The 41,945-nt window shown below is 52.2% G+C and carries 30 protein-coding genes (1 of these 30 running past the window's edge); 17 read left to right on the forward strand and 13 right to left on the reverse strand.

Annotated elements, in window-relative coordinates; all coding sequences use genetic code 11:
* The 3 genes from blaOXA to B036_RS0115370 form a co-directional block, all read left to right on the forward strand.
* A protein-coding gene (gene blaOXA, locus B036_RS0115360) for a class D beta-lactamase (RefSeq protein WP_026232024.1) crosses the window boundary here: on the forward strand, window positions 1–798 show its 3' portion. Its footprint begins 57 nt before the window's first position; the window shows 798 of its 855 coding nt (coding positions 58–855); its start codon lies off the left edge, out of view; the stop codon is at window positions 796–798.
* 45 nt (window positions 799–843) lie between these two features.
* Window positions 844–1,239 carry a VOC family protein gene (locus B036_RS0115365; RefSeq protein WP_020569623.1) on the forward strand — a complete coding sequence of 132 codons (396 nt, stop codon included), beginning with the start codon at window positions 844–846 and terminating at the stop codon, window positions 1,237–1,239.
* 242 nt (window positions 1,240–1,481) lie between these two features.
* Entirely contained in the window at window positions 1,482–1,808 is a 327-nt protein-coding gene (locus B036_RS0115370; protein ID WP_026232026.1) for a hypothetical protein, read from the forward strand.
* Between the two features lie 26 nt (window positions 1,809–1,834).
* On the opposite strand, the gene B036_RS0115375 is transcribed toward B036_RS0115370, so the two are convergent.
* The 4 genes from B036_RS0115375 to B036_RS0115390 form a co-directional block, all read right to left on the reverse strand.
* On the reverse strand, window positions 1,835–4,237 hold the full coding sequence (locus tag B036_RS0115375) for an outer membrane beta-barrel protein (protein ID WP_020569624.1): 2,403 nt from the start codon (window positions 4,235–4,237) through the stop codon (window positions 1,835–1,837).
* Window positions 4,238–4,640: 403 nt separating this feature from the next.
* Window positions 4,641–6,308 (reverse strand): tetratricopeptide repeat protein, encoded by a 1,668-nt coding sequence (locus tag B036_RS0115380; protein ID WP_020569625.1) that lies wholly within the window; start codon window positions 6,306–6,308, stop codon window positions 4,641–4,643.
* A gap of 242 nt (window positions 6,309–6,550) precedes the next feature.
* Window positions 6,551–7,909 carry a DUF2851 family protein gene (locus B036_RS0115385; RefSeq protein ID WP_020569626.1) on the reverse strand — a complete coding sequence of 453 codons (1,359 nt, stop codon included), beginning with the start codon at window positions 7,907–7,909 and terminating at the stop codon, window positions 6,551–6,553.
* Between the two features lie 243 nt (window positions 7,910–8,152).
* The gene (locus tag B036_RS0115390; RefSeq protein WP_020569627.1) at window positions 8,153–9,964 is read right to left on the reverse strand and encodes a DUF5060 domain-containing protein; all 1,812 of its coding nucleotides are present in this window, start codon (window positions 9,962–9,964) and stop codon (window positions 8,153–8,155) included.
* A 493-nt stretch (window positions 9,965–10,457) separates the two neighbouring features.
* Here B036_RS0115390 and B036_RS0115395 point away from each other — a divergent pair, with 493 nt between their 5' ends.
* The 4 genes from B036_RS0115395 (at window position 10,458) to porN (ending at window position 15,144) form a co-directional block, all read left to right on the forward strand.
* Window positions 10,458–11,219 (forward strand): hypothetical protein, encoded by a 762-nt coding sequence (locus B036_RS0115395; RefSeq protein WP_020569628.1) that lies wholly within the window; start codon window positions 10,458–10,460, stop codon window positions 11,217–11,219.
* A gap of 503 nt (window positions 11,220–11,722) precedes the next feature.
* Window positions 11,723–12,322 (forward strand): GldL-related protein, encoded by a 600-nt coding sequence (locus B036_RS0115400; protein ID WP_020569629.1) that lies wholly within the window; start codon window positions 11,723–11,725, stop codon window positions 12,320–12,322.
* Window positions 12,323–12,423: 101 nt separating this feature from the next.
* Window positions 12,424–14,070, forward strand: coding sequence for a type IX secretion system motor protein PorM/GldM (porM, locus tag B036_RS0115405; RefSeq protein WP_020569630.1), 1,647 nt, complete (start codon window positions 12,424–12,426; stop codon window positions 14,068–14,070).
* Between the two features lie 174 nt (window positions 14,071–14,244).
* The gene (gene porN, locus B036_RS0115410; protein ID WP_020569631.1) at window positions 14,245–15,144 is read left to right on the forward strand and encodes a type IX secretion system ring subunit PorN/GldN; all 900 of its coding nucleotides are present in this window, start codon (window positions 14,245–14,247) and stop codon (window positions 15,142–15,144) included.
* 556 nt (window positions 15,145–15,700) lie between these two features.
* On the opposite strand, the gene B036_RS0115415 is transcribed toward porN, so the two are convergent.
* Complete coding sequence (locus B036_RS0115415) at window positions 15,701–16,909, reverse strand: bifunctional alpha/beta hydrolase/OsmC family protein (RefSeq protein ID WP_026232027.1); 1,209 nt, start codon at window positions 16,907–16,909, stop codon at window positions 15,701–15,703.
* Window positions 16,910–16,988: 79 nt separating this feature from the next.
* On the opposite strand from B036_RS0115415, the gene B036_RS0115420 reads away from it, so the two are divergent.
* On the forward strand, window positions 16,989–17,228 hold the full coding sequence (locus B036_RS0115420) for a hypothetical protein (protein WP_020569633.1): 240 nt from the start codon (window positions 16,989–16,991) through the stop codon (window positions 17,226–17,228).
* A gap of 25 nt (window positions 17,229–17,253) precedes the next feature.
* On the opposite strand, the gene B036_RS32205 is transcribed toward B036_RS0115420, so the two are convergent.
* On the reverse strand, window positions 17,254–20,262 hold the full coding sequence (locus tag B036_RS32205) for a M1 family metallopeptidase (protein ID WP_020569634.1): 3,009 nt from the start codon (window positions 20,260–20,262) through the stop codon (window positions 17,254–17,256).
* A gap of 315 nt (window positions 20,263–20,577) precedes the next feature.
* Between B036_RS32205 and B036_RS29570 the strand changes: the two genes are divergently transcribed.
* The 5 genes from B036_RS29570 to B036_RS0115455 all read left to right on the forward strand — a co-directional run bounded on the left by B036_RS29570 (window position 20,578) and on the right by B036_RS0115455 (window position 26,155).
* Window positions 20,578–22,101, forward strand: a complete 1,524-nt coding sequence (locus B036_RS29570; RefSeq protein WP_020569636.1) for a Do family serine endopeptidase — start codon at window positions 20,578–20,580, stop codon at window positions 22,099–22,101.
* 151 nt (window positions 22,102–22,252) lie between these two features.
* Window positions 22,253–22,729 (forward strand): DUF2141 domain-containing protein, encoded by a 477-nt coding sequence (locus B036_RS29575; protein WP_020569637.1) that lies wholly within the window; start codon window positions 22,253–22,255, stop codon window positions 22,727–22,729.
* A 361-nt stretch (window positions 22,730–23,090) separates the two neighbouring features.
* Window positions 23,091–23,852 (forward strand): MbnP family protein, encoded by a 762-nt coding sequence (locus B036_RS0115445; protein WP_020569638.1) that lies wholly within the window; start codon window positions 23,091–23,093, stop codon window positions 23,850–23,852.
* Window positions 23,853–23,864: 12 nt separating this feature from the next.
* Window positions 23,865–24,947: a cytochrome-c peroxidase gene (locus B036_RS29580; protein ID WP_157472174.1), complete on the forward strand. Its 1,083-nt coding sequence runs from the start codon at window positions 23,865–23,867 to the stop codon at window positions 24,945–24,947.
* 77 nt (window positions 24,948–25,024) lie between these two features.
* Window positions 25,025–26,155 (forward strand): cytochrome-c peroxidase, encoded by a 1,131-nt coding sequence (locus tag B036_RS0115455; RefSeq protein ID WP_020569640.1) that lies wholly within the window; start codon window positions 25,025–25,027, stop codon window positions 26,153–26,155.
* Between the two features lie 386 nt (window positions 26,156–26,541).
* Here the strand turns inward: B036_RS0115455 and B036_RS0115460 are convergent, their stop codons facing one another.
* Both B036_RS0115460 and B036_RS0115465 read right to left on the reverse strand, forming a co-directional pair.
* The gene (locus B036_RS0115460; RefSeq protein WP_020569641.1) at window positions 26,542–27,183 is read right to left on the reverse strand and encodes a vWA domain-containing protein; all 642 of its coding nucleotides are present in this window, start codon (window positions 27,181–27,183) and stop codon (window positions 26,542–26,544) included.
* Between the two features lie 200 nt (window positions 27,184–27,383).
* Window positions 27,384–28,628 carry an S-adenosylmethionine:tRNA ribosyltransferase-isomerase gene (locus B036_RS0115465; protein WP_026232029.1) on the reverse strand — a complete coding sequence of 415 codons (1,245 nt, stop codon included), beginning with the start codon at window positions 28,626–28,628 and terminating at the stop codon, window positions 27,384–27,386.
* A gap of 175 nt (window positions 28,629–28,803) precedes the next feature.
* Between B036_RS0115465 and sppA the strand changes: the two genes are divergently transcribed.
* Window positions 28,804–30,591 carry a signal peptide peptidase SppA gene (sppA, locus tag B036_RS0115470; protein WP_020569643.1) on the forward strand — a complete coding sequence of 596 codons (1,788 nt, stop codon included), beginning with the start codon at window positions 28,804–28,806 and terminating at the stop codon, window positions 30,589–30,591.
* Window positions 30,592–31,093: 502 nt separating this feature from the next.
* Window positions 31,094–31,963, forward strand: coding sequence for an acyl-CoA thioesterase II (gene tesB / locus B036_RS0115475; protein ID WP_020569644.1), 870 nt, complete (start codon window positions 31,094–31,096; stop codon window positions 31,961–31,963).
* 162 nt (window positions 31,964–32,125) lie between these two features.
* Here the strand turns inward: tesB and B036_RS0115480 are convergent, their stop codons facing one another.
* From B036_RS0115480 to porU, 5 genes are all read right to left on the reverse strand, one after another.
* Window positions 32,126–32,695, reverse strand: coding sequence for a YcjF family protein (locus tag B036_RS0115480; RefSeq protein WP_020569645.1), 570 nt, complete (start codon window positions 32,693–32,695; stop codon window positions 32,126–32,128).
* 133 nt (window positions 32,696–32,828) lie between these two features.
* Window positions 32,829–33,848, reverse strand: coding sequence for a nucleoid-associated protein (locus B036_RS0115485; RefSeq protein WP_020569646.1), 1,020 nt, complete (start codon window positions 33,846–33,848; stop codon window positions 32,829–32,831).
* 189 nt (window positions 33,849–34,037) lie between these two features.
* The gene (locus B036_RS0115490) at window positions 34,038–34,589 is read right to left on the reverse strand and encodes a hypothetical protein (protein ID WP_020569647.1); all 552 of its coding nucleotides are present in this window, start codon (window positions 34,587–34,589) and stop codon (window positions 34,038–34,040) included.
* A 47-nt stretch (window positions 34,590–34,636) separates the two neighbouring features.
* Window positions 34,637–35,248, reverse strand: coding sequence for a Uma2 family endonuclease (locus tag B036_RS0115495; RefSeq protein ID WP_020569648.1), 612 nt, complete (start codon window positions 35,246–35,248; stop codon window positions 34,637–34,639).
* A gap of 17 nt (window positions 35,249–35,265) precedes the next feature.
* The gene (porU, locus tag B036_RS29585; RefSeq protein WP_020569649.1) at window positions 35,266–39,150 is read right to left on the reverse strand and encodes a type IX secretion system sortase PorU; all 3,885 of its coding nucleotides are present in this window, start codon (window positions 39,148–39,150) and stop codon (window positions 35,266–35,268) included.
* A 361-nt stretch (window positions 39,151–39,511) separates the two neighbouring features.
* On the opposite strand from porU, the gene B036_RS0115505 reads away from it, so the two are divergent.
* Together B036_RS0115505 and B036_RS0115510 are read left to right on the forward strand one after the other, a co-directional pair.
* Entirely contained in the window at window positions 39,512–40,522 is a 1,011-nt protein-coding gene (locus tag B036_RS0115505) for a PorP/SprF family type IX secretion system membrane protein (protein ID WP_020569650.1), read from the forward strand.
* A 324-nt stretch (window positions 40,523–40,846) separates the two neighbouring features.
* The gene (locus B036_RS0115510) at window positions 40,847–41,827 is read left to right on the forward strand and encodes a M23 family metallopeptidase (RefSeq protein WP_020569651.1); all 981 of its coding nucleotides are present in this window, start codon (window positions 40,847–40,849) and stop codon (window positions 41,825–41,827) included.
* The last annotated feature ends 118 nt before the right edge of the window (window positions 41,828–41,945 follow it).

Raw genomic sequence — 41,945 nt, forward strand, 5'->3', positions numbered from 1 at the left:
TGCGGCCCGGCAACCTCAGAGACAAAGATTGAAAACGAGGAGAGAAAGACATCCCCGTCTCAGCTGAAGGAGGAAGTCTTCCAGATTCTTCTAGATTCCATCAACCTAACCGGTACAATCCTACTCTTCGACGAAGGTGCCAATACTTACCATTCCAACAACTTCGATGAAGCAAACACCGGCTACCTCCCCGCCTCCACCTTCAAAATCCCGAACACCATCATCGCCCTGGAAACGGGTGTCGCCGCCAGCCCGGACCACCTCTTTAAGTGGGATGGCGGCGACCGCTGGCTCGATGCCTGGGAGCATGACCTGACACTGAAGGAAGCTTTCGCCGCTTCCTGCGTACCGTGCTATCAGGAGGTCGCCCGGGCCGTTGGCGCAGAACGGATGCGGGCAGAATTAGATCGTCTCGGATACCCCGGGATGGTCTTCGACTCCGCAACGGTGGACAACTTCTGGCTTGGCGGTGACTCCCGGATTAGCCCAATGGAACAGATTGAATTCTTGCGGCGTATTTACCACAAAGAACTTCCCATCCGGCCAGCGACTCAACGCGCCATCCGGGATATTATGGTGATGGAGCAGACTGATGACTATACCTTGAGTGGTAAAACCGGCTGGTCGATCAATGGCGAAGACAACAACGGCTGGTTTGTCGGCTTCGTTGCGCGTGGAGATGAGGTCTATTACTTCGCCACTAATGTTTCACCTGGACCGGGTTTCGAGATGGACGGATTTGCGGCCGTCCGGGTTCGGATAACGAGACTGGCCCTTGCAAACCTGGGGGTATTATAGCCTTTTACTTACATCTAAACGGTAGCTACTGATGTTGTTATCAACATGATTAACGTCCTCCGCACCGGCCAGATCCTTTATGTCAGAAACTATGAGGCCTGCCTCGATTTTTATGGCAAAAAGCTTCAACTACCCATTCACTTTGCCAACGAGGCGTTGACCTGCTACGACTTTTACGGGACTTATCTGATGGTAGAGCGAGAGGACCGAAAGGAGTACCTGGAATTGCCTTCCGACCAGCTGAAAACCTTTACCTGCCTGCGGCTTAACGTGGCGGATGTGAAAGCGGCTGCTGCGGCTACCGCCGCCCGGGACATCAACGTCGATTACCAGGAACACAGCTGGGGAACTGTCGCCAAATTCAAAGACCCGGACGGAAATATTATTGCCTTTAAAGACGAGGCGGGGTTCCTAAAGCAGATGGAGGAGTATTGCCTTTAAACACATCCTTAGCACCTGCGGCCGCGCCATCCTAAAACCACCCGCATCGATATCGACCACCTCATTGCTACCTTCTAAACCAGGGCCTTGACCGACTCAACCATTGGCCATATCTTTACTGAAGTCGCTAAAATTGATCTCAAAACGCACCTCTTTGTCATTGGTGAATACGTGGGGGACAAGCCTTTTACCTTGTCAACATATATAGTCACCGTACTGATATACACCCTAACGAATTCACCATGAAGCAGCCTGCAAAATCACCTTTATTCGCTACTGTACGAAAAGCCCTTGCGCTGGCTCTGCGGGCCGAAAAAGAAGGCCTGGACACCGCCGAAGGTTTTTGGAAAATACCGGTAAACTTACGTTGGGAGGTTTCCTTTTGCCGCATCTGTTATCTGACCAGCTTGCGGGCCAACGGATGTCCGGCAAATCAGCTCCCAATATCGTCATCGTTGGTGCCGGTATCGCCGGACTTACTCACCGCACTTAAAAATTCTTTCCGTAGCTATGGCTATGCAAAGAATTTTTCAAGTACAGTGAGAACAAAAGCGCCAGCTCAAGAATGACACTTTATTTAATTCGCGTCCCTAAGTTAGTCGTTGAGCCGCCCCCGTTCCTCCGAAGCCGCACTTTTACGTCCTTCATTATTCTTCATAAACCGGTTGCCAAATTTATAGGTCAGCTTCACGGAAACCACGGGCGCTTCCCAGATGGAACGAAGATCCAGATTTTGCTCCTGGTAACGAATGGTACCGGTAAAGAATTTCTGAACGATGCCGTCTCCGGAGAGAATGAAATTCAAACGATCGTCGAAGAAATCTTTCTCCACTCCGGCAGACACACCGTACAGCGGGTCGGTACGGATAATTCCGTCAATACCGTTGCCCTGGTACCAGCCGGAGACCTCGCCCTTCCACTCACCTGGTAACTTGGCGTTGACCTGGAAAAAACCCGTGAAGCTCCACTGGTCCTGATCCAGCTGACCACCGAGGTAATCAGAAGTGTAATCATTGTAGTAGAGCATTCCGCCGATGTAGCCGGAGATCGGTTTGGCGATAAAGTCTAAAGGGAGAAAGAGGCTGCCGCCATAACGGATGTAACGGTCAAGATTGACCGTGTTCTGAAAGGCTACACCCGTTTCTGAGTCCTGTTCCGTTACATCTGCAATCACGTCGCTGGTATAATCATAACTCAGGTTAAAGAACGGCTGCTTTTCGTAGGTAAGGCTGAATTGGCCGCTGTGGATCAATTCAGGACGGAGAAAAGGGTTACCCTTTTCGAAGGTTAACGGATCAAGGTAACTTACGAAAGGATTCAGGTCATAGTAACTTGGCCGCTCGATGCGGTAGCTGTAGGCGACAGAAACTCCGATGGGCCCGAAAGCCGGCGCATTAAAACTTAAGGAAGGGAATAATTGGTTGAAATTTCGATTGTTGGTGCTGTCAAGCGTGACGTTATAGCCTTCCATCTTAGTGTCTTCAAAGCGAAGACCGAAGTTCGCGCTCAGGTCTCCCTTTTCCCACCCAATGCTGGTGTAGGCAGCTTTGATGTTCTCGTCGTAGAGGAACTTGTTACTAAGGTTTTGGTCAACGACCATTTCCCCATTCTGGCTGAAGCGGGCAAGCAATTCATTGTCAAGCGCCGCCGTACTGGCTTTAGCGCCTGCTTTAAAAATCAGGGTATTACTGAGCGGCTTTTTGTAATCTACCTGGGCAGAAACGATGTCGGCCGACGATGGCTCCAGGTTGACCCGGTCTGGGAAATCGGAACCGACCGTTTTTAGCGCGACGCGCCCGTCCCGGGTAAACCGGTTATAACTGCCATCGAAATTAATTTCCTGGCCACTGGTGTCGAGTTTGATGCGGTAAAAGGCGTCAAGATTCAGGCTTGTCCAGGGGCGATTTCGCTCGGCAGAGGTGACAAACGACTCCAGTAATTCATCCGTTTCAGGACTACGGATTTCGGTCATGTTGTTGGCCGACCGGGGGCTTTGCCCCCAGTTGTAGCGGGCGTTGAGGCCAATACGCTGCTGGTCCGTAACGTCGTAGTCCACACCACCACGGAGGCTGTAAGAATTAGGGACGCCGAAGTCGCGGTTCGTTTGTACATAGTTGCGGTCGTCGAAGCGTCGGACGAGGTCAAGGCCTTCTACCCAGCTGTTTTGGTTCCAGGATGCCCCACCGGTAAGGTTAAGGTCGCCGGCCCGATGGCTCAGCTGGCCTCCGGCCCGGTATTTGGGGCGTTCACCGTAGCCCCCGCCTACGTAAACAGAACCGTTGGTGCCCAGTAGGCTGTTCTTTTTCAGTACGAGGTTGATTACGCCACCGGAGCCTTCGGCATCGTACTGCGCGCCGGGTTGGCTGATGACTTCGATGGATTTGATGTTGTCCGCCGGCATGTCCCTGAGCAGGCTCTGGATGTCCATATACTTGGTGGGGCGTCCATCAATCAGGATGGTGATTCCAGATTTTCCGGCCATCTGGATCCGGTTTCCGGCAACCACAATCCCCGGCACCTTACGCAGCATATCGATGACGGTACCACCTTGTCCGGTGATGCTTTGGTCTACGTTAACGACGAGCATACCCGCTTTCTGCTCGAGAAATGGTTTGCGGGCTACCACTTCCACGGTTTCCAGGTTGGTAGCTGAGCCGCTGATTTGATAGACCGGCAGGACGAGGTCCTGGCCTGCAACCAGGGTGAAGCGCGGGTGATCCGCCTGGCCGTAACCGATGCCAGTCGTACGGATGAAGTAGTCCGCCGCCGGGACGCCATTAAATCCGAAACGTCCGGTTTCGTCAGCAAGCTCAAGTTTTACCACCGCGCTGTCTGCGGCAGTCAAAAGCAAAATATTGGTAAATTCGGCAGGGGCATCATCGTTCAAGACCCTTCCCGTGATGCTGCCGTTTTCTAATGCTTTATTTTCCTGGGCGCGGACGCTGGTGCAGGCAAAGGTTAAGAGCAAAGTAAGACAAGCGCAGTAGAAAGTTTTCATATTAGTGGGTGTTGGTTGGCTTGGGCAGTGGTGCCCCTGAGCCGGAACATTTAGCATTATGGCAAGAAAATTTCGTCAGCCGCTGAACAACGGAAATTAGCCTTGCCGATGGTAGCCTGGTTTATACCCCAACCCTAAAGGTTCTGGATACAGTTGACTTGAGAGCCGCAGTGTTTGCAGGCGCTCAGCGCCATGGGGTTTCCCAAACCACTTCGTGATGAGTGTATCAAAGGGACGATGGCGCGGAAGCTGGGTTGCATTACGGATGTATTGCAGTACTGACCACACGTTTGTGGCTCGTTGGTTGTTACACCGCTGATGCCCAAAGTTTCAAATAACGGGGTTTTTTATGCCCTCAAAACTGTATTTGCACCTGCGGCCGCGCCATCGTCCTTCTATTTGTTTAATCTTTACCAATTATCTCCAATCGCTTTTGTGCCTTTTCGCCAACCGGCCCCTGGGGGTCTAACTGAAGGGCACGCTGAGACAATTTTATGGCTTTAGCCTCATCCCCTGCCCGTAATGAAGCTGCCGCGAGATTGTCGTAACTCATGGCTGATTCCGGAAAAAGCTGGACACAGAATTGAAAGATGAATAAGGCGGGCTGTAGTTGGTTCTGGCCGAGCAATAGTTGTCCGGCGTTATTCAGTTGGCCTTCAAAATCAAAGAACCGGTAAGCGGGATCTGCTACTAATCTCGCGGCTTCGCTTTGTACTTGCTCCATTTTACCAGCCTGGAATAACTCCGTCAGGTGATCCATAGGGTCAAGAATGAAATCCCCCGCACTGAACTGCAAAGCCTTGTCTAAAACGGGGTCCTGATTGTTGCGATATTCCGCAAAACTCATGTCGACGGCTAAGTGCGGGGCCGTCCATTTTGCGTTTTGCCACTGCGGTTTGTCCTGCCACCAGGCCCAGGATAAACGTGCTTCCAGCTGGCTGTTGGGGAGCGTTACGGGACGATTGTCTCCGTAAAAATTGATGTTCTCCGAGGACGGCTCCCCAACAAAAATCGCGTTGGTGTAATTATCGAGCTCATTGATCAGATTTTGGGCGGCGGAGAATGTTCTACGACCAGTAATGACAAATAATTTGCCCACCTGATTAATTTTTTCTGTCTCGATTATGCCCGTAACCACGGCCTTGTTATTAAAATTATTGCCCCCACCGTTAAGTCGGACATCAAGCACCAAACGATCTACTTCGTTTTCTTCGATAAAATCAAAAACCCGCTGGTAAAAAACATCAATGGCCTCAGATGGATCGGGTACCACCTGACTGTAGCGCACGTAAACCGCCTTATTCTCGGGTAAGTACTTGAAGTAATAATGCTTGTCCAGTTCTTGCAGGTAATGGGGAGTTGCCTCCTGTTGCCGGCTGGAAAGCCAATCACCCTGCTGCCGTAGGAATCCATAGTGATTGGGAACGGATAGATTACTGCTGGCCAGGAAGGTTTTCGTGAAGATTTTTCCATCTTTCTCTAGCGTAAAAACGATGTCCTTTTTAAAGGCCTTCGTTATGCCCTGAGCGTGGAGTACTTCAGGGAAGTTGAGGTAACCTAAACCATGGCCTTTAGCATATTGCTCGTTTTCCGCTGGTACAACTGGCTTTATGGCACTTAATACGTCTTCTATTGGTACACTTTCTACCGCTATCACTTTTGCCCCCAGTGCATCCTGATAATCTTTATGAACGCCTTCGATGTAGACACCATCGTTGAAGTAATAAAGGTTCAGCGGTAACCGATGGAAGTTGGCAATTGATCCACCCAGCCGCAGGGAGGTATGCCCGTATTCGAAGGAGGAGACCAACCTGGCCATCCCAACGACGATTTCGTGACGCTCCAGATTGGGAATAGCGGCGTAGAGCTTTTCCACTTCGCGGTCAAAGGCTTCCGGAGTCGTTTTCTTGAAAAGGAAGGGATAGTCTTTGTGCACGGTGTTTTGCAGAAAGCGTAAGTCTTCCCGCCAATTGTCTGTTGTTAGATCTATTTGGGCCAGAAGCGATCCGTTGACTAGTAGCATGGCCAATAAGGCAAAACCGGATAGATTGATGGTAATAAGTTTATACATCAGTATTCTCTTTTAATGTGAGTCAGTATAGCTGTTACTCCTAAAGACCTGATTTATCACCTCAGGCTGCATCAACGGGGAGTTATTTGCAACAAAAGTCGTACGCCAGCCCGCTTGGCGAAAGGTCTTTCCGGTGAAGTGGGGTAGAAGGACGATGAAGTAGAAGTTAAGAGCCAGGGAGCTAGGGGCTAGTCTAGCCGGCTATCGCCTAAATGCTGATTCAGGTTCCTAACTCCTGAATTCTAGCTCCTGCCCCCCATCATCCCATAAACCTGTGCCTGTTCATTAAGGGTAAGCAGGGGCTCGTCTCCTTCTTTCTCATAAGGTTTGGCCAGTAACCGACAGCCGATCGCGCAGCTCGTACATCGCCGTGGTTCGCAATAGTCTATCTTCAGTTCGAGTAAGGCCTGACTCTCGGCCGCATTCGCCGCCTTCATGCCTAGCGCCGCCCATTTTTCGAGCACGACATTTCTTTCCGCTGGTAACTCCCGAAGCAAGGAAAAGGCCCGCTCCCGAAAGCGTACATCGCTCCGTTGATCCCCGTAGGCAATCAGTGCCGGAGCAATGGTATTGATCAGGATCGAGCGTATTGTCGCTGCACCAAGGCGACGCTCTCCGGCTTTGCCTCGTTTCCCAAACCGGTAATGCTCGCGCCAGTAGTTGCTGAGTTTGACCACGAACATGTTCTGGAGCTCGCGTGCATCTGCAGCCGCCAACGATTTACCAAACAGTTGCCCCGTCCGGTGCAGCATAGCTGCAAGCTGGGCGATGCGGACGGTCGGAAAATTATTCGGGCGCAAACGCAGGTAGCGCCAGGCGGTGGCCGGTATTGGCCGTAAATTATGTTTCAAACGTAGCAAGGCATACTCCCGACGCAAAAGACTGAGGTAGTCGTCTTCCTCTTGCTTTACCTTAGGCAACAGACCGGATTGACCAAAAAGCAATGCCTCTAATTGGAGTAAGCTGTGCTTGTGCTTCAACAATACCCGTAGTGGCAGGCTGCGCGCAAGTATATCCATAGCGTCTGCGTTGACTCTGCCGCCCAGGGCACGGGCCAGCGACTGGTAATAGGCCTCCTCCCAGTCCCGATGATTGTTTGTCATCCGTTCACTGAATCGTTTGGCCCGCTTTTGCATCCTTTGCTGTATCAATTGATCCAGCCACTCCCGGCGGGAGGATTCGTCAACCTGATGTAACTGATGTTGGCAGGAAATCCAGTATTCATTGTTTTGCATTCGCCAATAGTTGCTCAACAATCCGCTGGGAACACGAGAGCGGAGCTCAAGGCAAGGAATACGTTCACCATTGGCCCGGAATACCGGTCGGTCTTCCTCATATACTACGTGCAGGATCACGTTGTCATAAGCCCGGTCGTTTTCATGTTTATGGACGTACCAATCACTGGATTTAACGTGCAGCTCAATGTTGCCAGCCCATTGCTGTCCATTCAGGCGAAGCTGCCCGTGAAGAAAGTCAGGACCGGCATCTTTATTATGTCGGCCAAAATCCTGGATGGAAATGGTGGCTCCAGTGGTCGTTTTGAGGTTCCGGAGATCGAAGCGGGCTTGCCGCCAGAGAAAGTGTAGAAAGTCTTCGCGCATGCGCCTGAGCGTTTGCGGTGTTGGAAGACAGAATGTTTTTTGCTGTGGTAAATATAAGGCTTCACGCCTAAATGTTTGGATTTTAGGTAAAAACAATTTTTAATTTAGCCTTGGTTAGTAGCCTAAACTCAATTTCTCCGACCAGCCTAATCTTAATAGTCTAATCAGGTGGTAAAACCCACCAGCAGCTAAGTCAGCAAACTTAAATTACCGTGTACCAGCCAATATTAATTCACCAATTTTTTATTCAGCCCGTTTCACCAATACCCCATAATCACCTGCTCCCGGCGCTAATAAAGTCACTTTTGCACCTCCCGCAATGTTTTCTCCCTGGCTGGTTTCACCGGTTTCTCCCTTAACCCACAATACACTCATATTGCCGGTGGCACCGCTGAGGTCTAGAGTAGTTTCGCCACCAAAGGGCAGGTAGGCCAGGTAAACGAATCCGGGGTCCGCCAGGCAGAAGTGTCCGTCCGTCACCAGTTCATCGTGGCTTTCCATTTCTGCAAACGGAACATGTTGCTGGAAGAACCGGATGGCAGCATTTGTCCATTTCCAGGCGCGGTCCCGGCTACGCCAGTCTTCCATTCCCAGATCATTATGGGCGTTTCGGGCACCGAAATACCACTCAACGCCGGCACCGCCGGCCATTAGGTTACCCCACAGGGTAAGTGCCCGGACGGAGTCCTGGTTGTTATAGGGCGTCCGCTCATCGGGGTCCAGGCCCCGGAACCAGGGGCCGATCTCGTCGACGTTGGCAATCCAGGCAGCTCCGGCTTTGGAGGATTTCTCCAGCCAGAATTTCGTTTGCCCATGGGAGAATTCCGGGCGGTCGATTTGCAGGGATAATCCGCCAATATTAGCATCGCCCAGTAATGGCGCAAGGATTTCCTCCCGTTCTTTTTCGTTAGGGTGCGTATGCAGAGAGATGTAATTTTGGTAAGGGTCATACTGAGCCAGCCATGCCGCCATCGCCGCCGTTTGTTCGTTTGTTTGAAAGCCCGTTTTTTCTGACCATTTGTTCCGGCCATTTTCTTCACCAAGGTTCCAGGTTACGGCGCGGTGGTGGCCGAAACGGGCCACCAACTCCCGAAGGAAGAGGGACCGTTCGGGGCCGGTATCACCACCGTCGAGTAAGGTTTCATTTTCTGTTTCCTGTAGTACGATGTGCAGCATCATTCCCAGGTTATCGTCCATATGGTCGAAGAGGATCTCCCACTGATCGAGCTTACTGCAATCGAAACGGAGGTGGTCTTCGTGGTTGGCGTAGGGGAATACGTCTTTGCCGTCGCCGTTGATGTTCATGACCAGAAAGTATACGCTGTTGACGCCTTCACCGGCCAGGTAGTTGACGGCTCCGATGATGCCTTTTCCTTTACCGTCATTCCAGGTAGGGTCACCGGTTTTCCAGTCTCCTTCGTGGGCGGTGTAGTGGTGCAGGCCCTCGGTTTTACTCTCCCCGTCACGAAAGTTATTACTGTGGCGGTAGGTACCGTCGAAATCTTTATAGGCCAGGAAATTTTCCGGGCTGTCGGCACCGCCTTTCAGGAAGTATTCCCTGCTTTCGGCCCACTGCAAGTAGCGGGGGTGGTTGCGGATCAGGCGGCCTTTTTCTCCGGCAACCGGAGGCAGGACCCAAATGGAGCCCGATTGACCGTCTACCTGAATTCGTTCACCGCCGGATGAGTTGCTATTGTTGGCTACGTCTTTTCCTTTGCGCATAACGGCTTCCCAGGTCCAGAGGCCTTCGCTGTTGGGGCGGAAATTGACGCGCCATACGTTGCCGGCAGCAGCACCTGTTTCGTCTGCGTTGCCATCGGCGGCGAAGTACCCGGGGACGGTGAACACGCTGTCGTTATGGGTGAAGTTGACGTCAAGTCGGTAATCGGTGAATGGGTTTTGTGCAGCGTCTTCGCTGGTCTCCGGACCGGCAAAGTCGAGGGAAAGCTTTTGCCACTTGGCGATGGAAATGTCGGCAGTAGCCTCCGTATCGGGCTTTGAGCACCCAGCTAAAACCAGTACTGTAAGGCACAAGATTGGAAATAAGCGAAGCATAGTTTTGGGTTGTTGGAGGCGTAAGCTAGTAGTTTTGGGCGGGGTCGCAGGTGCAAGGAGAGGTTTTAGAAACAGGCTGGGGCACTGTTCTGTAGCATTTATGCTGAAATTACCGAGTGGTCCGTCCTTCTACTTTGCGCTTTAATCCCTTTCCCCGGCACCTGCGGCCCCGCCTAAAAGTGAATGGCAAAATAATGGAGGGAGCGAATGGACATGGACTGCGCTGGACTTATCCGTAATGGGGAGCAAGCGCCGTACTACTAGTGGTGAGCAAGCGCAGTACTGGAATGGGGTCTGCGGCAGCTATTCTCTTATTCAAAAATTCAATCATTTACCATTTTACGCCCCCTAAAACCGCTCAATTTAGCCGTCTATAAACGTCTATAAACGCATATAAACGTAAGTATTCGTATAAAAAACGACTCTCAGGTCCGGACTTCCCGTGGTTTGTCACCGTCAACCATAAATCATTCACCAATATACTCCTTGACACATGACTACCGATTCCGTTCTTGAAATTCTTGATGCGCTGCGCTGCAGCGTTGACCCCCGCACCGGTGAGGCCTTTCGCAAGGCCGACAGCTGCCTGGGCGACCCAACCGTACGCCGGGCCCTTCATGGCCTCATCAATACCCTGGCGGCCCCTCCATTGCCCAAGGACGTGGATATTCCCGATGCCGTAATAACTAAGGCCTGTGCTGGCCTGAGAGAATTAGGCTACGAGCCCTGCGTAGTTCAGCTCGTTAAGGTTTTCATCGGCAGCCGATCCATCGCAGACCGTTCACTCAAAGGTCTTCGGGCCTACAATAAGTACCGGGGGAAGTACACCCGTCCGGTCATTCATGCTCACCTGATCGATTTTCATCGCCGTTTTCCCAAGCTCCTGTCCGAACATCCCGCCCCCCGGCAGGCAACCGTGCATGAACCCTGGCGTGAGATCGACTTTTTTCAAACCGAATCATTCGATAAGCTCGAGGAACCTAAATTCGATGAACTCAAAGCCGCCGTTCTCGCCCTCGGCCTGCGGAAGCAGGATGATCGACTACCTGCTTACATGGTTGCCGCCCGGGCCAATTACCCCCGGGCCTATGAGCCCTGGGTCCGCGATGAGCAGGCACTACTCATTGAGGCCATGTGTTATACCAATGATCTGGCTCGTTTAGCCCCGCTGTTCGGCCGTACCGTCAAGTCTATTGAAGGAATGGGGCAACGCCTGATCTTTGAAAGCAAGAACCAGCAACATAAACCAGCATGAAACAGCCCACTCGCCCTAAGAGATGTACCGTCATTAAAGGCTAAAATCCATCAGTACCTGAGTCGATGAACTTATGTTACACTGTACTCGTACTGGAACTCGTAAGAATAAGGTACGCAGCCTCCGACCACCCGACAACTCGATAACCTGATAACCCGATAACCCGACCACCCGTTTCAGTAACCCCAAAGACAAATCTTCGTTCCTCCCGGCAGTACTACAAATTTTATTCCCTCCTTTGTGCACCTTACACAACGAGTTGCGTTTGGAGGATAACCTGTCGGGTACTCCATCTTAATATCTTCGTCAGTTGCTATTTTTTTGTATTTGTGACCAAAAAGTCTTAATTTCGCGGTCGCTAAACAATAAGCCGTTCTTAACTTCGGTTAAAGTGGCGTTAATGCGGTTTCGGCCGCGAGAACACAACCAATTTTTTTCAAAAGCGGGAAACAACAAGCACTAGCTTTCTTTCATCATCTTCCCCAAATCACACGTTCCGTACAATGGCCTTTACTAAATCGCCCACTTTCAAGTACATCAAGAACTTCATCATCGGCGTAGGTGCCGCGATCGTAATGCTTGGTGCCCTCTACAAACTCCAGTCTTGGGAAATGCCCACCATCGCCGGTATCAAGTTTGACCTGATCACCATTGGTCTTGGCGTTGAAGCATTGCTCTTTGCCCTTATTGGTATCCTCGGCCCTGACCCTGATTACTACTGGGACAAACTTTACCCCGGTCTGAGTAGCTACGACGCAGACGTACAGCCCCTTTCTTCTGGCGGCGGTATGGCTCCGGCTCAACTCAACGGCGAAGTTGTCGAGCAGCAGCTCGGTGGCATGCTTACTGAGCTTCAGACCATGTCTAAGAGCATGAGTAGCCTCAAGGCCCTGCAGGACGCTGACTTCAGCGGTACCGGTGAGCAGATTCGCCAAATGGGTAACTTCTACGCTAAACTGAACGAGGCAATGGCTGATCTGGCCGCTACCTCCGAGGAAACCAAGGCTTACAAGCAAAACATGCAGAGCCTCAATGGTAACCTTACCACCCTCAACTCTGTTTACGGCAACATGATCAGCGCTATGCGCGGTCCTAACGCCTAAGCGAAGTTCTCCCAATCAATCTTTAATAGTCTGATGATCGCGACGGTAGCCGGCAGCCAATTGGCCACGACTACCGCCGTGCTCGTTTCAAAAATATATCAATGTCAATTCCAAAGGAACCCCGGCAGTTGATGATCAACATCATGTACCTCGTACTGATGGCCCTGTTGGCCCTCAACGTTTCTGCCGAGGTGATGAACGCCTTCCAAACCCTGGATGAGGGTAACCAAAACTCTATCGCGACGGTTAACGATCAGGTAGATGCTGCAGTAGCAAGTGTAAATTCATTGCTTGAGGACGATTCGAAAGCAAAATTTAAGCCAATTGTTCCTGCAATTGCTGAAGTTCGTGCTGCATCTGCAGAATTTAGTACTTACGTTGATCAACTGCGTGATCAACTCGTTGATATGGCCGGTAATAATAATGGTGAGCTTGACGAAGGAGATTACAAAGAAGATCACGGCATGCGGACCGTTCGCGGCAAGAAGAATAAAGACGTGACAACACGCCTTCTAGTTCTTGGTGAAGACGGTGCAGGCGGTGAGCCAGGTGTTGGCGAAGAGCTTAAAGCTAAGATCGTGGAAACTCGTCAGAAACTGATTGATGCTTACACCAATCTTCTTAACGATCATGGCCGGACAATGGACCTCAGTGCGGAAGAAATTCCAAAACGGATCCAGAGTGTAGCACAGGATATGCCATTCAGTATTGACGACGAAGCTTGGCAAAATGCTGATCGTGATAGCTGGTCTGACTTTAAATTCGGCCATATGCCGGTAGCTGCCGTTTTACCACTGATGTCGCAAATGAAATCGGATCTTAAGGTTTCTGAAGCGAACATGGTAAACGACATGGTAAAAATTGCTGGTGGTAAAACCGTCGAATTTGACCAGTTCTTCCCAGTATTCTCTGCTGATCGTAGCTACGTAATCGGTGGGGAGAAAATCACCGCCAAGGTTTCCGTTGGTTCTTATTCTTCGAGCCTCGACCCCTCTAACGTCGACCTTCGGGTTAACGGCCAGCGTCTTACCGTTAAGGCTGATGGTACTGCAGACTTTTCCATTACCGGTTCAGGTACAGGACAAAAATCACTTACTACCTCTGTTGCTGTAACTAACCCCCTCACTGGTGAGGTTAAGGAAGGTAAGGGAACTTTCACCTACGAAGTAGGCCAGCGTTCCGTTTCCGTTTCTGCCGATAAGATGAACGTGTTCTATATCGGTGTAGATAACCCGATCACCGTAGCTGCTGCTGGTGTTGCTTCTGGAGATGTCCGCGTTAGTATTACGGGTTCAGCCAGGAAGAAATCAGGTAATAATACCAACCTGATCGTAGAAGGAACAAGCCAGGGCGACGCTAAAGTGGTCGTTACGGCTAATGGCCAGAACCTCGGTTCCTTCGACTTCCGCGTGAAGCGTATCCCCGATCCGGTTCCGATGGTCGGTACCTCCGATGGTGGTACGATCAGAAGTAATGAATTTAAGGCCCAGGCTGGCTTGTATGCACTGCTTAAGAATTTTGATTTCGAAGCAAAGTGTAATATCGTAGGCTACGAACTGGTCTACGTGCCACAGCGTGCAGATGCGGTAAGAAGTGTCAATGGTGGTGGGAACTTCACTACTCAGTCGAGGGCACTTGTTTCTCGTGCCAAGCCAGGTGATTCTTACTTTATGCAGAACATTAAGGCCAAATGCCCAGGAGACGATGTTTCCCGTCCAATCGGTTCCATGGTCTTCTCCATCAACTAAAAACCGTTAAGTCTCACGGCTTACTTGGATAAGCCGGTAGTTTATCGGATTTTTGCGAGCCTCCGGGGAAATGCCCCGGAGGCTTGTTTTTTTTCAAGGCTGTTACACTATGCGCTCCATCACCGGCGTTCATTGAAAGTAATAAGTCATATCCCTTTATAATAATTTCCTCCCATGAAGGCAGCTTTCCAACTGGCCCTCCTCCTTCTCCTCGGTACTTCTACAGCTCTGGTCGCTCAGCGGCCCGGCAATCCCCAGGGAAGTTCCGGCAGCATTTCGTTGCCCGGCACCGGTCAGGCTGATCCCAGCCAAGACCCTTTCGTTACTCCCGTTAACGACATCGTGGAAAAGCGCACGAAGACCGAGCGTCGTATCCTCCCCTACGAGCACGTTCGTGAAGCCGATATCCTATGGCAGAAGCGTATTTGGCGCGTACTGGACGTTCGTGAAAAAATTAACCAGCCATTTGCCAATCCTGAGCGCCCACTCATTACCATTCTGATGGAGGCGGCCAATGAAGGCAAAATTCAGGTCTATGGTACACTGGACGATAAGTTCACCACGCCAATGGACGAAGAGCAACTCGGTAGCATCGCCGGTGCCATCGATACCGTACCAGTAGTTAACCCCGATACTTACGAGGTAACTTACTCCCTCGTTCCCCGCGAACTGAACCCCAATGATGTTCTCCGCTACCGGATCCAGGAAATCTGGTACTTCGACCGCGAGAGTAGCACAATGAAAGTGCGCATCCTCGGCATCGCTCCGTTAAAGGATGAGACTGACGAAAACGGCAACTTCCTCTTCGAGGAACCACTGTTCTGGGTGTACTACCCAGGTGCCCGTCAGGTACTGGCCAACGAAAATGCTTTTGCCAGCGCCAACGATGCGGCCAACCGCAGCTGGGAGGATATTTTCGAAAGCCGGTTTTTCAACAGCTACATCATGAAGCAGAGCAACGTTAATGACCTGCGGATTGAGGATTACAAGACCGACGGTCGTGAACGCCTCATGGAAGCCAGCCGGATCAAGAACGAAATTTTCAATTTCGAGCACGACCTTTGGAGCTACTAATTAGTCTGGTAGTTTAATAGTCTAGTAGTTCTGTAGTCGGGCCTCAGGCCGATTCTTTACGCAAGACTCAACAGAATAAGACTGCGTCGTTGGCCAAGTGGTCAGCGACGCTGTTTTTTTTGGCGGGAGAAGTGACCTGACGTTTATGGAGCCGGCCGTCCGACAAATTCTTTTGGCCTGGCGCAGCCGGAGGAAAGTTTGTCTGATTGCTAGTGTTCTGTTAAATCTGATTTTGGGAGAACAGTTCAGCGCCTTTCAGCCCGTCTCACTTACTGGTGCGAAGCTGGAGACTTCCGTAAATACATCGTTAATGCAGCTTTCCCATTAGCCTGGTATCCGTAATTAACACCAGTGCTTAGCCATCAGCCGGTTAACCACTTCCTTTGGAGCAGCATGTCGGACGTACTCAACGCCGCCATAGTACACTGCGCCGCTTGTAGTCAGGTTTCAGCACTCAGGTTCCAGCAGGCCTACCCTGATTACTGAACCCTGGTTACTCCGTACTGAATCCTGATTACTGAATACCGAATCCTAAATCCTGATTACTGGAAGCTGATCACTGAAGCTTAGTCACTACCTCTACCGATTCGTGCAGCGTCCGGTGTACGGGGCACCGGTCAGCGATTTCAAGTAATCGGGCCTTTTGCTTTTCGTCGAGGTCTCCGCGGAGAATTAAGGTACGGTCAAAGCGGTCAATTTTGGTGGGTTTGGTTTCCATTTCGACCATGTCGGTAGCGTAGTCTTTGCTGTGATTGATGTGTACTTCGACACTCTCCACGTCCCATTTTTTGCGGCGGGCATACATCTGGATGGTCATGGCAGTACAGGCTCCCAGTCCGGCGCTGACCAGTTCGTAGGGCCCGGGGCCGTAGTCGTTTCCACCAACTTTTTCGGGTTCATCGGCCGTGAGGTGATGGTGACGGACCATTATCTCAGTCGTAAAACCCTCGTTCCCCAGGCGGACGGCGACCTCTTTGTTTGTTCTTATGGGCGCGGACGCAGGTGCAGTGATGTAACGGGATGCCCATCCGGCAATCACCTCTCCGGCGTAATGGGCGTCTGATGCATTTGTAAGCAAGTGGTCGGCACCATCCAGAGAGACAAAACTTTTGGGGTGGTGCGCTGCGCTGTAAAGCTTTGCGGCTTCGTCGATGTTGACAGTTCTATCCTGCGGAGAATGCAGGAATAGCAGGGCCGCATCAAGCTCCTTGATGTGGTCGGCTATCCGTTGGCCCTCGATATCGTCCAGAAATTGTTTAGCGATCTTAAAGGGGCGTCCGCCAATGTTTACGGTAGCGGCACCTTGTTCTTTGATGGTCTCCAGGTCTTCTGCGAAATGGGCCGAAACGTGATCCGCAGCAAATGGAGCCCCGATGGTCGCAACTGCTTTTACCGACGGAATCATGGTGGAAGCACAGAGCACCGCTGCCCCACCCAGACTGTGGCCAACCAGGAGTGCCGGAGATTGGTGGCTCTCGGCCAGCCATTCCGCTGCGGCCACCAGATCTGAGATGTTGGTGGTGAAATTGGTGTCGACAAAGTCCCCTTCACTATTTCCCAGTCCGGTGAAATCAAAACGCAGAACGCCATAGCCCCGCAAGTTTAATTCCCGGCTGATGTTGCGCACAGCAGACAGGGAACTGGAACAGGTAAAGCAGTGAGCAAATAGCGCATAAGCATGTGGATGCTGATTAACGGGTACCTCCAGGCGGGCGGAGAGTTGATGGCCACGTCCGTTAGGGAAGGAGACTTTGGAACTTTTCACAACAAAAGATGGTTTAAATTAAACAAATTGTTTGTTAATTAGCGACTCCGGTACTATTTTTGTTTTAAACTCACGATAAATGCTGTCCCAGGAATCCAAGAAAGCCTCTAAGTTAGGCGAAACGCCACAAGTCCCCGTAACAAAAGAGCCGGAGCATAATCGCCTGCGCGACATCATCGTGGTAATTGTTACCTATCCGCTTACGCCAACTAAAAGAATAGGGAAACTGGCGGAGAAAAAGCCATGGCTGGAGCTTTTATCGCTATTGCTAAAGGTTGCACTGGCTGCTTACGCTTTATATGCGGGGGTGAAAGGTTGAGAGAAATAAACAATCATTTTAAAACCTAAAAAAGATCATCTACCCATTTCCAAGGCAGCCACCCCGACAGGTTCAACCGTACCGTCAACCGGTCCAAAAGGTTTCCCCGTTGTTCCAGCAGTTGTTTCGTTGTGGGGTCAGCGATGAGTGGAACGTAAATGCCCATCCGGCCCTTAGCAAGGCTTAGACCTGCGCCGCCGACCCAGCTGAACTCTCCACGCTCCGGTTCGGAACTGACGCTTCTGAATCCGTAGTAACCTGCATCAAGGAACAAACAAAGCGGGAGGTAATCCGGCATGCCGGGCAGATCGGCGTCCACATTAGCAGCCAATAAGTAATTGTTGCTGGTGCCAAAGGAGAAGGCTGAACTGATGGGTGCTCGGAACCCGCCCTGCCGGCGGCCCAACTGCTGTTCATTGCGGCCGCCAAGGTTGCGACCTACGTATAAATCATCGTACCGGTAATCACTGAAGGCATTGTCGACAAGGGAAAAACCGGAAGCAGACCGCGTAGCACGGTCACGTAACTCATTGGCTAAAAAGACTCCACCAAAAGCCCGCCAACGCAAGAAACGGTTTCGCTCATACTGGTGGCCACCGGTGAGCTCGGCCTCCAGGCGCAGGTGGTTGGTGTTGAAAGCACTTTGGCTGCCAGTATTTTTATACTCAAGCGTTGTGGACCATGCAATGGGACTAAGCTCTTGCCTTACCGCACGATGGTAAGTGGCCCGAAGAAAAAGGTCGTTTGTTCGCTGTTCTCCGCTTACTTCTCCGAGCTCATTGAAATCCGGACGAGTACGCGAAAGGTTGATCACCTGGGCCAACAATCCACTTTCGACCTGACTGATCGGTGCATGCCGGAAGGTATATTCAAGCAGCGCGGCCGTGCGCACATAGTCGTACGGCACATTAGTACGCCGTAGGGTGAAATCACTGAACCGTTGCACTCCGAGGCTGGTGGTTACCTGGGCTACCTTCCCGGCGCTGGAGGGGGACCGCCATTTTACGCCGGCGAACCCCGTGAGTCGGCTGCTCCGCGTACCGAACATGGGCGCCAGCATCCATTCCAGTCGTTGGGGTTCAAGGGTGCGGTTATGCAGCGCGCCCCCAAGCATGCCACCATCATGTTCGTTGAATCCGACCAGCGGCAGCGCGAAAATTTGGCGGACGTCACTCTGTTCCTGATCGATGACCAGGCTGACTTTTAGAGGTTTATTCCCCTGGCGGTTGTTGCTGGTCCAAAGATCGAGCGGGTTTTCAGCGGTGCCGAGGGTCAGGCTCTCCAGGTCTTCAGGGGCGGAGATTGCGCTGGCTTGCGGATCAATGCTGGACGTCATGTCCTTCCCGTCAGAAGTTTTCAGGTGCGCGGTCGCAGGTGCAGGGCGGGAGCCTTTATGAACAAGGGGGAGTTGCCCCGTTGCAGCGTTAGCTTTTCCCTTGATGGCCCAGTCGGAGGTCTTCGTTGTCAGGAACGCGTCTGGAAACCACGGCCGGAGGCTCATGCCTAATCCGGCTTCCATGGCCGCAAAGAAATCTTCTGGCTGGGGATGCCGGAATTTCCACCCGTCGAAGTAAGCCTGCATGGCCGCATCTAAGCGGGCGGTGCCTACATAGGCTTCCAACTCCTGTAGGGCCATAGCCGGTTTACTGTAGGCGCCGATCCCGTAGTTTATGGGGGATAGGCTGTCGGAGCGCGTATCCGGAGCCTGGTCTTTGCCCAGCCGGGCGGTGTAGTGGTAGCCGAGTCGGTTGTAATCGATCTGTCGACCAAGTAATTCGATACCTTTTGGCCGTTTGGGCCAGAATTTGGCCATGTAGCGCTGTTCGTAGAACGTATTTAGGCCTTCGTCCATCCATGGGTGGTCCCGCTCGTTGCTGCCCAGTATGCCATAAAACCAGTTGTGACCGACCTCATGGGCCAGCACGTCGTCCAGGTCTGCCGCATTGCCGCTTTGCCCGATGACGGTGATCATGGGGTACTCCATGCCGCCGCCCGCGCTGAGCGCGGACTGTAAGCCGGTGACCTGCGGATAGGGGTAGGTGCCAACCTGCTCGGAGTAAAAACGGGTAGCACGTTTTATGTAATCGGTGCTGTTGACCCAAAGGGCTGCTTCGGTTTCGGTAAACATGGACCATACGTCGGTCGCCTCCGGCTGACCGGATAATTGAAGGGTGTCGTGCAGTACTTTGAACCGCTTGTCGGCAAACCAGGCAAAATCATGGACTTGCTCGGCGGTGTAGGTTATGGTCTTGAAGGCCGTTGCTGATGGGGGGTAGGGCTCAGCAACGTAGTTTTCCGACAAATCTTCCGCCGCTGCGCGGCGAACCAGGTCCTGACGGTCGTTGGCCGACTTCTCCAGCAGCCACCGTCGTTCTTCAGGTTCCTGCAGGGTACCGGTAGCCCCGACCACATAGTTGGCGGGGAGGGTGAGCTTTACCCGGAAGGTGCCGAATTCGCTGTAGAATTCCCCCTGGTCGAGGTAGGGCATCACGTGCCAACCCTTGCGGTCGTAAACCGCCGGCTTGGGGTACCACTGCGTCATTTGGTAGGAATCGCCGACGTGGCCCAAGCGGGAAAAACTGGCTGGGATCTTGACCCGAAAGGGCGTTTCGATGGTCATGGTCTTCCCGGGCAGTAGGGGTGTTGCCGTGAAGTAAACCCACGCAATATCGGGGTTGTCGGTATCAAACCGGTGTTCGGCTTGCTCACCGCCGACGATGAAACTCAGGCTGTCCAACGTACCCCGAAATTTATGATCAGAGAAGTGAAACCGGGTGCTGCCGTTGCGTAACATTTGCTTCGCAAAAGCAGTGTTGTCCGAGGCGTAGGCCCGGGGCCAAAGGTGAAAGCCAATGTTGACGAGGGTATCCGGGGAGTTGTTGGTATAAGTCAGTTTCAGGTGAGCATGCAACTCGTTGGTTTCATCGTTCAGCCGCGCTTCGATGTCGTAGGAAACGTCCTGCTGGAAATAGGCCGGCTGGGCGGCCAGGGAACAACTCAGGCAAAGGCTTAAAAGCAAAAGAAAGAAGCGCATGGGCGAAGGTTGATTGGGCTGCAAATTACGGACTTCCGTAACACCCAGGCCGTAGGGCTGTACCCAGAGAAAAAAGCGGAGCTTTTTCGAATTATCGGCTGGCTTGAAACCACCGCCTTCTCGGGGAGTAGCCCACTCGCCCTAAGAGGCTTCCTTTACCTCAAAACCTCCCCCTGCACCCGCGGCCGCGCCTAATTCTAGTTAAGAAATGTTAACGATCGTTAAGTTGACCAACCAAATGCGGTTCTAAACAGTCTACTACATACGTTTTATATGCTACCGTTTCGTTATTGAAAAACAAAAAGTGCATCATCAATGAAAAAGTTTCTCTTCATTATTCTGGCTGCCGTTGTTGGCGGCCTCGCCGCCCTCGGTGGCGCGCAATACCTGGGCCTGAACGAGCAGGTCAAGTATGTGGAAGTACAACCCCAACCCACCACCAATTACGCTAATTTCGCGGAGCCCAGTACGACGGTAAACGTAAACCCTGCGCCAAGTGCCGGTTTTGCTACGGCGGCTGAAAAGGCGCTACCCGCAGTGGTACACATCAAGGCCAGCAAGCAAGCTGGCGGAGGCGGCAGAGGTGGTTTCGACCCTAATGAGATCCCCGAATCTTTAAGGGACCTTTTCGGTAACCCGGGAGAAGGCGGGCAACGCGGGGAAGCGCCGCTGCAACAAGGTAGTGGCTCTGGGGTCATTATCAGCGCCGATGGTTACATTGCCACCAACAACCACGTGGTTGATGGAGCGGAAGACCTCCAGGTGGTTCTGAACGACCAGCGGACTTACGATGCGGAAGTCATCGGTGTAGACCCGACCACCGACATTGCTCTGATCAAGATCAAAGAAACTAATCTGCCGACGGTTCAGTTTGCCGACAGTGATAAACTTAAGGTAGGCGAATGGGTTGTGGCCGTAGGTAACCCCTTCAGCCTGACCAGTACGGTCACTGCCGGTATCGTTTCGGCCAAAGGCCGGAGCATTGATATCGTACGCCGGAGTGGCGGCGAGCTGGCCATCGAGTCTTTCATCCAGACGGATGCCGTTGTCAACCCCGGCAACAGTGGTGGTGCTCTGGTCGACATTAACGGAGACCTGGTGGGCATCAACACGGCCATCAGTAGCCCAACTGGGGTATTTGCCGGTTACAGCTTTGCCGTACCGTCAGCCATCGTTAAAAAGGTGGTGGAAGACCTCCGGGAATTCGGCATCGTTCAGCGTGGCCTGCTTGGTGCACGGATTATGGAGCTCAACACTGCCCGGGCGGAGGAGCTTGGGATTGACCGCGATAACGGTGTCCTTGTTTCAGAAGTAACCGAAGACAGTGCGGCGGAAGAAGCCGGCCTGAAGAACGGCGATGTGATCACCGGCGTTGACGGTGTCATCACCCTTCGCAACAGTGAACTGTTGGAGCAACTGGGCCGCCACCGCCCCGGCGACGTCGTGAAGATCAGTTACGAACGCGATGGCCAGGAACGTACGGCTACTGCCCGACTGCGTAACGCAGAAGGAACGACGGATGTCGTCCGGCCTGCGCCGAAACCGGCCTCGGTTTCTGAGCTCGGCGCGGAATTTGTCAGTCTTGATGACGCTACGGCAGAAAAGCTGAACATCTCCGGTGGCGTCACCGTTGCAGATATCCAGGGAGGTATCCTCTCGGAGCAAACCCGGATCCGCCCGGGTTTCATCATCACTAAAGTTAATGATCGAAATATTCGGGATACCGAAGATTTTCAGAAAGCGATGAAAAGCGCTAATGGAACAGTTTCGCTCAAAGGCGTTTATCCCAACGATCCTGAGCGGGTCGTTCGCTATGCTATCGACAAGTCAGAATATTAACCCAACCCCCAAATGAATTCTTTATGCGGCCTTCCTCAGCGGGAAGGCCGCTTTTGTTTTTCTAAACGAGACTTAGTGTTAAAAGTCGGCAAGGGACAAAGGAAAAGGACCGCGGTAACATCCATCTTTTGTAAAAAATCGTTCATAGAGCATGAAACACTTCTTCCTTTTGCTGCTCTGCCTTAGTCTGGCCACGGTGCTTCCCGCTCTTTCGGCTTGTTGGGGAGGTGATGGTTTAGGAGAAGAGCCGATGAAGGGGAGCCTTTACTTTTCTGTTGACAATGTCCGGGAAGCAAAGGGAACAATTTGGGTAGGCATCTACGAGTCAGCGGATGACTTTCTTGATCGCGAAAAAGCGCGTTTGGTGGCCGTTAAAGTAACTGACACCGGCCAGGCAATAATTGAGGTGCCTGACATGGTTTTTGGAAAGGATTATGCCCTGGGCATTTTTCACGATGAAAACGATAATGGGGAATTTGATACCAATTTTATTGGGTTACCGGCCGAGCCCTGGGCTTTCAGTGGGACGCTAAAGAGCCGGTTCCGCCTCCCGAAATTTGAAGAAGTAAGCTTCACCTTTCGGCATCAGGCACCACCTCAGGTTTTACGACTGCGGACTTGGTTTTAGATGCAGGGCGCAAACCTGATTGTCTCGCCAGGGCGGTAGCCAGTTACGTACGGTAGCGAGCAGCGCTTCAGCTCGTGGAGCTTTGTTTTCCATGCCTTTGCTTTAATGCAGGTAAGGGTAACACTAACCCGACAATTCCTTGATAGGTGAATAGGCGGTTTGCTCCGGCAGCGCACACAATATTTGGTCGGCAATCAAACAAAACAATGACCGTTTTTTGGTATCTATCCAGGCTGCGGTATTGTTTTATTAGTAGCTTTTAAATACTTAATTAGGACAACTTGGTTGGTAATAGCCTCAATACTCCCATGCTGCTGTGCTGGTTACTATCCAAGGTCCATCTATCTAAAAAACTTAACCAATGAAGTACTTAAGCCTACTGGCCTTTCCCCTCATGTTTTTATTTGCCGGCTGTATGGACGACGATGACTCCGTAACGGGAGGAGAGGTGGCAACCACTGTCAATTTCCGTGCAGAGTACGATGATGCCGATCTGAGCATTCAAAGTATTGCCTACGACTACCCAACGGGCGCCAAGTTAAAAACAACGCTTTTTCAATATTATGTTTCTGACCTTGAGTTGCTCCCCGCCGCCGGCGGGGCTGCCGTCCGCCTGGCAGATATAGACCTGATTCGTTACCAATCAGAAACGGACGGTTCGGTAACCAGCCGGACCTACAATGTGCCCGTAGGTGATTATGTCGGTCTGCGTTTCGGCCTGGGTGTGAAGCCCGATTTGAACGCGATGGACCCAAATGAATTTTCTGCTGATTTTGTACTCAATGAAGTCCAGTTCTGGAACGCTAACGCCCGCTACGTTTTTGCTAAGATCGAAGCAAACGCAGACCTCGAAGACGACGGTACCTTCGATACGGGGCTTACCTACCACTTGGGTAGCGATGCGATGTACACGACCATCACTTTCACGGGTGACTTCACGATTAGTACCACGGCCAACCCGGAACTGAACATCGTCGCCGACGTCTTTAAAGCACTGGCAAGCGATACGGAGAGCTTTGATATCTCCAATCCGGATCAGCAGCGTATCCACGGCATGAACCAGGCCATTGGTCAGGACATCTGGACCCGCCTCGCAGGGCAGTTTGAGCTACAGATTCGTTAATTACGATACACAATGATGCGGATCTTCTTCCCGGCAATCCTTCTTTGCTTATTGGTCGCCTGCCAGCCTCCGGCGCCAACCCCAATGAATATTCCTGAACCAGAGGCTTTCGCAAAAATCATTTATCCCCCCGATAATCCGACGACGGAGGAAGGGCTCGCCCTGGGGCGAGCCCTTTTCTTTGATCCACTGCTGTCGGCAGATTCTACGGTCAGCTGCAGTACCTGTCACCTTCCTGAACTTGCTTTTACCGACCGACAGCCCATCAGTGTTGGCATCAACGGCAGGTTGGGCCGGCGCAACGCGCCGGGTCTTACCAACGTAGGTTACCTCCACCAAACCCTGTTCTGGGACGGCCGGGCCGATAACCTCGAAACCCAGGCTTTGCACCCCGTAGCAGACCCTAATGAAATGGGGGGGAGCTGGCAATTGATGATCAGTAAACTCAGAAGGCATCCGGTCTACTGGCCACAGTTTGAGCGCGCTTTTGGCCTCAAGGAGTTGTCGGAATTGAACCCGGACTACGTGGGTAAAGCCCTGGCACAATACCAGCGGAGTTTAATTTCATCCGATTCAAAATACGACCGGGTACAACGCGGAGAAGCGACTTTCACCGAGGAAGAAGCACTGGGTAATGCCATCTTTTTCGATTTGGCGGACGAGCCGAATGCCGGTAAATACGCTGAGATTCCCACGGGAGAATGTGCTCATTGTCACATCCCGCCGCATTTTACCAACCAGCTTTTTTCTAATAATGGCCTGGATGAGGCCAATTCCCTCGACGACTTTAAAGACCCAGGTCGGGGACCAATTTCGGGGAGTAAGTATGACAACGGCAAGTTCAGGGTACCTTCCTTACGCAACGTAGCCCTAACCGGCCCGTACATGCATGATGGCCGGTTCAACTCTCTTAAAGAAGTGGTGGATCACTATGATGCTGGCGGGAAATATGCTGAGAACAAGGATCCCAACATCATTCCTCTTGGTCTTTCTCCCGACCAGCACCGCGCATTAGTTGCTTTCTTGCAAACCCTTACGGATACTTCTTTTGTTAGTCAGGGAGTCAGGGAGTCAGAGAGTCAAGGAGTCAGATAGTCACAGCATAATCTCCGTGACCGCTTGATTCTCTGACTTCAGACTGTTTGACTCCCTGACTCTTTGACCATCTGACTATGTATCGTTTTCTCCTGCTTTTCTCTCTCTTCACGCTCTTCGTTGCCAGCAGCTGCGAGCCAGACCCGCCTTTGCCCTGCGAAGGCTGTCCGGTAGATCCGGAGGATCGGGTGATCACCGGCCCCTCAACCCCCACGCCCTTTACCCTGGAGGTGCCGGATCATATGCCCCGGCCAATTGTTGATGAAACGAACCCATTAACGGTGGAGGGAATTGCGCTGGGACGCAGGTTGTTTTATGATAAGATTATGGGCCGGGACAGTGCTTTTGCCTGCGCCGATTGCCATTTACAAGAGAAAGCATTTACCGACGGCCGCGCCTTAGCGGTAGGGGTAGGGGGGCAGCCAGGAACGCGTAGCGCGATGTCGATCGTAAACCTGGCGTTTAACCCAACGGCCTTTAACTGGGACGGTGGACAACTGAAAATATGGGAACAGGCCATCCATCCCGTCGAAAACATGCTCGAAATGGACGAAGACTGGGAGCGGGTGCTGGTCAGGTTGCGGCGCAGCGAAGATTATCCGCAGCGCTTCAGAGCAGCCTTTGGGGTAGGGCGCACGGGGGAGATTACCCGGGAGATGGCGGTGAAAGCCATTGCGCAGTTCGAGCATACTATTGTGTCTGCCGACAGCCATTTCGACCGCGTGGTGTACCTGAATTCCGAATTCTTCACCGAAGAGGAACAGTTTGGAGCAGATAGCCTGTTTTTCATTGAAAACGTTCCCATAGGGGCCGATCACCCAGGGTGCGGGCATTGCCATAATGCCCCTTCCTTTGGAGATAATTTATTCAAAAACAACGGCATCGAGGATGTGGCCAGCCTGGATGATTTTCCAGATAAAGGCTTCGGAGTTGTATCGGGCAGCCGGTCGGATAATGGCAAGTTCCGCTCAACGACCCTACGCAATATTGCGCTCACTGGCCCCTACATGCACGACGGGCGCTTTGCCACGCTGGAGGAGGTACTGGATCATTATGCTTCGGGTGGACATGCCGTCGAGAACAAAGACCCCAATATCACCGGTTTCACGCTGACGGAAGAGAAGAAAGCGGCTTTGCTGGCTTTCCTCAATTCCCTAACGGATGAAAGCCTGCTGACGGATGAGCGGTATTCTAATCCGTTTGAATAGGGCTGAGTAGAAGAGTAACCACTAAGGCATTAAGGCACTTAGAAGCTACACTAAGAAGAAGGTATTGGAGCAGTAACCAATAAGTACATTTAGGCATTAAGTAATAAGATGGGAGGTTACAAGAGGGGTATTATTACGTCAATTGCGAACTTCCTTTTGCAATCGCGCTACCAGACTAATTAGGGCGGGGCCGCAGGTGAAAGGAAAGGATAAAGGAGCAGGGTTGCCCGGTCGAGAATTTGTAATCTGAGTACCCTCTATTTTACCTGAAAACACCGATGCTTGGGTCATCCCTCTCCGGGGGAGAGGGACCGAGGGAGAGGTGCCTAAGGGCTAGCAGAAACAAACATTCTCTCCTACATCCGACCTGTAACTACGAGGCAACACTATTCATCCTCCGCCTCATTGTCCTTCGCTAAATTATCCATGTCTGTCCCGTAAATGCGGCCGGTTGAAGCGTTGTAGTGTTGTGAGCGCATCTTGGAATAATTCCGCATGCTTTTGTTAAAGCCCTTGCTGTCATTACTGACTCGCAAGGAATTTCCTTTGCTGACACCCCACGACTGCGCATCCCGCATCGCCTGCTCGGTAGTTCCCATAAAAGTGATTGTCCAGGCTGGTTTACCGGCCTTTTTGTCGGAGATAAGCTTGGTAATGGCGGCCTTGTCGTACTCCTGCGAACTGTTTTCCTGCCCGTCGGTCATGATGGTTACCAGCACGGAGTCCTGTCCCTCCGGCACGAGTTGAAACCCTTGCCCGATGGCATCGAATAAGGCCGTCATGCCCTGAGGGGTGTAGGCGTCGGCCAGCTTGTCCGTCAGCTTCTCCGCCTTTTTAGAGTTGACTAATTCCTTGAAATAACCCGGGCTGGAAAACTGGGTGACGATGGTACGAATCTTGGCTTCTCCCAGGGCGATGTCATCTTTGATTTCCTTGAAAATCATTTTCAGGCCGCCACGGATTTCGTCGGCCTTCGAAAGCATTGATCCGCTTGCGTCGATGATGATGAGGTTGGTGATTTTTGTCATGGCGGCTTAGTTTTTGGGTTAGGTTAATGTGGCTGGCCAAACCAATAAAGCACAATACTTTGGCAGGCAGCCGGTTAAACAACACGCTCTTAGCAGGCGTAAGTTGCAGGCTAGCGGATCGTTTCAGAAATATCCTGACTTTCTCCGTACGGACGGGGCTTGCCTCCCGTTCGCGAACCGGACCTGGAGGTCCGGAACCTTTACCGCCACAACAAACTACTATCCCCATAACTCAAAAACCGAAAGTCATTCGCCAGCGCATAGTCGTAGATCTTATGCCAGTCATCGCCGACGATGGCGGCGACGAGCAGCAGCAGAGTAGAGCGGGGCTGGTGGAAGTTGGTGATGAGTCCGTCGGCAAATTGTAGGGTGGCGAAGGGCGTAAGCAGGAGTTGGGTATAGCCGGATAGTTGGGATAGGTTATTGGTGGCCATCAGGTCCCTCAAGCCATGGGCAGCAGTGAGCGGAGAAACGGCAGTAAGTCGGGAATCATCGGCGACCCACTGGCCAATCTCTACCGGGCCATCAACAATCATAGTTTCCCCGATAGCGAAACCAGCACCCAGGTAGAATAAACTCTCCAAACACCGCAGGCTGGTGGTGCCGACACTAACGACCGGCTTACCGCTTTCCAGCTGCGCCAGCAGCCGCTCAACGAAGGCGCTGGTTACCGTGAAGTACTCCCGGTGCATGGTGTGTCCGCCGAGGGTGGCCGCGTCAACGGGCTTAAAAGTGCCAGCACCGACGTGGAGGGTAACCTCCTGCCAGCCGACACCCCGTTGGGCCAGGTTGGCCATTACTTCCGGAGTGAAGTGGAGCCCTGCGGTGGGCGCAGCAACGGAACCTTCGGTTTTGGCGAAAACTGTTTGGTAGCGGTCGTGGTCAGCTGCTTCAGCGGAGCGGCCGAGGTAGGGCGGTAACGGTATGGTACCCGCCGCAGCCAGCACTTCGGCAAAGGTGACGGGTGGGCCGTCCGTCGTCCAACTAAAGGTTACGGCAAAGGTATTATCCTGTCGTTCTCCCCGCACTGCTTCGAGGCTTATGGCATGTCCCCCGATCTCTAGCGGAAGGGTCAGTGCGCCCCGTTTCCACCGCCGGTTACCGCCAATTAAAACCTTCCACTGCACCTGCGACCGCGCCCCCAAACTCTGTGCATAATCCACCGGCAGTAAAGGGTCGAGGCAGAAAATTTCAATCGGTCGCTTTCCTTCGGCGAGCGGAAAAAATAACCGGGCATGGATCACCCGCGTCTTGTTACCAATCAGGAGTGTACCTTCCGGCAACCGGCTGGGTAACTCGCTGAAAACTCCGGTCGTGACTTCCCCATTCTGATAAATCAGCTGCTTTGCCTGATCGCGTTCGGCCACCGGATATCGGGCGATGCGTTCGTCGGGCAGGTCGTAATCAAAAACGTCGATGGAGAGGTTACGGGCGTTGGCTGGCATGGGAAGGGAAACAATGAAGGGGCAAAGATAAGCTGCAAAGCAAGTCCCGGTTCCGTTGCGTACCATCAATTTCTGTTATTGGACCTGCAAACGCGGTCGTTTATCGAAAAGCAAAAACGATCTTAGAATTACTTACGTTCTTTGTGTCTAATAAAACATTTGAGAAAAAAGTAGTATGTCCAATTTCTTCAAAATTCTTTTCGGTTCCTGTTTAGGAACATTCCTGGCCTTAGGGGCCTTGTTTTTTATTGGCATTTCCGCCATCGCCGGCCTGGCCAGTGCCGGAGAACAAAAACCTTCGGTGGAAAATAATTCCATCCTTAAACTCGACCTGACCCAGGTTCCGGAACTTACGGGTAACGTCGATGCTGGCAGTGGCTTCAGTGGCCTGGAATTCGATATGGATGAAGTGGTGGGCGTACACGACGTGATTCGTACCATTGAACGGGCGAAGACGGATGACAACATCAAAGGAATCTACCTGAACAGCGGCATGCAGGGAGGTGGATTTACCAAGCTGCGGATGATCCGGGAAGCCCTTGCGGATTTCCGTGAGAGCGGAAAGTTTGTGATGAGCTACGCTCCCTACTACGAACAGAGTGCCTACTACCTTTCTACCGCTGCCGACGAAATATATGTCGGCCCACTAGGTGTCATCGATTTCCGTGGTATCGGAGGAGAGATCATGTTCTATAAAGGCATGATGGAGAAAGTTGGTGTTGATGTAGAAGTCTTCTATGCCGGTCAATTTAAAAGTGCTACGGAGCCATTCCGCCGCAAGAGCATGAGTGATCAAAGCCGCGAGCAAACCCGCGAATACCTGGGCGATATGTTTACCTATATGGTGGACGACATTGCGGAGGCACGCGGTTTATCCTCCGCAGATATTCGTAGCCGGGCTAACACCCTGGCCGGATGGAAGGGAGAAGAAGCCGTTAGCGGCGGCCTCATTGACGGCATTAAGCGCCGCAGCGAGGTGGACGCCCGCCTGCGGGAACTGGTTGGCTTTGAAGCTGACGAAAAGTTGAAAACGATCTCTCACGAAAAGTACTTTGCTGCCCGGATGAGCAAGCTGCGTGGTCGTGGCAACAGCGAGGTTGCGGTCCTGATCGCCGAAGGCAATATTATCGACGGCAAAGGGGCTAATGGAAATATTGGTGATACGAAGTACGTAAAGGAAATTGAACGACTGACCGAAGATGACGACGTAAAAGCCGTTGTTCTCCGCGTCAACAGTGGCGGAGGGAGCGCCAGTAGCTCTGAGAATATCTGGTACGCAGCAGAACAGCTGAAGGCCGCAGGTAAACCGTTCGTGGTTAGTATGGGCAGCGTGGCCGCCAGTGGTGGCTACTACATCGCAGCAGGTGCAGACTCCATCTTCGCCGAGCCATCTACCATTACCGGTTCGATTGGGGTGTTCACAATGTTCCCGAAAGACGACGGGCTGATGGACAAAATTGGCCTTACCCTTGATACCGTTAATACGGCTAAGCACGCCAACGGGTTATCCCCCTTCCGCCCGCTGGCTGAAGAAGAGCGTGCCATGCTGCAGCAGCGCACCCAGGCCATTTACGCTACTTTCCTGGACCGGGTAGCCGAAGGACGTAACCTTCCGCTGGAAACGGTCAAAGAGATCGCTCAGGGTCGTGTTTATGCCGGCAACCGTGCACTTGAATTAGGGTTGGTCGACCGGCTCGCTGGTCTCGATGCAGCCATCGCCAGCGCTGCCCGGATGGCCGGTCTTGATACTGAAGACATCAGCGTCGGACACTACCCGAAAATCAAGCCGCCATTGGAGCAGCTCATCGAAGACCTCCTGGGCGAAGATGCCGCTAAAGGATTCGGCAACGCCATGTTAAAGGACCAACTTGGTGCTGAAAACTATGAGTACTTCCAGATGATGCGCGAGATGACGCAATCGCAGGGCGTACAGGCCCGGATGTTGGTGAAGATTAATTTCTAAGCCTGTCTTTTGTCTAATCGATTAAAATGCCCCCATCGTCAGTTGTTGACGATGGGGGTGTTTTTTTGGCGCGGACGCTGGTGCAGGGGAAGGTAATTCTAAGCTGCTAAGTCCCGAAGGGACGTCTAAGGTAGTGAGGGGTGACCGTAGGGCCGGAGGCCCGAGTGAACCCCTCACTCACGCAGTATGCTGGAGGCAGAACGCGAAGTATGCTGGAGGCATACCAAAGAATACGCCCGCAATAATGACGTCGCCAGGTCATCGCCGAGGGGTTCACTCGTTGGCGTTGCCAACTTGGTCACCCCTCGTTACTGTAGACGTCCCTTCGGGACTGTACTGGAGATGAAATATGATGACAGTAGTTTTCATTCAATGACATCTTAAATATGGTAATTTCAGCAAAGATGCAACCCCACCCCGTTCTGACGGTTAATCCAAAACCTCCTCCAACAGACCAACAGACTAATAGACCAATAGTCCAACGGCCCAAAAGACCAACAAAGTGAAGCACGTCTCCGAACTAACCAACCTCCTCGACCTCGAACGCATCGAAGTCAACCTCTTTCGCGGCGAATCCCGCACCGTAGGATCCCCCCGCGTCTTTGGCGGACAGGTAATGGCGCAGGCGCTTAGCGCCGCCATGCGGACGGTACCGGAGGATCGCTTCGTCCACAGCTTTCACGGTTACTTCGTCTTGCCCGGCGACATCGAGATCCCCATCATTTTTGAAGTAGACCGCATTCGCGACGGTGGTTCCTTCACTACACGCGCCGTTAAGGCAGTCCAGAACGGTAAAGCCATCTTTCACTTAACGGCCAGCTTCCAGTTGGATCAGCCGGGCTTCGATCATCAAATGGAAATGCCTGAAGTGCTGGGCTACGACGAACTCGTCAGTTATGACGGGATGGCCAAACAATTCGGCGATCAGCTACCGGAAAACATCCGCCGGATCCTCAGCATTGAACGCCCCATCGAATTCCGGCCAGTAGAGTTTCTCAATCCCTTCGCCAGTGAGGTGTACAAGCCGGTCCGCAACGTCTGGCTGCGCGCTAAGGGTGAAATCCCGGACGATGCCCGCCGGGAGCACGAACTCGTTCTGGCCTACGCCAGCGACTACAACCTGTTGACCACCGCCCTATTCCCCCACGGCAAGGCCATCGATCATCGCAACCTCCAGATCGCCAGCCTCGACCACGCCATGTGGTTCCATCGCCCATTCCGGGCCGACGAATGGCTGCTCTACAGCATTGACAGTCCATCCGCCAGCGGTGCCCGCGGGTTCACCCGCGGACAGATATGGGATACGGAGGGGAAACTGGTCGCTTCCGTGGTTCAGGAAGGGTTGATGCGGGAGGTGAAGCCTAAGCGGTAAGACTGACCCCACAGTAAGCTTCCCATACTTGAGGTCTTGTTGCCGTATCCGGCGAACACGCGGCCGACATTAAAAAAGCCCGACCCGCAAAGCGGGTCGGGCTGATAGCTGTCTTAATTCCGAAAGCCAGCCGGAGCCGGATATTAAGGATGACTGGCTTGGTTAGTTTTGACGGTTGCTCCCAATGAAGTTGGAAAGCTGGTTCTTCACGCTGTAACTTGATGGATCCAACTTTCCGGCCTGAAGCTGGGCAACAATGTGGTTGACGATTTCTATAACTCCGATTTCCATCGGATCCTTTCCTTGCTGCATCTGTGCCTGATAAACCTTGCCGGTCTCGTAAGTCAGGAAACCGGAAATAGCTGCAGAAGTGGCCCCGCCTACCAACATCTTCAGCGGGGTAAAGGATTGCGCTACAGTTTCGGCTACCACAGAAAGTATGCGGCCGCCCACAGCGGTTATTCCGGTTGTGATGGCTGTCCGCAACAGTTGATCATCAATGTCATAGCCGTAAATTTCGGCCAGGTCCCTGATCATTTTCGTTTGTACTGCGGTGGCCGCCGCTACGTCAACCCCGGCAACAGGGATGAGTCCGGTAGCCGTCCCAAACAGCGAATATTTGCCGATCAGCGCATCAGCTTGCTCATTTTTAGCGGTCATGTCGGTTATTTCAATGACCTCGGTAGTAGAAACAGGTCCGTTAGCGGTGGCTATTTTTTTGGTGGCAGGCATAGCATTATAGTTTTTGAAGGTTCATTAGTTCTAACGCAAGAAGGAGTGACAGATGTTCGTCTACACTTACGAATGTCCACCAAAGATTGCCAACTATGAACTATGAATTGTTCACTACAAACTGCCCATTAAATCACTCTCCTTTCTGATCCAGCAGCAAACTGGCCAATTCCTGATTAGTTATCGTGATCGTACCAGTCTGTTCATCGATGGAGATCTGTCCCGCCCGGAAATGATCCTTGGTGCAGGTGAGGCTCATGCCTCCGAAACCGGCTTTTAGATAGAATTGCTTCCGCAGCGAACGTTTGTCTACCCGAAAGCCCTCGTCCAGCGTGCCATCTCCTTGTTCGAGCATCTCCTGGAGCGGCTTTTCGTTGCCGTAAAAGAATTCGTCGAATTCTTTAGCACGGATGGTTTGCTGTGGCTGTTTAGCGGCGTATTTCACCAGGGCTTTTTCGAAATCGCCTTCATTCATCGCGAAACCGTTGTCCCGGTCTTTGGGGATGGGGAGTTCTTCTACGAGTTCGAGGAAGTTCTGGGTCAGTTCGGCACTGGTTTCCGGCCGGTCCAGGCCAACCCATTCGGTGAAGTACTGGCTGATGCTGCTCTGGGTACGGGCATGGCGGATCATCTGGACGTTACGCCCCTTCCCGGCTAGCAGTCGCACGGCCATAGCCATGTGGTCTACATCGAGATATTGGGTGGTCGTTAGTTTCAGCGCTTCTTCTGCCTCGTCGGCCACAAAGATCATCCCCGGTGTTTCCCGGATCAGGAAAATACCGAGCATCCGTTGTTCTTCCATGGTATAATCGGCGTATAGGAGGTAGCCACCTTTGGCTCCGATCACACCCGTCAGACTTTGCTGCAGCACCGCCATGGTATCGTTACTGAAGGTCAGGAAATGTTCCCGGTCCCGCCCTTCCATCAGCCACGTTTCGTAGTAGGCGGGGAAGAGGCTCTCGCCGGGCCCTGCGAGGAAGCCCTGCAGTAGGTCGTTCTTTCGTTCAAAAATCTGATCCAGCCGGCCGATCAGCTCAATCGATTGTTCGGTAATGTGCAGAGGTGCTTTGCTGAGTACGAGCTCGGCTTCCGCCATTTCGGGCTGCTTTTTCAGTTCGTGAACGATGAGGTTGTGAACGATCAGATTATCCATGTCGCGAAGATAGAATGCACTCGGGAACTAGCAGCCTGTCTTGGTGATTTAGTTCGGTAGTAGGACCTCAGTTTCGTTTTTTGGCGGGGCCGCAGGATGCAGTGAAAAGTTTTAAAGAGCAGGCCTTTTCACCAGATGTAATTGTTTACGACTCTTTAGCTCCAACAGACCAATAGACCAACTTACCAATCAAACGCCCAGAACACTCCCCGCCATCTTCAGCAACAACTCCCGCCGGGCAGCCTCATCAAACGGTTCGTCGGAGCCCTGCTTCGGCAAAGCCGAAAATTTGATCCGAAAATGCTTTTTCCCGGCTACGGACAGTATCCTTCCCTGATTGATAAAGCGGCCGGTTGCTTCGCTCAGGCTTACCTTATCGTTGCCCTTGGCGCCAGCAACTTCATCGATAATTGCCTGCTGCTTTGAGCCGGGATCAGGCAGCTCGACGACCAGTGCCGCACTCCAGCCCGGTGCTTCCAGGTCATACTGGCAGCTGGCGTACTCGGCGGCGGAGCGCCGCCCGGGCATCGGCATCTTAACGGTTTTGTCGAAATAGGAGAGGACCGTTGCCTCCGTCAGGTAGACACAGACGGGAGGAGGCGGGGCGATTTTGACGTCCGGAGACAGCACTCCTTCTGGAGTGTCTTCTGTAGCTATTGCAGCATTGGTGGAAGTGGCATCATTGCCACAAGCAGTTAACAATAAAGCCAGCGAGACGAAGATTTGGTACACTTTTGACATGAGGGGAGGTTCTTAGCGGTAAAGCTAAGCTATATCCTTGCATGGTGTCAACCGTCTTTACTACTCGTTAAAAGATCAAACGGCTTATCTGGATCAAGATTTACGCGCTTGTAAATTTTTGCCAAAGGAATCGACACATCAAGCGTATGAAAATATAACTCTTGGTCAGGTAAGTATAAATTTTGAATGTCCCAATGGCCATCCTCTCGATGGTAGAAGCTTTCAACTCGCAGTGCCCGGGAGTCAATCAAGACATATTCTTTAAAACTTGATAAACTGCGGTACCAGGAAAACTTTGGCCCACGATCGTGCTTTTCAGTTTTATCAGAAAGAACTTCGATTAATAATGAAGGATTCTTCAGGAATCGTTCTTTATCGAATTCGTCCTCTTCGTCACAAACAAATGAAATGTCAGGAAAGACATACCTTTTCTGACTTTCAATGGCAACGGCTTGGTCACTGTTAAAGCCCCTGCATTGATCCGAATTAGTAACTAAGTAAGCGGATAGGTCAGTGACAATTCGATTATGAGCAGGGCTGGCTCCCGCCATTGCTACAATCAGGCCATCATGGTACTCCAACTTCTCTTGGCTATTCTCAGACAATCTAATGTACTCCTCAATGGTGTATCGCTCTTCACTTAGTAGCCTGGCTTCCATATCTGCTAAGATAACGCTTATTTCAGGATTACCAGTTTCTCCAATTCCCCGTCAACAACAGTGCCTTCACTGCCCCGTAAGCGTACCTGGTAGAGGTACACGCCCCGTGCCAATTGGTCGCCGTAGTCGTCCAGTCCGTCCCACTCAATGCAGTCGTCCTGACGGACGGTTCCATCACTGAAAGGGTAGGGGTGTGTCAGGGTTTTTACCAGCCGGCCATTAACGGTGTAGATCTGAACGATGGCTTCTACTTCCTGTCCCACCAAGGTATGGTCAAACTGAAAACAAGTACGATCGGTGAAAGGGTTGGGGTAGTTCAGTACCCGGCTGAGTGCGTCAGCACCATCGGCCGCTACCAGGAATTCGGTCTTTCCCTGTGCGCTATTATTCGCGACGTCCCACGCCCGTACGGTGACGGTGTGGAGGCCAGGTTCCAGATCGAATAGAGGATAACGAACTTTACCTTTAGTGAAATCGTCGGCTTCCGCCTCGTAGTAGTCGTTCAGGATGATACTGTTACGTGTATCCTCATCCAACACCGCTTCCAGGTCATGGCCGATGCTGTTGCCGGTGACGTTTATGCCAAGATCGTCCGTCAGGCTTACCAGCAATAGGGGGTCTTCATCTGTCTGGCTGCCGGCAATGAAGTCCTCACTGTCCATAAATACTTCCACTGTCGGTCCTTCGTCATCAGCAACGACGTCGGTGCTGGTACCACCAATAACGAGCTTATCATAGAAGCCGGCGGCGTCGGTAAACTGAGTTTTATCGGCAGCGTAATAGCTTATTTTACCGGCACCGAAGGCGTAGTTGATGTCTCGGGGTACCACAAATTCAAAGGAGAATTTTCCGTTGGCTACCGTGGCTTTGCCACGGAAAACGATGTTGCGTTGCACCGATACTTCCAGCGGCGTTACGGTTGGCTGATCTTGTTGTAAAGTGGTGGCCGTTTGCGGCTTGTCATAGATCGTTGGGAAAACGAGACCGTTGAAATTTTCGAGCAACTGACCGTTCTGGTCTGTCACCTCGCCACTGATCTTCATTTTTTGTAGCGCCCGGACGGTGTCCTGTCTTTCAGCACTAATGGGAAGGTCGTCGACCATCGTCGTTCGGACGGAATGCTCCGGGAAGGCGATCACGGTGGCGGGGTCGCCCAAAAGCGTAAACTTGCGGGCATTCTCGGTATTGCTGCTGAGGATGCCGCCGTTGCTGGGGCTTGTTTCTTCATTTTTAGCGGTACGGATGATGTCTCCCAGTGTTCGCCACCTACCGTCGGGCCGGGCCAGCATGGCCCGCGCGGTGGCGTCCGTCAATTCGAAATTGCGGGTGGCAAAAACCGGGCGGGTGGTGGTCAGCAAAGCGGCCACACCGCCATTGGGGGTAAGCAGTGCCTCCTCGCCGGCGGATACGAATGCTGCATCGTCGTAGTTAGAAAAAGTACAAGTGGCAGTGATGAAAATTGGTGGCTGGATCGGATCGATCGCATCTGCCGGACGATTCCAATTGCGAATCTGTGGAATCGTCAGCACCCTTTCCTGCGCCCAGCCTCGTGGACCACCATGCCCAAGATAAGTAACTGCCAGGGCCCCCCGGAAGATGGCCCGGTCTAATCCTTCAGTAATTGCGGGATAGCGATCGCCGGCAGAAAGACTTTGCTGGGGAAAAAGGTCAAAGTAGAGTTTATCGAAATTCAGGTCTGGCTTCAGAGCCGCCACGGAATTTGCCACCCGGTTTACATCCCGGCTGTGCTGATTACCGTCTTCATCGTCTCCTACGAACACCATCCGTGTACGCCAGTCCCCTAATGTACTGGGGTCAGTATCGTATCGTATCAGTTTCCGAACTACCTGAGTTGCTTCATCGGCTGTTTTCACGGGGAGGCGGCCAACGGCAATATTCAGGTCTGGTTCCAGCGGCTGGACGGTGGAAGCGGGAGAGAAAATTCCGAAAAAGTCATCGGCCGGGAAACTGCCAACTTCCGTTAACCTGCCATCATGCTCGAAGGCGGGAATGAAGGTCGTTCCCAACTCCAGGATATTGCGATGATCAAAACTACCGTCTCCAAACAGCAGCAGGTAACGTAGATTGGGAGAACGCTCAAAGAGCATGCGTCCGAAATTGCGAATAGCCGCAGCGTCATCCCGGCCGCTACTGAACTCATTGTAGACTTGCTGGGTGGTAGCGAGTACGGTGGTCAGGCCACTGTGGGTCCGGCGATGTTCGGCAAGCTTCTCGGCCTGGTCAATAAAATTTGGATGGGTGATGATGATCATCTCTGCATCGGTCAGGGCGTGCAGGTTTTGATTTTCTACTTTGCCAACGGCTTTTGGTTGGAGCAGAGACGCTCCGTTACGGAAGGCAACGTATTCTGATAGTCCGGTAGCGGAGGCGGAGAAGGCATTATTACTAAGGCTTGCTTCACGGATGTCCGCACCATCGAGGCGCCAGACCCGGCCATCGGCCGGTACATTACTGAAAGAGAACCGAATGGTTGCCTGGTCCTGACTACGGGTGTCTCTGAAGTCGAACTGATCCAGTCCTGCAAAAGAAAGGCTGCGTCTGGCCCTTAGCTCGATCCAATCGAGGTAGGCTTCACTGGTATTGGCGTTACCCGGGATGGGATAGTCGACCGTAACGGAAAAATTTTCACTGGTCAGGGTCACATTACCCACCAGGCTGGTAGGATCCGCCGCAATGGACTGTTCTTGTGCACCGATTCGTATTCGGCTACCGATGGCACTGGTCACTACCTGATCACCGATCTCCAAATTGAAACGACTGGTGGCATCGGTGCGGAGCGCCATCCGGGCTCTTACCTGAGCGGGCTCGGCGGGTACAAAGCCGGGAACCTGGAAAAGATTACGGTATTCTTTTTGCCGGGCGACCTTAAATAAGTCACCAAACCAACTTTGGCCGGAGCCGTGGGCATTGCCTCCGATTTCGTGCAGGATGTTGAACTTGTCTTCTTCGAAGTGGTAAAGCGCATCGTAACTATTTACCTCGGTACCACCGTTAGCTGTGGGCAAGGTACTTACTCTCCGGCCACGGCTGCCACCAACTCTGATGTAGTAACTATTAGTTGTAGCGTAAATATTCTTTTCGTAGACAAACTGATCGGAGCCCGCATTATAGGTGCGACGATCGGGGCCTTCTGCGTGAAAGAGGATAAAGTCTCCGCCGTCAAAACTACCATCACTTTCACCCTCAATGGCAATGGCGAGTTCGGTAAGGTCATCCGGTGCGTCCTCATTAGTTGTTTCGGGGAGTTTGCCGGAACGGGGTTGGCCGAAGATGGCAATGTCTCGGGGATCCACGCCATCCAGGTTCACCTTCAGCTCATCTACCAGAAAATTCCGGGTGAGTTTATGCATACCGGTTTTACCGACGGTGATGCGGAACCAGTTGCCTTCCCGCAATACGGAGTTGGTGGCAAATTCCATACGGGGGCGGGCGGCTGCGCCGCCCGGTACCAATCGGATATCGAAAGCGGTAAGCCGTTGCGGCCCGGATGGGGTCTGAATGATGGCGGGAGCGGCTACCTTGCCCAGCCAGCCTTCGGGCTGGCGGCTGACGCTGACGGTAAAGTCAAAGGTCTCCGGAAAATCCGCCGAGCCACGAGGTACAGAAATTGGCTCGAAGGAGGTACTGATGATCTCAACGCTATAAGCGCTGCCGGGGGCTGCTGCAAAAGTCCGCAGGTACACCGGTTGCGCTTCACCATACTTTGCACCTGCGTTCTCGCCCACTTCCGCTGATGAGAAAGACCAATGTACCTGAGTTACTCCCGCCCAGGCCACTACTTCCGGAGTATCGTCCCATATGAGACGATCCTGCAAGCGGATCTGAGCCGACAAGGGCAAGACAAAGAGAAGGAGCAGGAGGGCGAAAAAGTACTTATGCATAATTATGGTATGAAGGCCGTAGATAGGATACGACCTTAAGACTAAAACGTTGTCTAAAAATCGGTAATTGTTTGTAATCGTCACCTGACCGTCACGGGAACGACGGCCAGCCGCCACTTTAACGGTTGAGGTTTGGAGGAAAGAAGGTCTTGCGGTAGCTTTAGGGGTTGGGGTCGCTTTGCTCTCTGTTGCAGTCGCTCACTTCGTTCGCTGTTGCAGGGTCGCTTCGCTCCCGTTGCAGTTGTTACAGCCTTAACTTGGTTGGGTATGCTGCAACAACTGCAACCCCTGCAACGGGAGCGAAGCGACTCTGCAACAAGGAGCGCAGCGACCCTACAACTCTTTTGTAAATTCCCTATAGATGAAAAAAATCCTTTTCGCCCTTTTATTTCTGTCACTCTTGCCTACGCTAGCTGCGCAAGATCCAGTATTTTCCCAGTTTTATGCAGCGCCTTTACGTCTGAACCCCGCATTTGCAGGGATTGGTACCGCGCCCCGGATTGCCGTCAACTACCGGGCACAGCACACTTCCTATCCGAGTGCCTACAATACAATGGCAGCCTCCTATGATCAGCCCATTCAGGGAACACCGTCGAGCTTTGGCCTGAGGATGATGAAAGACGAGCAACTGGAAGGCGCTTATCAGAATACCGAGGTGGCCCTGGTGTACAGCTACGATGTAATGATTGATAAAGAAACCCACGTTCGTCTTGGGCTGGCAGCGGGAATATTGAGTACCGGATTGGATTTTAGCACCCTCACCTTCGGAGATGTACTGGATCCCACGGTTGGGGCCAGTGGAGCCATTACTGAAGAAGTGCTGGCGGGCGTTTCGAAAACGTCGGCTGATTTTGGTGCAGGTGTTCTTTTCTCGGCCAAAACCTTTTTCGGCGGAGTCACCTTTGATCACCTCAACCGGCCGGATGAAAGCCTGATCGAATTGAATAGTAACCTTTATGCCGGCAGACCAACTCGGCTCACCCTTACCGGCGGCGCACAGATTAACGTGAAACGATACAGTAACCGTCGGCGGCCTGCCTACATAACCCCAAATTTTCTGTACACGTCGCAAGCAAACTTACGCCAACTGAATATGGGGGCGTACCTGGGCTATGGCCCGGTGGCCATTGGTGGTTGGTATCGGCATGCCTTCGAAAATGCCGATGGCCTGATTGCGGCCATTAGCTTCCGGCAGGATGTGCTTCGGATCGGCTTGAGTTACGATGCGGTCGTGTCGGACCTCCGCAATGTTCCCGGCGGACTCGGGTCTACGCTAGAAGCAAGTGTCATCATTGACTTTGGCAGCAGTAAAGAGTTGATGCGCCGGAGAAAGGCCGACAGGTATAATGACTGCTACGGGATGTTTCGCTAAAATAAACATTTTTATATTAAAAATAATGTATTTAAACAAATAATTACACGCTTTTGTACGTAACTTTTTTGATTAAGTTTGTCCATAATTGGTTCTTTATCAACAAGTGTAGCGCAAATAAGTGTCAATGTTGATAACTTTTCAGGTAGGAATTTTTATAATTTGAGTAACAATAAGCTACATTCGCATTCATTGGACGGTTGGTTGTTAAAACCACGAGATTCATGGGAACAAGATAACGGCCCGTTTTGAGAGCATGTTAAAGAAGAGGATTGAAACTTCGTTTTTTTTCGCCGTTATGATTTTTTGTCTAATTATTAATTTATGAGACGCGAAAAATTCGTCTTTAACCAACATTCGCTGCAGTACGACCGGGTTGTAGAACCCCTTCGCTACACGATCCTTAGAGGACTTGCGTTTTGTTGTGCCGCCATCCTTACCGCAGGTTTGATGATGGTTGTCGTTCACCAGTACTTTCCGAGTCCGAGTGAGCGCCTGCTGATTCAGGAGAATGAGATTCTCCGATCGCAGATCGATAATACCAATGATGACCTGATGGCTATGGGAGAGGTGCTGGAGAGCATCCAGGACCGTGACGCCAGCGTCTATCGGATGCTCTTCCGTGAGGAACCCATTGACCGTGACGTGTGGCAGGGTGGCCGTGGTGGTCATGATGCCTACGACGATTTACGGGAATTGCCACGTACCGGTGAGCATATGGCTAACTTACGCTCCCGCCTCGACGATTTCAAACATCGCCTCGATCTTCAAAGCCGTTCCTTGGATGACATCACGGTGATGATCGTTGATAAGGAAGATCGGATTGCCTCCGTTCCCAGCATCAAGCCGATTCGTAGTGACCAGTTCAACCGCAAAATCGAGAACCTATCGGGTTTCGGTATGCGTCTTCACCCCATTCACGGAGTTAAGAAAATGCACTATGGCATTGACTTCAACTGCAGAAAGGGCACGCCCATTCAGGCTTCCGGAAAAGGTAAAGTTGTTTGGTCCGGGAACCGTGGTGACTACGGTAAGTGTGTCATAATCGACCACGGCTACGGTTTTAAGAGTCTTTATGGTCACATGAGTGAGATCCTGGTGAAAAATGGCGAGGAAGTTGAACGCGGTGCCAAGATTGGCCTCGTTGGTAGTACCGGTGGTAGTACTGGAGATCACCTTCACTACGAAGTCCATAAGGACGGCGTACAGGTAAACCCCATCCAATTTTGCTATGACGGTCTGACTACTGAAGAGTACAGCCAGCTAGTGAATGCCTCACAGGTATCCAATAAGAGCTGGGATTAAGTACTACAGTACCATCTATTACTGTCGGAAGGGCGGACTCAGTACTGAGTCCGCCCTTCTGTTTTTTGGTCGCTTAGGCTCCCGTTGCAGGTTGCAGCTAGTCGCTTCGCNCNTNNNT

The sequence above is a fragment of the Neolewinella persica DSM 23188 genome, assembly GCF_000373105.1.
In the GTDB taxonomy this organism is placed as follows: Bacteria; Bacteroidota; Bacteroidia; order Chitinophagales; family Saprospiraceae; genus Neolewinella; species Neolewinella persica.

Excerpts from the sequence above, each read along its gene's own strand:
- B036_RS0115380 (WP_020569625.1), bottom strand. The coding sequence starts at position 6,308 with ATGTATAAACTTATTACCATCAATCTATCCGGTTTTGCCTTATTGGCC.
- B036_RS0115400 (WP_020569629.1), top strand. The coding sequence starts at position 11,723 with ATGGCCTTTACTAAATCGCCCACTTTCAAGTACATCAAGAACTTCATC.
- B036_RS0115390 (WP_020569627.1), bottom strand. The coding sequence starts at position 9,964 with ATGCTTCGCTTATTTCCAATCTTGTGCCTTACAGTACTGGTTTTAGCT.
- B036_RS0115385 (WP_020569626.1), bottom strand. The coding sequence starts at position 7,909 with ATGCGCGAAGACTTTCTACACTTTCTCTGGCGGCAAGCCCGCTTCGAT.
- B036_RS0115495 (WP_020569648.1), bottom strand. The coding sequence starts at position 35,248 with ATGGAAGCCAGGCTACTAAGTGAAGAGCGATACACCATTGAGGAGTAC.
- B036_RS0115490 (WP_020569647.1), bottom strand. The coding sequence starts at position 34,589 with ATGTCAAAAGTGTACCAAATCTTCGTCTCGCTGGCTTTATTGTTAACT.
- porU (WP_020569649.1), bottom strand. The coding sequence starts at position 39,150 with ATGCATAAGTACTTTTTCGCCCTCCTGCTCCTTCTCTTTGTCTTGCCC.
- B036_RS0115365 (WP_020569623.1), top strand. The coding sequence starts at position 844 with ATGATTAACGTCCTCCGCACCGGCCAGATCCTTTATGTCAGAAACTAT.
- B036_RS0115370 (WP_026232026.1), top strand. The coding sequence starts at position 1,482 with ATGAAGCAGCCTGCAAAATCACCTTTATTCGCTACTGTACGAAAAGCC.
- B036_RS29570 (WP_020569636.1), top strand. The coding sequence starts at position 20,578 with ATGAAAAAGTTTCTCTTCATTATTCTGGCTGCCGTTGTTGGCGGCCTC.
- B036_RS32205 (WP_020569634.1), bottom strand. The coding sequence starts at position 20,262 with ATGCGCTTCTTTCTTTTGCTTTTAAGCCTTTGCCTGAGTTGTTCCCTG.
- porN (WP_020569631.1), top strand. The coding sequence starts at position 14,245 with ATGAAGGCAGCTTTCCAACTGGCCCTCCTCCTTCTCCTCGGTACTTCT.
- porM (WP_020569630.1), top strand. The coding sequence starts at position 12,424 with ATGTCAATTCCAAAGGAACCCCGGCAGTTGATGATCAACATCATGTAC.
- B036_RS29580 (WP_157472174.1), top strand. The coding sequence starts at position 23,865 with ATGATGCGGATCTTCTTCCCGGCAATCCTTCTTTGCTTATTGGTCGCC.
- B036_RS0115455 (WP_020569640.1), top strand. The coding sequence starts at position 25,025 with ATGTATCGTTTTCTCCTGCTTTTCTCTCTCTTCACGCTCTTCGTTGCC.
- B036_RS0115480 (WP_020569645.1), bottom strand. The coding sequence starts at position 32,695 with ATGCCTGCCACCAAAAAAATAGCCACCGCTAACGGACCTGTTTCTACT.
- B036_RS0115445 (WP_020569638.1), top strand. The coding sequence starts at position 23,091 with ATGAAGTACTTAAGCCTACTGGCCTTTCCCCTCATGTTTTTATTTGCC.
- B036_RS0115505 (WP_020569650.1), top strand. The coding sequence starts at position 39,512 with ATGAAAAAAATCCTTTTCGCCCTTTTATTTCTGTCACTCTTGCCTACG.
- B036_RS0115375 (WP_020569624.1), bottom strand. The coding sequence starts at position 4,237 with ATGAAAACTTTCTACTGCGCTTGTCTTACTTTGCTCTTAACCTTTGCC.
- B036_RS0115465 (WP_026232029.1), bottom strand. The coding sequence starts at position 28,628 with ATGCCAGCCAACGCCCGTAACCTCTCCATCGACGTTTTTGATTACGAC.
- B036_RS0115485 (WP_020569646.1), bottom strand. The coding sequence starts at position 33,848 with ATGGATAATCTGATCGTTCACAACCTCATCGTTCACGAACTGAAAAAG.
- B036_RS29575 (WP_020569637.1), top strand. The coding sequence starts at position 22,253 with ATGAAACACTTCTTCCTTTTGCTGCTCTGCCTTAGTCTGGCCACGGTG.
- B036_RS0115460 (WP_020569641.1), bottom strand. The coding sequence starts at position 27,183 with ATGACAAAAATCACCAACCTCATCATCATCGACGCAAGCGGATCAATG.
- B036_RS0115420 (WP_020569633.1), top strand. The coding sequence starts at position 16,989 with ATGCTGTCCCAGGAATCCAAGAAAGCCTCTAAGTTAGGCGAAACGCCA.
- B036_RS0115395 (WP_020569628.1), top strand. The coding sequence starts at position 10,458 with ATGACTACCGATTCCGTTCTTGAAATTCTTGATGCGCTGCGCTGCAGC.
- sppA (WP_020569643.1), top strand. The coding sequence starts at position 28,804 with ATGTCCAATTTCTTCAAAATTCTTTTCGGTTCCTGTTTAGGAACATTC.
- B036_RS0115510 (WP_020569651.1), top strand. The coding sequence starts at position 40,847 with ATGAGACGCGAAAAATTCGTCTTTAACCAACATTCGCTGCAGTACGAC.